The sequence below is a fragment of the Humibacter antri genome (assembly GCF_054777235.1).
This window is the reverse complement of the sequence record NZ_BAAHAW010000048.1, coordinates 114,588-172,258: the sequence shown is the minus strand read 5'-3', so window position 1 is coordinate 172,258 and position 57,671 is coordinate 114,588. Positions and strand designations below refer to the sequence as shown.

Annotated in this window: 49 protein-coding genes and 1 tRNA gene (2 of these 50 cut by a window edge); 34 read left to right on the top strand and 16 right to left on the bottom strand. The window is 67.2% G+C overall.

Annotation, left to right across the window (positions count from 1 at the left end; genetic code table 11):
* Positions 1 to 720, bottom strand: partial view of a LacI family DNA-binding transcriptional regulator gene (locus ACYVDK_RS17715; protein ID WP_460524221.1) — the 5' portion only. The gene continues 300 nt to the left of window position 1, outside the view; the window shows 720 of its 1,020 coding nt (coding positions 1-720); its start codon is at positions 718 to 720; its stop codon lies off the left edge, out of view.
* Between the two features lie 266 nt (positions 721 to 986).
* Here ACYVDK_RS17715 and ACYVDK_RS17710 point away from each other — a divergent pair, with 266 nt between their 5' ends.
* The 8 genes from ACYVDK_RS17710 (at position 987) to ACYVDK_RS17675 (ending at position 9,794) form a co-directional block, all read left to right on the top strand.
* Entirely contained in the window at positions 987 to 3,146 is a 2,160-nt protein-coding gene (locus ACYVDK_RS17710; RefSeq protein WP_460524219.1) for a beta-galactosidase, read from the top strand.
* Positions 3,143 to 4,489 (top strand): ABC transporter substrate-binding protein, encoded by a 1,347-nt coding sequence (locus tag ACYVDK_RS17705; RefSeq protein ID WP_460524217.1) that lies wholly within the window; start codon positions 3,143 to 3,145, stop codon positions 4,487 to 4,489. Before ACYVDK_RS17710 ends, ACYVDK_RS17705 begins: the two co-directional genes overlap by 4 nt.
* 59 nt (positions 4,490 to 4,548) lie before the next feature.
* The gene (locus tag ACYVDK_RS17700; protein ID WP_460524215.1) at positions 4,549 to 5,490 is read left to right on the top strand and encodes a carbohydrate ABC transporter permease; all 942 of its coding nucleotides are present in this window, start codon (positions 4,549 to 4,551) and stop codon (positions 5,488 to 5,490) included.
* Entirely contained in the window at positions 5,487 to 6,425 is a 939-nt protein-coding gene (locus ACYVDK_RS17695) for a carbohydrate ABC transporter permease (RefSeq protein WP_460524213.1), read from the top strand. The genes ACYVDK_RS17700 and ACYVDK_RS17695 overlap by 4 nt, the downstream gene beginning before the upstream one ends.
* Before the next feature lie 549 nt (positions 6,426 to 6,974).
* Entirely contained in the window at positions 6,975 to 7,262 is a 288-nt protein-coding gene (locus ACYVDK_RS17690; protein WP_460524211.1) for a hypothetical protein, read from the top strand.
* Between the two features lie 52 nt (positions 7,263 to 7,314).
* Positions 7,315 to 7,722, top strand: a complete 408-nt coding sequence (locus ACYVDK_RS17685) for a DUF7882 family protein (protein WP_460524209.1) — start codon at positions 7,315 to 7,317, stop codon at positions 7,720 to 7,722.
* A 91-nt stretch (positions 7,723 to 7,813) separates the two neighbouring features.
* Positions 7,814 to 8,344: a hypothetical protein gene (locus ACYVDK_RS17680; protein WP_460524207.1), complete on the top strand. Its 531-nt coding sequence runs from the start codon at positions 7,814 to 7,816 to the stop codon at positions 8,342 to 8,344.
* A 154-nt stretch (positions 8,345 to 8,498) separates the two neighbouring features.
* Complete coding sequence (locus tag ACYVDK_RS17675) at positions 8,499 to 9,794, top strand: LCP family protein (protein WP_460524205.1); 1,296 nt, start codon at positions 8,499 to 8,501, stop codon at positions 9,792 to 9,794.
* Between the two features lie 156 nt (positions 9,795 to 9,950).
* On the opposite strand, the gene ACYVDK_RS17670 is transcribed toward ACYVDK_RS17675, so the two are convergent.
* A complete protein-coding gene (locus ACYVDK_RS17670) occupies positions 9,951 to 10,478 on the bottom strand; it encodes a methylated-DNA--[protein]-cysteine S-methyltransferase (protein WP_460524203.1) in 528 nt (175 codons plus the stop codon).
* A 187-nt stretch (positions 10,479 to 10,665) separates the two neighbouring features.
* Between ACYVDK_RS17670 and ACYVDK_RS17665 the strand changes: the two genes are divergently transcribed.
* Together ACYVDK_RS17665 and ACYVDK_RS17660 are read left to right on the top strand one after the other, a co-directional pair.
* A complete protein-coding gene (locus ACYVDK_RS17665) occupies positions 10,666 to 12,054 on the top strand; it encodes an NAD(P)/FAD-dependent oxidoreductase (protein WP_460524201.1) in 1,389 nt (462 codons plus the stop codon).
* A gap of 341 nt (positions 12,055 to 12,395) precedes the next feature.
* Entirely contained in the window at positions 12,396 to 13,496 is a 1,101-nt protein-coding gene (locus ACYVDK_RS17660; protein WP_460524200.1) for a serine hydrolase domain-containing protein, read from the top strand.
* 263 nt (positions 13,497 to 13,759) lie between these two features.
* Here the strand turns inward: ACYVDK_RS17660 and ACYVDK_RS17655 are convergent, their stop codons facing one another.
* Together ACYVDK_RS17655 and ACYVDK_RS17650 are read right to left on the bottom strand one after the other, a co-directional pair.
* Positions 13,760 to 14,944, bottom strand: coding sequence for an acetyl-CoA C-acetyltransferase (locus ACYVDK_RS17655; protein WP_460524198.1), 1,185 nt, complete (start codon positions 14,942 to 14,944; stop codon positions 13,760 to 13,762).
* A gap of 119 nt (positions 14,945 to 15,063) precedes the next feature.
* A complete protein-coding gene (locus ACYVDK_RS17650) occupies positions 15,064 to 15,357 on the bottom strand; it encodes a GNAT family N-acetyltransferase (protein ID WP_460524196.1) in 294 nt (97 codons plus the stop codon).
* Between the two features lie 89 nt (positions 15,358 to 15,446).
* Between ACYVDK_RS17650 and ACYVDK_RS17645 the strand changes: the two genes are divergently transcribed.
* From ACYVDK_RS17645 to ACYVDK_RS17610, 8 genes are all read left to right on the top strand, one after another.
* The gene (locus ACYVDK_RS17645; protein WP_460524194.1) at positions 15,447 to 16,205 is read left to right on the top strand and encodes a dienelactone hydrolase family protein; all 759 of its coding nucleotides are present in this window, start codon (positions 15,447 to 15,449) and stop codon (positions 16,203 to 16,205) included.
* Positions 16,202 to 16,738: an HIT family protein gene (locus ACYVDK_RS17640; RefSeq protein ID WP_460524192.1), complete on the top strand. Its 537-nt coding sequence runs from the start codon at positions 16,202 to 16,204 to the stop codon at positions 16,736 to 16,738. The genes ACYVDK_RS17645 and ACYVDK_RS17640 overlap by 4 nt, the downstream gene beginning before the upstream one ends.
* Positions 16,739 to 17,037: 299 nt before the next feature.
* Positions 17,038 to 17,110, top strand: a tRNA-Arg gene (locus ACYVDK_RS17635).
* 783 nt (positions 17,111 to 17,893) lie between these two features.
* Positions 17,894 to 21,313, top strand: coding sequence for a beta-N-acetylglucosaminidase domain-containing protein (locus ACYVDK_RS17630; RefSeq protein WP_460524190.1), 3,420 nt, complete (start codon positions 17,894 to 17,896; stop codon positions 21,311 to 21,313).
* Between the two features lie 111 nt (positions 21,314 to 21,424).
* Positions 21,425 to 23,191 carry an acyl-CoA dehydrogenase gene (locus ACYVDK_RS17625; RefSeq protein WP_460524188.1) on the top strand — a complete coding sequence of 589 codons (1,767 nt, stop codon included), beginning with the start codon at positions 21,425 to 21,427 and terminating at the stop codon, positions 23,189 to 23,191.
* 119 nt (positions 23,192 to 23,310) lie between these two features.
* On the top strand, positions 23,311 to 24,087 hold the full coding sequence (locus tag ACYVDK_RS17620) for an electron transfer flavoprotein subunit beta/FixA family protein (RefSeq protein WP_460524186.1): 777 nt from the start codon (positions 23,311 to 23,313) through the stop codon (positions 24,085 to 24,087).
* Positions 24,088 to 24,097: 10 nt separating this feature from the next.
* The gene (locus ACYVDK_RS17615) at positions 24,098 to 25,066 is read left to right on the top strand and encodes an electron transfer flavoprotein subunit alpha/FixB family protein (RefSeq protein ID WP_460524184.1); all 969 of its coding nucleotides are present in this window, start codon (positions 24,098 to 24,100) and stop codon (positions 25,064 to 25,066) included.
* 126 nt (positions 25,067 to 25,192) lie between these two features.
* Positions 25,193 to 27,058 carry a cytochrome b/b6 domain-containing protein gene (locus ACYVDK_RS17610; protein WP_460524182.1) on the top strand — a complete coding sequence of 622 codons (1,866 nt, stop codon included), beginning with the start codon at positions 25,193 to 25,195 and terminating at the stop codon, positions 27,056 to 27,058.
* Between the two features lie 300 nt (positions 27,059 to 27,358).
* Here the strand turns inward: ACYVDK_RS17610 and ACYVDK_RS17605 are convergent, their stop codons facing one another.
* Positions 27,359 to 27,949, bottom strand: coding sequence for a TetR/AcrR family transcriptional regulator (locus tag ACYVDK_RS17605; protein ID WP_460524180.1), 591 nt, complete (start codon positions 27,947 to 27,949; stop codon positions 27,359 to 27,361).
* Between the two features lie 133 nt (positions 27,950 to 28,082).
* On the opposite strand from ACYVDK_RS17605, the gene ACYVDK_RS17600 reads away from it, so the two are divergent.
* From ACYVDK_RS17600 to ACYVDK_RS17580, 5 genes are all read left to right on the top strand, one after another.
* On the top strand, positions 28,083 to 29,690 hold the full coding sequence (locus ACYVDK_RS17600) for a carboxyl transferase domain-containing protein (protein ID WP_460524178.1): 1,608 nt from the start codon (positions 28,083 to 28,085) through the stop codon (positions 29,688 to 29,690).
* A 5-nt stretch (positions 29,691 to 29,695) separates the two neighbouring features.
* Positions 29,696 to 31,876, top strand: a complete 2,181-nt coding sequence (locus ACYVDK_RS17595; protein WP_460524176.1) for an acetyl/propionyl/methylcrotonyl-CoA carboxylase subunit alpha — start codon at positions 29,696 to 29,698, stop codon at positions 31,874 to 31,876.
* Entirely contained in the window at positions 31,873 to 32,370 is a 498-nt protein-coding gene (locus ACYVDK_RS17590; RefSeq protein ID WP_460524174.1) for a MaoC family dehydratase, read from the top strand. Before ACYVDK_RS17595 ends, ACYVDK_RS17590 begins: the two co-directional genes overlap by 4 nt.
* A 19-nt stretch (positions 32,371 to 32,389) precedes the next feature.
* Positions 32,390 to 33,241 (top strand): HpcH/HpaI aldolase/citrate lyase family protein, encoded by an 852-nt coding sequence (locus tag ACYVDK_RS17585; protein WP_460524172.1) that lies wholly within the window; start codon positions 32,390 to 32,392, stop codon positions 33,239 to 33,241.
* Positions 33,242 to 33,342: 101 nt separating this feature from the next.
* Positions 33,343 to 34,500: an acyl-CoA dehydrogenase family protein gene (locus tag ACYVDK_RS17580; protein WP_460524170.1), complete on the top strand. Its 1,158-nt coding sequence runs from the start codon at positions 33,343 to 33,345 to the stop codon at positions 34,498 to 34,500.
* A 71-nt stretch (positions 34,501 to 34,571) separates the two neighbouring features.
* Here ACYVDK_RS17580 and ACYVDK_RS17575 read toward each other — a convergent pair whose 3' ends face one another.
* A complete protein-coding gene (locus ACYVDK_RS17575) occupies positions 34,572 to 34,766 on the bottom strand; it encodes a hypothetical protein (RefSeq protein WP_460524168.1) in 195 nt (64 codons plus the stop codon).
* 210 nt (positions 34,767 to 34,976) lie between these two features.
* Between ACYVDK_RS17575 and ACYVDK_RS17570 the strand changes: the two genes are divergently transcribed.
* Genes ACYVDK_RS17570 through ACYVDK_RS17560 form a run of 3 tightly spaced genes read left to right on the top strand, consistent with a single transcriptional unit; the run spans position 34,977 to position 37,538 of the window.
* Positions 34,977 to 35,876, top strand: coding sequence for a UbiA family prenyltransferase (locus ACYVDK_RS17570; RefSeq protein WP_460524166.1), 900 nt, complete (start codon positions 34,977 to 34,979; stop codon positions 35,874 to 35,876).
* Positions 35,873 to 36,913 carry a sensor histidine kinase gene (locus ACYVDK_RS17565; protein ID WP_460524164.1) on the top strand — a complete coding sequence of 347 codons (1,041 nt, stop codon included), beginning with the start codon at positions 35,873 to 35,875 and terminating at the stop codon, positions 36,911 to 36,913. Before ACYVDK_RS17570 ends, ACYVDK_RS17565 begins: the two co-directional genes overlap by 4 nt.
* Complete coding sequence (locus ACYVDK_RS17560; RefSeq protein WP_460524162.1) at positions 36,900 to 37,538, top strand: LuxR C-terminal-related transcriptional regulator; 639 nt, start codon at positions 36,900 to 36,902, stop codon at positions 37,536 to 37,538. The genes ACYVDK_RS17565 and ACYVDK_RS17560 overlap by 14 nt, the downstream gene beginning before the upstream one ends.
* Positions 37,539 to 37,637: 99 nt before the next feature.
* On the opposite strand, the gene ACYVDK_RS17555 is transcribed toward ACYVDK_RS17560, so the two are convergent.
* The 6 genes from ACYVDK_RS17555 to ACYVDK_RS17530 all read right to left on the bottom strand — a co-directional run bounded on the left by ACYVDK_RS17555 (position 37,638) and on the right by ACYVDK_RS17530 (position 43,479).
* Entirely contained in the window at positions 37,638 to 37,922 is a 285-nt protein-coding gene (locus ACYVDK_RS17555) for a Fe-S cluster assembly protein HesB (protein ID WP_460524160.1), read from the bottom strand.
* Between the two features lie 109 nt (positions 37,923 to 38,031).
* Complete coding sequence (locus ACYVDK_RS17550; protein WP_460524158.1) at positions 38,032 to 38,997, bottom strand: SGNH/GDSL hydrolase family protein; 966 nt, start codon at positions 38,995 to 38,997, stop codon at positions 38,032 to 38,034.
* An 80-nt stretch (positions 38,998 to 39,077) separates the two neighbouring features.
* Positions 39,078 to 39,749 (bottom strand): hypothetical protein, encoded by a 672-nt coding sequence (locus ACYVDK_RS17545; protein ID WP_460524156.1) that lies wholly within the window; start codon positions 39,747 to 39,749, stop codon positions 39,078 to 39,080.
* A gap of 5 nt (positions 39,750 to 39,754) precedes the next feature.
* Positions 39,755 to 40,024: a hypothetical protein gene (locus tag ACYVDK_RS17540; RefSeq protein ID WP_460524154.1), complete on the bottom strand. Its 270-nt coding sequence runs from the start codon at positions 40,022 to 40,024 to the stop codon at positions 39,755 to 39,757.
* A gap of 908 nt (positions 40,025 to 40,932) precedes the next feature.
* Positions 40,933 to 41,841, bottom strand: coding sequence for an SMP-30/gluconolactonase/LRE family protein (locus tag ACYVDK_RS17535; RefSeq protein ID WP_460524152.1), 909 nt, complete (start codon positions 41,839 to 41,841; stop codon positions 40,933 to 40,935).
* 132 nt (positions 41,842 to 41,973) lie between these two features.
* Entirely contained in the window at positions 41,974 to 43,479 is a 1,506-nt protein-coding gene (locus tag ACYVDK_RS17530; protein WP_460524150.1) for an FAD-dependent monooxygenase, read from the bottom strand.
* Positions 43,480 to 43,566: 87 nt separating this feature from the next.
* On the opposite strand from ACYVDK_RS17530, the gene ACYVDK_RS17525 reads away from it, so the two are divergent.
* Both ACYVDK_RS17525 and ACYVDK_RS17520 read left to right on the top strand, forming a co-directional pair.
* Entirely contained in the window at positions 43,567 to 44,064 is a 498-nt protein-coding gene (locus ACYVDK_RS17525; RefSeq protein WP_460524148.1) for a MarR family winged helix-turn-helix transcriptional regulator, read from the top strand.
* Between the two features lie 209 nt (positions 44,065 to 44,273).
* Positions 44,274 to 45,413 (top strand): DUF4185 domain-containing protein, encoded by a 1,140-nt coding sequence (locus ACYVDK_RS17520; protein ID WP_460524146.1) that lies wholly within the window; start codon positions 44,274 to 44,276, stop codon positions 45,411 to 45,413.
* A 131-nt stretch (positions 45,414 to 45,544) separates the two neighbouring features.
* Here the strand turns inward: ACYVDK_RS17520 and ACYVDK_RS17515 are convergent, their stop codons facing one another.
* Entirely contained in the window at positions 45,545 to 46,666 is a 1,122-nt protein-coding gene (locus tag ACYVDK_RS17515; protein ID WP_460524144.1) for a glycoside hydrolase family 172 protein, read from the bottom strand.
* A gap of 203 nt (positions 46,667 to 46,869) precedes the next feature.
* Between ACYVDK_RS17515 and ACYVDK_RS17510 the strand changes: the two genes are divergently transcribed.
* Positions 46,870 to 47,898 carry a LacI family DNA-binding transcriptional regulator gene (locus tag ACYVDK_RS17510; RefSeq protein WP_460524142.1) on the top strand — a complete coding sequence of 343 codons (1,029 nt, stop codon included), beginning with the start codon at positions 46,870 to 46,872 and terminating at the stop codon, positions 47,896 to 47,898.
* A 40-nt stretch (positions 47,899 to 47,938) separates the two neighbouring features.
* Here ACYVDK_RS17510 and ACYVDK_RS17505 read toward each other — a convergent pair whose 3' ends face one another.
* From ACYVDK_RS17505 to ACYVDK_RS17495, 3 genes are read right to left on the bottom strand one after another with little or no spacing between them, the layout of a single operon-like run.
* Positions 47,939 to 48,766 carry a carbohydrate ABC transporter permease gene (locus ACYVDK_RS17505; RefSeq protein WP_460524140.1) on the bottom strand — a complete coding sequence of 276 codons (828 nt, stop codon included), beginning with the start codon at positions 48,764 to 48,766 and terminating at the stop codon, positions 47,939 to 47,941.
* Positions 48,766 to 49,758 (bottom strand): carbohydrate ABC transporter permease, encoded by a 993-nt coding sequence (locus tag ACYVDK_RS17500; protein ID WP_460524138.1) that lies wholly within the window; start codon positions 49,756 to 49,758, stop codon positions 48,766 to 48,768. Before ACYVDK_RS17500 ends, ACYVDK_RS17505 begins: the two co-directional genes overlap by 1 nt.
* Positions 49,755 to 51,086 carry an ABC transporter substrate-binding protein gene (locus ACYVDK_RS17495; RefSeq protein ID WP_460524136.1) on the bottom strand — a complete coding sequence of 444 codons (1,332 nt, stop codon included), beginning with the start codon at positions 51,084 to 51,086 and terminating at the stop codon, positions 49,755 to 49,757. Before ACYVDK_RS17495 ends, ACYVDK_RS17500 begins: the two co-directional genes overlap by 4 nt.
* 372 nt (positions 51,087 to 51,458) lie before the next feature.
* Between ACYVDK_RS17495 and ACYVDK_RS17490 the strand changes: the two genes are divergently transcribed.
* The 5 genes from ACYVDK_RS17490 to ACYVDK_RS17470 form a co-directional block, all read left to right on the top strand.
* The gene (locus ACYVDK_RS17490) at positions 51,459 to 54,158 is read left to right on the top strand and encodes a GH116 family glycosyl-hydrolase (protein ID WP_460524134.1); all 2,700 of its coding nucleotides are present in this window, start codon (positions 51,459 to 51,461) and stop codon (positions 54,156 to 54,158) included.
* 59 nt (positions 54,159 to 54,217) lie between these two features.
* A complete protein-coding gene (locus tag ACYVDK_RS17485; protein WP_460524132.1) occupies positions 54,218 to 55,855 on the top strand; it encodes a fucose isomerase in 1,638 nt (545 codons plus the stop codon).
* Positions 55,856 to 55,901: 46 nt separating this feature from the next.
* Entirely contained in the window at positions 55,902 to 56,165 is a 264-nt protein-coding gene (locus ACYVDK_RS17480) for a type II toxin-antitoxin system Phd/YefM family antitoxin (protein WP_460524130.1), read from the top strand.
* Position 56,166: 1 nt separating this feature from the next.
* On the top strand, positions 56,167 to 56,556 hold the full coding sequence (locus ACYVDK_RS17475; RefSeq protein WP_460524128.1) for a type II toxin-antitoxin system VapC family toxin: 390 nt from the start codon (positions 56,167 to 56,169) through the stop codon (positions 56,554 to 56,556).
* A gap of 97 nt (positions 56,557 to 56,653) precedes the next feature.
* Positions 56,654 to 57,671: the 5' portion of a dicarboxylate/amino acid:cation symporter gene (locus ACYVDK_RS17470; RefSeq protein ID WP_460524126.1), read on the top strand. It continues 431 nt past the right edge of the window; 1,018 of the gene's 1,449 nt are visible here — the first part of the coding sequence; its start codon is at positions 56,654 to 56,656; its stop codon lies beyond the right edge, outside the window.

Genomic DNA, 57,671 nt, shown 5'->3' with positions numbered 1-57,671 from the left:
CCCTAGCCTGTGCACCGTGTCATACCCCGACTTCGCCGACCAGTCGCCGTGCACCACGGCTTCCAGCGCCAGGCCGTGTGCCGTCAGCGCATCGTCGAAATCCTTGCGCCTATTGCGTGCAGCGACCCAGGTGCCGGGGCCGGCCAGGTGCAGAAAGCGGCGGTGTCCTAGCCTGACCAGGTGGTCGATCAGTTCGCGGATCGCCTGGCCACGCATGTCGGGAGCGCCTGAATCGTCGGCGACCATTCCGAAGGGGATGACGACCGGCACCTGGAATCTGGCGCTCTCGAACGCGTCGCGGAGCTCGTCCGTTGAAGCCAGGGCGAGGATGCCTGCCACATCGTGCTGGTTCACGAGCTTGATGGCTTCTTCGACGTTGGCGCGATCATCCACATCCAGCGTGATGATGTCGAGTACGTACCCGTGGGTCCGCGCCTCCTCGCTCGCGCCTTGCGCGACCCGTCCTGGTCCGACTTGGGTGATCTCCTGTGTCAGGGCCGCGACTCGGTGGGATCGGTTCGTGGCGAGGGAGCGTGCGGTCAGGTTCGGCCGGTAGCCGAGTTCGTCGAGCGCCTTGAGGACGCGGTCCCGGTTCAGGGGTTTGATCCCCGGGTCGCCCTTGAGCAGCCGGCTCACGGTCTGATGCGAGACACCGGCGCGGCGCGCCACGTCGTAGATCGTGGGCTGCTTGCTGACGGGCCGATCCGCCGAAGTGCTCATGCCGTCTGGTGACATCTACCCTCCGAATCGGGCGGCGCTGCTCGCCACAACTGTATGGCCGCGCGGGCGGTCGCCACGGGAGCTCCAGCGACCTGTGATGGGCGGGAGCGCGAACTGTGGTCATGACCGCCGGGCAGACAACGTTTCGTTACCGGTAACGAAACTGTAACAGTAAATCGTTACCGGTAACGAAATGGGTTAGCTTTCATGCGAAGGCCGGTCACGACAGTGAGCGGATGCCCCCCAGCACAGACAACGGAGTCCCCATGCCGTCATCCCACTCCTACGAGCCGGATCGCGTGCTCTTCGGAGCCGCCTATTACGCCGAGTACCACAGGATCGAGCGCACCGAGGAAGACCTCGACCTGATGGTGAAGGCAGGATTCTCGGTCATCAGGGTGGGCGAATCCGTGTGGTCGACGTGGGAGCCGCGCGAAGGCGAGTTCGAGCTCGAGTGGCTTCAGCCGGTACTCGACGGGGCGCACCGGCGGGGCATCCGCGTGATTCTGGGCACTCCCACCTACGCCGTTCCGCCCTGGCTTCAGACTGCATACCCGGAGATCGCCGCGGAAACGGAGACCGGCCGACGGATGCCGTGGGGGAGCAGGCAGGAGGCGGACTTCACGCATCCCGCCTTCCGGTACTTCGCCGAGCGGATCATCCGCAAGGTGGTCGGTCGCTACGCGCAGCATCCGGCGGTGATCGGGTTCCAGGTCGACAACGAGCCGGGACTCGAGTTGTTCCACAACCGCGGGGTGTTCACCCGCTTCGTGCGCCGGCTCGAGCGCCGGTACGGAGACGTCGACACGTTGAACCGCGAGTGGGGCCTCACCTACTGGTCGCACCGCATCGCGGACTGGTCGGAGTTGTGGGTTCCAGACGGCAACTCGCTGCCTCAGTACGACCTCGAGTGGCGTCGATTCCAGGCGGAGCAGACCACGGAGTTCATCGCATGGCAGGCCGCAGTCGTGCGCGAGTACTCGACGCCGAGCCAGTTCGTGACGACCTGCCTGGCGTATCCGCGGCCTGCCGTCGAGGACCGCGAGTTGACGGAGTCGCTCGACATCGCGGCCGGCAACCCGTACTACGCGATGCAGGATCATCTCGATCTCACGAAGCACGAGTCAGCGCAGACGCAGTGGACCACCTCCGGTGTCGGCGGCTTCTTCCGGCAGGCGGATCGCCTCTTCTCGTCGAAGCAGGAGCGGTTCCTGGTGACCGAGACGAACGCGCAGTCCATCGGCCAGAGCTTCATGAACCTTCCGCCGTGGCCCGGACAGCTGCAGGCCGCCGCCCTTGGGCTGGTCAGCCGTGGTGCAGCGATGATCGAGTACTGGCATTGGCACACGCTGCCCTATGGCACTGAGACGTACTGGGGCGGGGTGCTCCCGCATAGCCTGCAGCCGGGCCGCGTGTACCACGAGATCGCCGAGATCGGCGACCTGCTCCGGCGAGCGGGCACCGCGCTCGACGGATACACCCCGGATGCCGACGCTGCGCTCTTGTGGTCGAACGACTCGCGCTGGGCTCTCGAGTTCTTCCCGGCGCTGAGCCGGGACGGGCAGCCTGATCGGCAGACCTACGAGCACATTTTCGACGCATTCCACACGGGCGTCATCGAGTCGGGGGCGCAGGCGCGCATCCTGCATCCGCAGCAGGCGGCGGCGATCGGAGCGACCGAACTGGCGGAGCGCTACCCGACGCTCGTTGCACCCGCGCTGTACGTGGCCGACGACCAGACGCTCACCCTGCTCGGCGCGTACGCGGGCGCCGGCGGTCACCTCGTCATCGGGCCCCGCACCGCTTACGGTGACGAGCTCGCCCGGGCCCGCGTCGCGGTGGCTCCGGATCGCCTGACGGAGGCCGCCGGCGTGCATTACGACGAGTACTCCAACCTCGAGGCTCCGGTCGCGGTCTCCTCGTCCGCAATCGAACTCGATGAGGATGCCTTGGCCACCGCGTGGGTCGACGGACTCATCTCCGACGGGGCCGACGAGCTGGTGAGCTACCGGCATCCGCGATTCGGCGGCTTCCCTGCAGTCACCACCAAGCCGCACGGGGCGGGTCGCGTGACCGTCGTCGGCACTGTTCCGTCGCGCAGTCTCGCGGCCGCGCTGATGCGCTGGGCAGTGCCGGTCCGGATGGCCGACGAACTCGCCCCCGAGCGTTGCATCCCGGTGACCGCCACATCGGGTCGCACGGCCGACGGCACCCGCGCCTGGTTCCTCATCAACTGGAGCGGCCAAGAGCAGCATGTGCGGCTGGTGCCGGCGACACGCGACGTGGCCGACGCTCGCGAATCGCCGGCGGACTCGCTCCACACGCTTCCGGCCTGGTCGAGCCGGATCCTCCTCACAGAGCCCAGCGACCGAGACGAGAACGACCTCGTACCGAGCACCACCGAAGAAAGAGAAGGTCGACGATGAAGTTCCGAAAGACAGCACTGGCGCTGGCCTCCGGCGTCACGGCGCTCGCGCTGCTCCTCAGCGGATGCAGCAGCCCGGGCGCAAGCACAAAGTCGACGAAGCCGGTGAGTCAGGCCGACATCGACAAGGCGATGAACACGCCCACCACACTCACGTTCTGGACCTGGGTTCCGAACATCCAAGACGAGGTGAACCTCTTCGAGAAGAAGTATCCGAAGATCAAGGTGAACGTCGTCAACACCACCGGGGGTTCGCAGCACTATCCGAAGCTCCGGGCTGCGCTCAAGGCGGGTAAGGGCGTCCCGGATGTCGCGCAGATGGAGTACGACTACATCCCCTCGTTCACGCAGACGAAGAGCCTGCTGAACCTAACGCCGTACGGCGCAGCCGACCTGAAAAAGGACTACGTCGGCTGGGTGTGGAACCAGGTGGACAACAACTCGGGCATCTGGGGCATCCCGCAGGACTCCGGGCCGTTGGGAACGCTGTACCGGGACGACATCTTCAAAGCAGCAGGCCTGAACGGCGCACCGGCGACCTGGGATGACTTCGCCAAGGCCGCGGCCGAGGTGAAGTCGAAGACCGGCTCATACATCACCGACCTGCCGGGCAACGACATGTTCCAGATGATCTCGTTCTTCTGGCAGGCCGGCGCGCAGCCGTTCAGCTACGACGGCAAGAAGACGGTCGGCATCGACCTGAACTCGGCCACAGACCAGAAGGTCGTCTCGTACTGGCAAGACCTGATCAATAGGGATCTCGTGGCCACCGACCCCGACTTCACCGACTCCTACTACCAGGGGCTGGCGGCGAACAAGTACGCCAGCTGGCTGGTGGCGGCCTGGGGCCCCGTCTTCCTGCAGGGCACCGTGAAGAGCACCAGCGGAAAATGGCGCGCCGGCACCATACCGCAGTGGACAGCAGGCGCCGACGTCTCCGGCAACTGGGGAGGTTCGTCGGATGCCGTCATGGCCGCCACGAAGAACCCGATCGCCGCGTACGAGCTGGCGAAGTTCATCAACAACGACCAGGCATCCACTCTGATGATGGCCAACAAGCAGTTCCTGTTCCCCACGACGAAGAGCACACTCACCAACCCGCAATTCGTGGACGCGAAGAGCGACTTCTACGGCGGACAGCAGGTGAACAAGTTCTTCGCGAAGGTCTCCGACACGGTCAACCCGACGTTCGAGTGGCTGCCGTTCATGGATTACGTGAACTCGAGCTACTCGACGACGCTCGGCAAGGCGATCGCCGATCACGGCGACCTGAAGGCCGCTTTGACGACCTGGCAGAACCAGGTCGTCAGCTACGCGAAGCAGCAAGGCTTCACCGTCAAGTGACCACAGCGGGTCCGGGCGGCGGTCGCCGCTCAGACCCGCTGTCGTAGAAGGAGTCGACCATGTCCGTTCTCACCGCCCGGCGCGGCACACCAGGCGCAGCCACCCGTCGACGCTCTTCGGGGAGGATAGGAGCCGCGCAGACCCGCGCGGCCTGGATCCTCATCATCCCGTTCCTCGTCATCTTCGCCGCGATGTTCCTGGCGCCGCTGATCTACTCGCTCTATCTCAGCCTGTTCAGCTCGCAGCTCGTCGGAGGCCAGGCGTTCGCCGGGCTCGGCAACTACATCCGCGCCGTCCAGGACCCGAGCTTCTGGGCCGGGCTCGGCAGGGTCGGACTGTTCCTGCTCGTGCAGGTGCCGATCATGCTCGTCGCCGCCATCTGCTTCGCGCTCGCGCTGGACAGCAAACGGGTTCGCGGCGGCAGGGCCGCGCGACTCCTGGTGTTCGTACCGTATGCGGTGCCGAGCGTTGTCGCCACGCTGATGTGGGGGTACCTGTACGGCACCGACTTCGGACTCATCACGCAGATCTTCCACGGCCTCGGACTGTCGGCGCCCGATCTGCTGTCGCCGCAGAACATCCTCGGCTCGACCATGAACATCGTCTGCTGGGAGTTCATCGGCTACAACATGATCATCCTGTACGCGGCCCTTCGATCGATTCCGGAGGATCTGTACGAAGCCGCGGAGATCGACGGCGCCGGGCAGTTCCGCATCGCGTGGAGCATCAAGCTGCCGGCCATCAGGCAGGCGCTTCTCCTCACGGTGATCTTCTCGATCATCGGATCATTCCAGCTGTTCAACGAACCGAACCTGCTGTCCAACATCGCGCCGAACTCCATCGGCACCGACTTCACGCCGAACCTCTACGCCTACAACGTGGCGTTCAAGAACCAGGACATCAACTACGCCGCTGCGATCGCCTTCCTACTCGGGATCATCATCATGATCGTCTCGTTCGTCGTGCAGACGGCCGCCAACCGGAAGGAGCACGAGTCGTGAGCACCACCATCCGTCCCGCGTCGCCGACCGTCGATCCAGCCGGGGGCAAGCATCCTGAGCCGAGGCGTCGACACAAGGTCGTCGTACGCGAGAAGCGCCGCAGCACCCTGCTCACGATCTTCGTGTGGATCTCGCTGATCTACTTCATCGTTCCGCTGCTGTGGCTGTTCATCTCGGCGACAAAAGACAACTCCGACCTGTTCAGCACGTTCGGGCTTTGGTTCGGCAACTCGTTCCAGTTCTTCGCCAACTTCGCGAACCTCTTCACCTTCCAGGGCGGCGTGTTCTGGCAGTGGGGACTGAACACGATCATCTACTCCGTGGTCAGCGCCGTCGGGGCGGCCGCGCTCGCCACGGCCGCTGGCTACTCGCTGGCGAAGTACCGGTTCCGTGGGCGCACCGCGGTGTTCTCCGTGATCCTCGGATCGATCATGGTTCCACTCACAGCGCTGGCAATCCCGACCTATCTTTTGTTCGCGGCCGCGAACCTGACCGACTCGATGTGGGCGATCATCCTTCCCTCTCTGGTCAGCCCGTTCGGCGTCTACCTGATGCGCGTCTACGCCCTCGAGTCGGTGGACGACAGCCTGCTCGAGGCGGCGCGCATCGACGGCGCTGGCGAGTTCCGCATCTTCGCAACCATTGGCGTCCGCCTGCTGTCGCCCGGCATCGTCACCGTCGTGCTGTTCCAGTTAGTCGCCACATGGAACAACTACTTTTTGCCGCTCATCATGCTCAACACGCCATCCCTCTTCCCGGTAACCGTCGGTCTCGCCCAATGGCAGGCCACGGCATCAGCAGGGGGCGGTGCGCAGGTGCTGTTCTCGACCGTGCTGACCGGGGCTTTCGTTTCGATCATCCCGCTGATCGTCGCGTTCCTCTTCCTGCAGCGCTACTGGCAGTCCGGGCTCGCCACCGGAGGCGTGAAGGGGTAACTCGCAACACACCGCATATTCGGGTCACTGCGAATTCGGTGCGTCGAGAGGAGGGATGGTCGATGCGCGTCAGGCCGACGCCGATTGCTCCAGCGAATCCGTGTACGAGGTGCACCCGCGACAACGAGCGTGGCCGCATTTTGGCCGCATCTGCATCAGAACCAATCCTGTTCATGTGATCGAGGGATGTTCGAGAATGCTGGAATTCTGCGGGTTTCTGTATCTGATGACGTACCGCAGACTTCGTCCGAGGGTTCAAATCCCTCCGTCTCCGCCACATTCAATCCCCGAGATTCCGCGGAACGACGCAGGTTCCCCTTTGCTGGTGGGTGATCCCCCACGGAACCTTCACTACTGATTCGGCGCCTGCGACGATGGGTTGCCGCGGTCCTATGCGAGTTCGTTGAGGCGGTGCTGCCCTCGGCGGCAGGCTCATCGCAGGGTTGGGGCTGCAGACCCGCTGGCATCCGCCCCACCCGCCTCGCGGCCGAGCCGATTCGGTCCTGTCAAGGCCTCGACCTCGGGTAGTTCACGATCCAAGCTCTACCCATGCGCCGAATCGTCTATGCGGGAACTGCCTTCTATACCGGCGACAGCATCGCCAGGGCGCTGCTCGACTACGCTCGCGCTCTGGCGTCGCGGGGTCTCGCCGACGCGGTGTTCGTGCCAGGCCGGCTCGCCAGCGGGGTGGTCGACATGATCGAAGTGCTCATCGGACCGTCGAGCCAACTCGTGAGCGAGCCCGTGGACGAGTACGGCCCCGACATCGTTGACGGCCCGACGGTCACAGAGCTTCAGGGCCGGACGGAACGTGTAGACGCCCTGCCGAGAGCGTGATGCTCCGTCATCCGCCCTGCCGCGAAGGAGCAAGCGGTGGAATCATCGGTACATGGGCTACTTGGTGTACAACGATCGTGCCCAGTACCGCTTCGACGACCGCACCCTTTCCCACCTGAAGATCGCGATCACCTCGAAGCTGCGGCTGCAGGAGGGCTTTCTGCTGAGTTGGCGGGTCGCGCCCGAAGACGGCGGCGGACGGATCAGCATCTGGCTGAGCCCTTCGATCCAGCTGCAGTTCCTCTTCAACGAGCCTGCGCCGCCGCCGCTGAACCCGCAGTGGCTCGAGGCATTGGCGCGCTCGTCGCATGGTCTGCGCGGCATGGTCGTCATGGCGGAGAACGAGGCCGCGGCCATCGGCACCGGTCCGGTCACCGACGCGGTGGTGCAGCAGCACATCCGGTCGGTACTCGACGAAGTGAGTTCGCCGCTTCCGCCACGTGCGGTGCATGCGCCGTAGATGGCCTCTGAACGGCGATGCCGCGACAACAGACTCCGCGACACTCCGCGAGCCGTCGCCCGTACTCTCCTGCGAGATTTAGCGTGAGCAAATGGATGACATCGAGCCGACCCCGGAGCAGTTGCTGGCTGCACTGGATGCCAGCGAGCTCGTCGAGTCCGTCGGCGCGCTGAGCGAATCCCAGCGTGGCGACCTGCTCGAGCGGGTGGCTCTACTGGTGGGCGCCAACCGATCTCTCAGCGTCGAGGAGTTCCGCAGCGAGCTCACCGACATCCTCGATTCCGGACCCACCTTCCATGCCGTGCTGCACGGCGGCCAGTTCGACGGACAGGTGATGGAGCTCGATCCGGAGGACTTCGACGCCGACATGATCTGCGCGGCAGTGGACGAGACGAATGCGCCGGAGTCGAATCTGCCGAAGTCGGATGCGCCTGCGTTGGATCCGTCTGAGTTGGATGCGTCTGCGTTGGACGCGCCAGAGGCGGATGCCTCTCATGGTTCGGTTCCGCACGCATCGGGTGCGCTTCCCTCGCTGTACCGCCTGAGCGCGGGCGAGCCCGGCCCCGGGGCGACCGTGCATTACGAGTTCGGCGGCCTGGTGTCGGTCGACGACGCCGCCTGACGCGGTAGCAGAGAAAAGAGTTCACCCACTGGCCGACTGTCGAGACGGCCGGCGGCGGCGTCGCGGCGAACGCCGGAAATGGCCTTCGCTTTCCACTCCATCGATCTGTGGTTCTGCACAGGTTCGCCGCTCGGCGTTGCCCTAGGGTGGTCCGATGGCAGCATCGAGGAGCACCCAGCGTGGACGGCGTCGCGCCGGCGCCGGCGCGTCCGAACCGTTGCACGCCATAGCCAGGCACGGCCGACTGCGGCGCAAGCCGTGGGCGACGTTCGGCAAGGTGGTGGCATCCGTCGCCGTCGTCGCCTTCGTCAGTGTGGTCGGCATCGGCGGCGTCGCTGCAGCGAACCTGGTCTCGGACAAGAAGCCGTCGGTGCACCTCGTCGGCGAGGAGAAGCTCGGCGCGATTCCCGACATCGGTGCGCTCGACGGTGGTGTGAACATCCTGCTCGCCGCGAGCGACACCCGCACGGGCCAAGGCGGCGCATGGGGCACCACCGAAGACAGTTCCGGTGCGGGGCTCAACGACGTCACGATGCTCCTGCACCTTTCGCAGGACCACACGCACGCGACAGTGGTGAGCTTTCCGCGCGACCTGATGCTCGCCATTCCGAAGTGCCCCGACGGCAGGGGCGGCTGGAACAGCGCGATGTCGTCGCAGCCGCTCAACACGACGCTCTCCGACGGCGGCGTGGCGTGCACGGTGCTGACGATCGAGCAGCTGACCGGTATCGACATCCCGTTCGCCGGCGTCGTGGATTTCGAGGGCGTCGTCTCGATGTCGAACGCGGTGGGCGGCGTGCCGGTGTGCATCACCGACGGCGGCATCCACGACGAGCACACGAACCTCGACCTTCCGGACGGCACGTCGGTGCTGCAGGGCATGCAGGCGGCCGAGTTCCTGCGCACGCGGTACGGCGTGGGCGACGGATCCGATCTGGGCCGCATCAGCAACACGCAGGTGTTCCTGTCGTCTCTGGTGCGCACCGTGATGACGAAGGCGACGCTCACGAACCCGGTCAAGATGTGGGGTCTCGTGAAAGCGGCTCAGCAGCACATCCAGTGGTCGGATTCGCTGAACAACGTGACCACGCTGTACCAGGTCGCTATGGCGGGCAAGGACCTCAAGTACGACAACATCACCTTCGTGCAGTACCCGGTCGGCAGCGACTCCGACTATCCGGGCAAGGTCGTGGCCGATCACTCGTCGGCCGACGTGCTCATGGAGGCGATCAAGAACGACCAGCCCATCCGGTTGACGGGCGGAACCGGTGTGGGATCCGTGGCGCCGACGGATGCCCCCGCCCCATCGGATGCCTCGGGCTCGGGCACGCCGTCAGGCGGATCCAGTGCGGGCGCGGGCTCCGGGTCAGGCAGCACGCCTGTCGCGCTGCCGCAGGATGTCAAGGGTCAGACCGCTGCCACCCAGACCTGCTCGAAGGGCAACAACTGACTGAGGCGAGAGCGAAGCGAGCTTGCTCGCTTCGCCGAGCCGATGGAAGTTGATGTTTTCCGTGGGTTGGGCTTCTCCCGTGGGTTGAGCTTGTCGAAACCCGCAGTTCCGGTTCCGGCAAGTCCGACCGTCAGCACCGCCGGAGCACAGCCATCCTCAGAACAGCTTCGGCGCATCGGCCTCGAGCGCACCCTCGAGGCCGAGCAGGAACCGCTTGCGCTCGAGGCCGCCCGCGTAGCCGGTGAGGCTTCCGTCGGCGCCGACCACGCGGTGGCACGGCACGGCGATGGAGAGCGGGTTGTGTCCGACGGCCTGCCCGACGATGCGAGCCATCGACCGGTCGCCGAGTTGCTCCGCGATGCCGCCGTACGTGATGGTCTCGCCGTACGGGATCTTCCGCAGGATGTCCCACACCCGTTCCTCGAAGTCGCTTCCGTTCGCGCGCATGGCGAAGTCGAGCGTGTCGCGCCCGCCGTCGAGGTAGTCGCGCAGCTGTTCGACCGCAGGTGCGATGGCCGGGTCGGAGCCGTACGACACCTCCGGACCGAACGCGGAGCGATCCGGCCTGGTCCAGTGACCGGGGTAGTAGATGCCGATGACGGCGTCGTCTTCGGCGACGATGGTGACCTCGCCGATCTGCTCCGAGATCTGCGGCGCAGCGATCGTGGCGTGCCGGATGCCCATGCTGACTCCTCGTGTTCGTTCCTCTTCATTGTGCAGACGTTCGAGCATCGCGAAACGTGAGGTTTCTCCGCGGCAGTGGTGGTGCGCCCACACTTTCCGTACGGTGTGTGGGTTCTGCACGCCAGCTCGTGCGGACTTCTCCTGAATGCCCGCGGCTCGCCCTTTCGCCGCCGGTAATGTCGGCGACGTGTCGCAGGCATCCGTCTCGTTCTGGTATTCGCAGGTGCCCGCGCCGGAGCCGCGGCCGCCCTTGCGGCACAGCATGCGGGCGGATGTCTGCATCATCGGCGCCGGCTTCACCGGCCTGTGGACGGCGTACTACCTGAAGAAGGCGCAGCCGTCGCTGAGGGTGGTGGTGCTGGAGCAGCGGTTCGCCGGCTACGGCGCGTCGGGTCGCAACGGCGGATGGCTGACCAACTCCGTCACCGGAGGTCGCGAGCAATACACGAAGACGCACGGTCGCGTCGGCGCTCAGGCCATGCAGACCGCGATGACGGAGACGGTGCACGAGGTGATCCGGGCCGCGCAGGAGGAGGGCATCGACGCCGACTTCGTGCTCGGCGGAGAGCTGAATGTGGCGCGCAACCGGGCGCAGCTCGCCCGGCTGCACGAATGGGCCGAGGGTGAAGCCGAGTGGACGGATGTCGACGCGCAGCTGCTCGACGCGGGGCAGGCATCCGCTCGCGTCGCGGTGGCGGACGCGCTCGGCGGGCTGTGGCAGCCGCACTGTGCGCGCATCCAGCCGGCGAAACTCGTGCGCGGACTCGCCGACGCGGTCGTCGCGCTCGGCGTCGAGCTGTGCGAGGGCACCAGCGTGACGGCGATCGAGCCCCGCAGCGCCGGTCGGACGGCTCGTGCGGTCACTGCGCACGGATCCGTCGACGCCGACGTCGTCGTGCGCGCGACCGAGGGGTTCACCGCGCGCATGCCCGGTGCGCACCGGGCGTGGGTGCCGCTGAACTCGTCGCTCATCGTCACCGAGCGGTTGTCCGAGAAGCAGTGGGATGCCATCGGCTGGGCGAACCGCGACACTCTCGGCGATCTCGCCCACGTGTACATGTACGCGCAGCGCACGGCGGACGACCGGATCGCGTTCGGCGGCCGGGGCGTTCCCTACCATTACGGGTCCCGTTTCGATGCAGACGGTTCGACACCGAACGTGACGGTGCGCTCGCTGCGGGAGCTGCTGGTGCGGTTCTTCCCCGTGCTGGGCGATGTGCGCCTGGATCGTGCCTGGTCGGGCGTGCTCGGGGTGCCGCGGGACTGGTCGGCGACGGTCGGGCTGGATCGGTCATCCGGTCTGGCCTGGGCGGGCGGATACGTCGGCACCGGCGTCACCGCCACGAACCTCGCCGGCCGTACGCTCACCGACCTCGTGCTGGGACGCGACACCTCGCTCACCGCGCTGCCGTGGGTCGGGCACCGGGTGCGCAACTGGGAGCCCGAACCGCTGCGGTTCATCGCCGTGAACGGCCTCTACCGCGCCTACGGCCTGGCCGACCGGGCCGAGGACCGCGGAAGCACCCGCACCTCCGCGATCGCCCGCGTCGCCGACTGGGTCTCGGGGCACAAGTAGCACCAGGTGCCGATCTCCGTCGGACGGTCGGCCGGAAAACGAACGGTCCGCCGCATCCGCGCGGCTGATCCTTCCGCCGCATCGTGCGTTTTCCGGCCGACCGTGCGGTGCAGGGCGGTGGATGCCTGTGGCTGCGACGGTGGATGCCGCTGCGGCTGCGGATGCCGGCTGCGGATGCCGGCTGCGGGTGATGGCTGCGACGGCGGATGCCTGCACGATGCCGGGTGCCTGCGCGATGGCGGGTGCCTGCGTGACGGGGCGGGTGCCTGCGCGATGGCGGGTGCCTGCGCGACGGTGGACGCGTGCCTCGGCGGGTGTCGCGCTGCCTCTACGCTCGACGTATGGGATTCGACGCGGCATTCGGCCTGGTGACGGAGTGGGCGGATTCGGGCCGCATCCCGGGCGCGGTGCTCGGCGTGCTCGAACTGGGGACATCCGTGAAACTGCACATGGATCCCGAGACGGCGGGTGATTCCCGCAGTCTTGGGGCGGGCATGCAGTCTCGCGCGACCGACCGGGCGGAGACGACGGCCGACACCGGGCCGGGCGACGTGTCGGTACGCGCAGTCGGCCTCGCACAGCGCGACCCCGAGGAACGCGCGATGACGGCCGACACCTGGTTCGACCTCGCGTCGCTGACGAAGGTGATCTTCACGACGCCGCGCATTCTGGATGCCGCGGCTGCGGGCATCCTCGACCTCGATGCTCCGATCACGCAGGTGCTGAGCGAGCTGCGGCAGTTCGATCCGGATGCCTGGCAGCGCCGCATCACGCTGCGCGACTGCCTCACGCACGCCAGCGGATTGCCCGCCACGTTCCCCGTCTACACGTATGGCACCGACCCCGATCAGTTGCGGGCTTTCGTGATCCAGCGCGACTGGCCGCACGGCGATCCCGCATACTCCGACCTCAACTACATGCTGCTCGGCCTCGTGTTGGAGCGCCTGGCAGGCGTTCACATCCGCGACCTCGACCCCGGCGATGGCTTCGCATGGTCGGCCGAGCCGACGCAGGCGGCTGCCACCGAGTTCTGTCCGTGGCGCAGACGGATGCTCGTGGGCACGGTGCACGACGAGAACGCGGCGGCGCTGCAGGGGGCTGGGCACGCGGGGTTGTTCGGCACCGCGGCATCCGTTCTCGCCTTCGCCCGCGGGCTGCTGGACGGCACGGGCGCAGCGCCCGAGTCCATCGAGCTGATGCGCACCCCGGTCGGGCCACGCCGCACGTATGGCTGGGAGCATCCGTACGAAGGCTGGTCGGGCGGGGAGGCCTGCAGCCCGGCCACCATCGGCCACACCGGCTTCACCGGCACGGGGCTCTGGATCGACTTCGACGCCAACCGTGCCTGGACGCTGCTCACGAACCGAGTGCATCCGACCCGCTGGTCGGACAGCGGCGTCATCGAACTGCGCCGCTTGGTCGCCGACGCCCTGTACGTCTGAGCCAGCGTCCGCCGTTCACGCTGCCGCGCGCTCGAAGCGCCCAGTTCGCGCTTTCCCACTCGAGCCTCGCCCTCGCCTCAACAGGACAATCGGCCAACAGGCCAATCCGTGCATGTTCTCGGCGGGAGAGCGCGTTCTGTCCTGTTGACGCATGCGGCGACAGGCGCCACCGCGCAAGGCGCCACCGCATATGGGGCGGCCATGTGCGCGCCACCGTATACGGGCGGCCATGTACGGGCCGCCGCTCCCGTGGGCGGGGCGCCCTACAGCGCCTCGAGCACCATGGCGGCGCCCTGGCCGCCGCCCCCGCACAGCCCGGCCGCGCCCACGCTGCCTGCCCCGGCCGCCTGCAGGCGCCTGGCGAGGTGTCCGACGATGCGCGCGCCGGATGCCCCGAGCGGATGCCCGAGCGCGATCGCCCCGCCGTCCGTGTTCACGATCGCCGGGTCGAGGCCGAGCTCGCGGGTGGAGTGCAACGAGACGGCGGCGAACGCCTCGTTGATCTCGACGGCGGCCAGCGCGGATGCCTCCACACCCGCCTTGCGCAACGCTGCGGCGATCGCGTTCGACGGCTGGGAGTGCAGCGACGTGTCGGGACCGGCGACGAACGCCGATGACACGATCCGCGCCAGCGGCTTCACCGAAAGCTCGACGTCGTCGCCCACGATGATCAGCGCCGCCGCTCCGTCGGTGATCTGCGACGAGTTGCCCGCCGTGATGGTGCCGTCCGCCGCGAACGCCGGACGCAGGGCCGAAAGGCTCGCCGCCGTCGTGTCGGCGCGCAGGCCGTCGTCGGCCGAGTACGTCGTCGCGCCCTTCCGGGACGGCACGTCGTACGGCTCGATCTCGCCGCCCACGAACTCGGCCGCTGCGGCCAGCCGCTGGTGCGAGGTCGCAGCGTAGGCATCCTGTTCCTCGCGCGTGATGCCGAGCTTGCTGTTGTACTCCTCCGTCGAGGCCCCCATCGAGACGTGTTGGAAGGCATCCGTCAGACCGTCGTGCTCGAGCGTGTCGACGAACTCGATCGCCCCGTACTTCTGCCCCATGCGCGACCCCGACCATGCGTGCGGAGCCAGCGACATCGACTCCTGGCCGACGACCGCGACGATGTCGGCTTCGCCGTTCTCGATGAGTCTCGTGGCGGCGGCGATCGCGAGCGTGCCGGAGAGGCAGACGGCGTTCAGTGTGATCGCCGGCACCGTCATAGGGATGCCCGCCTTCATCGCCGACTGACGCGCCGGGTTCTGGCCGGCGGCGGCCTGCACCACCTGCGCGCCCTGCACGATGTCGATCTGCCCGGGTGCGACGCCCGCCCGCGCCATCGCCGCTTTCAGCGCGTGGGCGCCGAGGTCGACTGCCGTGACGGATGCGAACCCGCCGTTGAACCGAAGGAAGGGAGTGCGCGCGTACGACGCGATGAGCGCCGCGCGACCTGATGCGTTCGTCATTGAATGTCCTCGTGGGAGACGGATGTGCGAAGCCGCGGCGGCTCGTGACACGGCACGCGGCTTCGATTCGAGAATAGTCGGATGGTCCGTTGCCGCGGGTCGAGCTTGTCGACAGCGCCCTACGCGGTGCGCGCCTTCAGCAGCTCTGCCCGCTCCGGATGCTGGTCGAACCACTGCGCCACGTACCAGCACATCGGCACCACGTGGTGATCCGTGTTGTGCTCGACGTCGTTCACCGCGAACTCGACGATCTTGCCGGCCAGTCCGCGTCCGCGCAGGTTCGGATTCGTGAACGTACGCGTCATCGACAGCGCGTGGCCGAGCACCGTGTAGTCGACGACGCTGGCGATCTGGCCATCGACGCGGAGTACGTAGCGGTGGGCATCCGGTTCGTGGGCGTATTCCTCGGCCATGCGCTCAGGCTATGTCGCCGGCCGCGACCCGTGGGCGACGCCTCGGTGTGCGCCGGGCGTAACGTGAGGAACGATCGAAGGAGCCGCCGATGACCGACCTGCCCGCCACCCACGAGGAGTTGCTCGCCCGCATCCCGATCCCGTCCGGGGCGCGGCTCGAGGCATCCGCGATCACGTACGGTCACGACGGCACGGAGCTGGAGGGATACGTCGCCCATGACGCCGCGGCCGACGCACCGCGGCCGGGCATCGTCGTCGTGCCGGACTGGCTCGGTGTGGGACCGAACGCCGAGATGCGCGCGCAGATGCTCGCCCGGCTGGGCTACGTGCCGTTCGTCGCCGACATCTACGGAGCGGATGTGCACCCCTCCCACGAGGAGGCATCCGCCCTCGCGGGCCGCTACTACCGGGACCTTCCGCTGCTCCGGGCGCGGGTGCAGGCCGCGTTCGAGACGCTCGCCGAACTGCCGCAGGTGGATGAGTCGCGCATCGCCGTGATCGGGTACTGCTTCGGCGGATCCGCCGCGCTGGAGTTCGCACGAACCGGGGCCGACATCCGTGGCGTCGTCTCCTTCCACGGCCGCCTCATCGCGCACGATCCGAGCGATGCGGATGCGATCCGCGCCAAGCTGCTCGTGCTCACCGGCGGTATCGACCCCGTCGTACCCGACGAGGCGGTGCACGCGTTCCAGGACGAGCTGCGCGCCGTGCCGCACCTCGACTGGCAGGTCGTCACCTACAGCGGTGCACCGCACGCGTTCACCGTGCCCGGCGAGAACTTCCGTCCTGTGGCGGATGCCCGCAGTTGGCAGGCGCAGCTCGACTTCTTCGACGAGATCTTCGCGTGAGCAGGGCCACCGAAGCCGGCCAGGTGTCCGAATCCAGCCAGGCCTCAGCGGGCATGCCGGCCGAATCGCGTGCCGCCTTCTCCGCGCGGGGTTCCGTCGAGGGCGGTGCTGCAAATTGCGTATTTTGCGCAATCACCGAAGGCGAGACATCCGCCCGTGAGGTGTACCGTGACGCCGATTTCGTGGCCTTCCTCGACGCGCATCCCGTGTTCCCCGGGCACGTGTTGATGGTGCCGAGACAGCACGTGCAGACCTACGACGAACTGCCGGAGGAGCTCGCCGCGCCGTGGCTGCGCACGTCGCAGGCACTCGAGCGCGCAGTGGAGAGCGCGATGGATGCCGACGGCTCTCTCCTGATCGTCAACAACGTGGTCTCGCAGTCGGTTCCGCACCTGCACCTGCACGTCATCCCGCGCTCGAAGGGCGACGGCCTGCGCTTCTGGCTGGGACCCCGGCACGCCTACCCCTCGCCATCCGAGGCGGATGCCGTGGCCGCACGCATCCGAGCGGCCCTCACCCCGCGCGCTGGCTGAGCAGCACCCCGCGGGCGCGTGCACCGCCGGCCGAGCAGCGTGCGGCGGGATCGCGTGTACCGCCGGCCGAGCAGCGCGCGGCGGGATCGCGTGCACCGCTGGTTGAGCAGCGTGCGGCGGGATCGCGTGCACCGCCGGCCGAGCAGCGTGCGGCGGGATCGCGTGCACCGCCGGTTGAGCAGCGCGCCGCAGGCGCGCGTGTCGAAACCCGCATCCTCGATGCGATTACGAGTGACGGCGACGCGCCTGATATAGTCGTCAGGTTGATCAGGCGGCGAAAGCTCCGGTCTGCGCCCCAGGCGCCATTAGCTCAACGGATAGAGCATCTGACTACGGATCAGAAGGTTGGGGGTTCGAATCCCTCATGGCGCACACTGTGTTGAGACAGTAGAGAACGGCTCGCGAAAGCGGGCCGTTTTCGTACTTTCGCTTGTGCATCAGTTCGGCTCGTACCCCTTACCGGTGCGCCCCGTACTGGGCCCTGGCCATTCCTCGCCTTGTCGTGTGGGCTGGTTTTGTGAGCATCGATCTCGGAATCTTGCTGCTCGCCGCAACGGCGATCCTGCTCGGGTTCGGCGTCGCTTGTCTTGTCACGTATGTGGGATTCGAACGGCGACTGCATCGGACCGGCGCCGGAGCGACCCAGGGCGCTCGTCTGCGTGCTGATCCGAGTCGGCGCACCTCCGCTTCCCGTCGTTGACGGGGTTCCGGCGCGCCGCGCCGATTCCACGCCGGGCCGCGACACACCTACCGACCGATGTGCGCGAGTACGGTGCGCTCGACCCCTCCACAGTCGTGCGAACTCGCACACCGTGATCAGACGACCCGCGCCCGAACCCTCTCTTGCGCGCTGGTGGACGCCGTGCAGCGACGGTCGCCGGGGCATCCCGCCGGGCAGACCGTGTTGCACGTCGAGCGACGCACCGCGCACGGGTCGATGACGTCGTTCGACGTTCACGGCTCGACCACTTGACGTGTTATCGAACACATCAGTACAGTGACCGCACGGAGCAGTTCGCTGACAAACATGCCTTCTTGGCAATGATATCGGCAACAATTCTGACGGACCCGATGGTCCAGGCAAGGGCGCCGACCTCTCTGCGGGGGCATCCGAAGCCGAATGCCCCACGTCACTACCTCAGAGGATCCATCAGAATGCTGAAGCCCGGTCGCATCCTGCTCGTCGGTGCACTGACAGTCGCCATGGCCGGGGGGATCGCGACGGCGAGCCATCCGCAGGCCGCGCATGCGGCCGCCCTGCCCCATATCTTGCCGACGCCGCAGCAGGAGACCGCGGGAGGCGTGCCGTTCTCGCTGACCGGAACGGTCCAGGTGGTCGTGGGTACGAAGACCGACCCGGATGCGCAAGCCCTGCTCGCGAAGACCATCGCGGCGGTCGGCGGAACGGTGAAGTTCGTCACGACTCCGCCCGATGGCGATGCTGTCTACCTGGGAACGGCCTCAGACAACCCGACCATGGCCGGCGCACTCAGCAGCATCGGCCTCGACGGTTCGGCCGGGATCAAGCCGGAGGGATACGCGCTCGGCAGCGGCACGGTGAGCGGCCACAAGGCGCTGGTGCTCGACGGCATCGACGCGGCCGGCACATACTACGCGGTGCAGACCCTCACGCAGATCGTGAAAGACGGCACGGTGCCGGCAGTGACGGTGCGCGACTGGCCGCTGATGTCCCTTCGCGGAGAGATCGAGGGCTTCTACGGCATCCCGTGGTCGCACCAGGCGCGCATGGACATGATGTCCTTCGACGGCAAGCACAAGATGAACACCTACATCTACACGCCCAAGGATGACCCGTACCTGCGCGGGCAGTGGCGCGAGCTCTACCCAGGCGCACAGCTCGACCAGCTGAAGCAACTGGTCGGCGCAGCGAACGACAACCACGTCAATTTCACCTACGCGCTGTCGCCGGGAAACGACATCTGCTACTCGTCCGCCGCGGATCTTCAAGCGACAGAGGCGAAGTTCGACGAGCTGCGCTCGATCGGAGTGAGCTCGTTCTACATCGCCCTCGACGACATCGACACCTCGGCGCACTGCTCAGCGGACTCGACCCAGTTCACCACCAACGGGTCGTATGACGTCGCGAAGGCGCAGACGTACTACTTGAACAAGGTGGTCGCCGACTACATCACGCCGAACAAACTGCAGCCCCTTCAGACCGTGCCGACCGACTACAACGGCTCGGGCGGGAACGCCTACAAGACGACCTTCGGGCAGAGCCTCGACCCCTCCGTTCGGGTGCAGTGGACGGGCGAGGGCGTGTTCAGTGATCAGATCACGCTTGCTTCCGTGACCGCCGCTGCGAAGAACTACTACACGAACCACCTCTACATCTGGGACAACTTCCCGGTCAACGACGGCCAGCGCGGCCGCCTCTTCCTCAACCCTCTGACAGGGCGGGACCCGCAGCTCTACACCAAGATCGACGGAATCACCTCGAACCCGATGATCGAGCCTTATGCATCGATGATCGCGCTGGCCGGCTACGGCGACTACACCTGGAACTCACCCGACTATGACGCCTCCGTCACACAGGCGGCGATCATCTCAGAACTCGCCGGTGGCGACTCGGCCGTGCGCGACGCGCTCGACGCCTTCGTCGACCTGAACCAGAGCTGGACTCCCTACCGATCCAGCTCGCAGTTCGCGCCCGAGCTCTCGGCCGACATCGACGCATTCTGGACGGCATATCAGTCGGGGGATGCCGCAGGCATGAAGTCGCTTCAAGACCGGTTGGCCGTGATCGCAGCCGCACCCGACACGCTGAAGGCCATGGCCCAGCCGGGCTTCTACGGTGATGCTCAGCCGTGGATCGACGCGGCCGCGCACTGGGCGACCGCGATGCAGGATGAGATCACCTCGCTGACATCCATCAAGGCCGGACAAGGAGAGGCCGCCACCAAGGCGATCCTCGCCGCACTCTCGGAGGTGAACGCGGCGAAGCAGCCGACGGTGTCCGACCTGGGCAACAACGATCAGGTGGTGCCGAACTCGATCGTGCCCAGCGTGGGCGATGGAGTGTTCCAGACGTTCAGCGACAAGGCGATCGCCGCCTACAACACGTGGCTCGGCGCGACTCCCGTCGGCGGACTTGCTCCGTACGCCGGCACGGCCAGCACGAGCATGGGAACCTGGGCAGGCAACTCGCCGTCGAACATGACCGACGGCAACCTCTCGACGTTCTACTGGTCGAACCAGGCTCCGGCTGTGGGCGACTACGTGCAGGTGGATCTGGGTGCGGTCAAGAGTGTCGGCTCGGTGAACATCCACCAGGCCGACTCCGACACCACCGCCGGCGACATGCTCTATCACGCCGATCTGCAGTACTCGACCGACGGGAAGAGCTGGTCCACCGCCGCCCACTTCGACAACCAGCCACTCGTGTCGTACTCGTTCGATGCGCCGGTGCAGGCGCGCTATGTAAGGCTCGTCGCCACTGCAGCCAACCCGGGCGGCAAGTGGGTGAAGGTTCGTGAGTTCCAGGTGGCGCCGACGTACGGCGTGGTGGCAAGCGCCTCAGCGAACCTCGGTCAGTACCAGAACTATGCTCCGTCGAACATGACCGACGGCAATCTCTCGACGTTCTACTGGTCGAATCAGACCCCGGCCGTCGGGGACTTCGTGCAGGCCGATCTCGGTGCGGTCAAGAGTGTCGGCTCGGTGGCCGTGCATCAGTCGGACTCCGATTCCACGGCGGGCGACATGCTCTACCACGTCGACCTCCAGTACTCGACGAACGGCACGGACTGGACGACCGCCGCGCACTTCGACAACGCCCCGTTGGTGACCTACTCGTTCCCTTCGCCAGTGCAGGCCCGTTATGTGAGGCTGGTCGCCACGGCGGTGAACCCTGGTGGCAAATGGGTGAAGATCCGTGAGATCCAGGTGTCGCCCGGGTCGGTTCTGGTGAGCAGCGACGTGCCCGCCGCCGCCGGCTCCAGTGTGCTGAACGCGTTCGACGCGTCGATCCAGTCCGCCTTCACCGCGGCGGCGGCGCCGGTCGACGGTGCCACCCTCACCCGTGCGTTCACCGCTCCCACTCACCTGGGTTCGGTCACGCTCGTCGGCACCGCAGCCGGCGAGTTGCAGTATGAGGATGCCGCCGGCTGGCACGAGCTCGGGGCACTGGATCCCGGCAAGGTCTTCCAGGAAGCCGCGGTCGACAAAGACGGCGTGCTGGCCGTTCGCATCACGTTCTCGGCCGCGGGCGGTGTCGTTCCGAACATCTACGAACTGGTCACTCGCGCCGGCGGCCCGATCGCCAAGGATCCGTTGGTCGGGCAAGCGAACGGCGGGGATCCGAGCACCGGGCCGGGCAACGGTGCGGGAACACCGGGGCAGGGAGCAGGAACCTCCGGTACGAACGCCGACCCCGCGGCATCCCGCCACGGTCTGGCCGACACCGGTTCCGACTCGGTGCCCGCCGTGCTGCTCGCGCTCCTGCTTCTGGCGGCCGGTGGCGTGGTCGTCGTCGCACGGCTGCGGATGACGCGTTCGGTCGCTTCGGCCGGTTCCGCGCGATCGCGTGGTCGTTCGTCGTCTGGGTCCCGCTGAGCCGCCGGTTGCTGCGCAAGCGGCCCGGTTGATGCGGAACCGGGCTGGAATCACAGGGCCTTGACACCGAACCCCTTCTCACATCCAGTTAACGTCCATTAACGTGGAGGTATGGCTGAGTATCGTCCACCTCTCTCTGATCTCCGGTTCGCTCTGGAACACGTCGTCGGGTATCCGGAGATCTCCGCTCTGCCCGGCTTCGAGCATGCCGATCTCGACACGGTCGTCGAGCTGCTCGAAAGCTACGGCGAATTCGTCACGAAGGTCGTCGCGCCCACGAACCGCATCGGCGACACCGAAGGGGTGACGTACCACCCCGACGGCTCCGTCACGATGCCGCAGGCGTTCAAGGACGCCTACCGCACGTACGTCGAGACCGGCTGGGGCAGTGTTCCGATGCCGCAGGAGTTCGGCGGCGAGGGCTTTCCGCGCACGGTGGGCCTGGCGATGCAGGAGATGATCACCTCGGCGAACATGTCGTTCGCGTTGGGGCCCTTGCTCACGCAGGGCGCGATCGAGGCGCTCACGGCCGTGGGCAGTGAAGAACTGAAGCGGCGGTTCCTGCCGAAGATGGTCACCGGCGAGTGGGCCGGAACCATGAATCTGACCGAGCCGCAGGCCGGGTCGGATGTCGGGGCCGTGAAGACCCGCGCGGTTCGTCGTGAAGACGGCACCTATTCGATCACCGGGCAGAAGATCTTCATCAGCTTCGGCGAGCACGATCTCACGGACCAGATCGTGCACCTCGTGCTGGCGCGCACACCGGATGCGCCAGAGGGCACGCGAGGCATCTCCTGTTTCGTCGTGCCGAAGTTGCTCGTGAACGACGACGGGTCGCTCGGCGAGCGCAACGGAGTTCGCGCGCTGTCGGTCGAGCACAAGATGGGCATCCACGGGTCGCCCACGTGCGTTATGTCGTACGAGGGCGCCACCGGATACCTGCTCGGCGAGGAGAACCGCGGCATGGCCATCATGTTCATCATGATGAACACGGCGCGCACCTCGGTCGGGCTCGAGGGGGTCGCGCTGGCGGAGCGGGCGTACCAAGACGCACTCGCCTATGCGAAGCAGCGCATCCAGGGCCGTGCACCCGGATCGGACGAGCCGTCGCCGATCATCGACTTTCCCGATGTGCGCCGCATGCTGCTCACTCAGCAGGCATCGATCGCCGCGCTGCGCCGGCTCATCCTGCTGCACGGTGTGCAGGTCGATCTTGCCACGCATCACCCCGACGCCGCGGTGCGCGAACGCGCGAGCGAGATCGTCGCGCTGCTCACCCCGGTCTGCAAGTCGTTCGGCTCCGATCAGGGCATCGAGCTCACCTCGCTGGCGCTGCAGGTGCACGGCGGTTCCGGCTACATCGAGGAGACCGGCGTCGCGCAGCATTACCGCGATGTTCGCATCGCCGCGATCTACGAGGGGACGAACGGCATTCAGGCCGCCGACCTGGTCGGTCGCAAGATCGGTGAGCGGGGCGGGGCGTCCGCGCTGGAGTTCATCGAGCAGCTGCAGGCACTCGACGGTGACCTGGCCGCTGCCGGCAACGATTTCGCCGCGATCCGCAGCCGGCTGGATGCCCACCTGAACACGTTGAAGCGCACGACCGAGTGGATGCTGCGTGCGGGCGTGACCGACCCCCTGGCCGTGCTCGCGGGGTCGAGCCCCTACCTGCGCATGTGGGGGCTGTGCGTCTGCGGGTGGCTGCTGGCGAAGTCTGCGCTGGCCGCGGCATCCGTCGGCGACGACTTCGCTGCCGAGCAGCTCGTGCTCGCCCGCTTCTACACGCAGCAGATCCTGCCGCAGGTCTCCGCACTGGAGAGCGCGGCGACCGCGGGCGCTGAAGACCTGTACGCCCTCGAGCAGGTTCCGGCCCGTTGACCGGCTGCACCGGACCTGGTCGCGCTCGAACAATCTGCGCTCGAACAAGCCGTGCTCCAACGGGCCGCACCCGAATACGCTGATCGCGCAGACACGAGCGCAGACGAAGGGAGTCGCTGGTGAAGATCGTGGTTCTTCTCAAGGAGGTCCCGGACACCTACGGGGACCGCAAGCTCGACCTCGAGACCGGTATCGTCGACCGGGCAGCAGGCGAGACCGTGCTTGACGAGATCGGGGAGCGCTCGCTGGAGGTCGCGCTTTCGTATGCGGACGGGCATCCGGACACCGAGATCGTGCTGCTGTCGATGGGGCCGGAATCGGCGCAGTCGAGCATCCGTCGCGGGCTGGCGATGGGGGCGTCCTCCGCCGTTCAGGTCGTCGACGAGTCGTTGCTGGGCGCGGATCTCGGTCTCACCTCGGAGGTGCTCTCCGCTGCGCTGCGGCGAACCGGTTTCGACCTCGTGATCGCCGGCAACGAGTCCACGGACGGCTCGGGCGGCGTCATTCCGGCGATGATCGCCGAGCGCGTCGGCGTTCCGCAGTTGACGGCACTGGCATCCGTCGACATCGTGGAGGCGTCGGTGTCTGGGCGCCGCGTTCTGGACGATGGTGTCGCGACGGTGTCGGCATCCCTCCCCGCGGTGATCTCCATCACCGAGTCGCTTCCGGATGCCCGCATGGCCAACATCAAAGGCATCATGGCGGCCAAGAAGAAGCCGTACGAAACGCTCTCGCTGCAAGACCTCGGTGTCGTCGCCGAGCGGGAGGATGCGCCGCGCTCGATCATGATCGCGGTGAGCGAGAGGCCCCCGCGCGGGGCGGGCGTGAAGATTTTCGATGAGGGCGATGCGGGCGAGCAGCTGGCCGAGTTCCTCGTGCAGAACCGGTTGGCGTAGGGAGATGGCGATGGCCGATTTCGGAAGCAACCCCATCCTGACCCTCCTCGAGGTTCGTGCAGACGGGCGGCTCGCCAAGAGCGCCGCGGGACTGCTCGGCGCCGCATCGCTGATCGGCACGCCGGTCGCGCTGGTGATGACGAACGCGGAAAGTGCCGCCGAACAGGCGGCATCGCTCGGCGCGCGGTACGTGCTGCTGGCCGAGGCCGGCGCCGAGCTCACGGTTTCGGCGACCGATGCGCTCGCCGCGGCTTTCGAGCTCGTGCGCCCCGACGCGGTCGTGGTCTCCAACTCGGTGGACGGGCGGGATGTCGCAGGCCGGTTCGCCGCTCGCTCCGGGCTGCCGATCGCAGTCGACGCCGTCGGCCTCTCGCGTGACGAGGAGGGTGTGGTCGTGCACCACTCGGTCTTCGGCGGCGCCTTCAACGTGGACTCCGCAGCCACGTTCGGCCCCGCCGTGGTCACCCTGCGTGAAGGATCGGTGGATGCCCGCGCCGACGCCGCTCCCGTGCAGCCTCAGCAACTGACCGTGACGCCCTCCGGTGTGCGGGCTGCAACGATCGAGTCGTTCGAGACCGAGGTGGCTGTCTCTACGCGCCCAGAACTGCGCGGCGCGGCGAAGGTCGTCTCCGGCGGCCGGGGGCTCGGGTCGGCGGAGAAGTTCGAACTCGTGGAGCAGCTGGCCGACGTGCTCGGGGCGGCTGTCGGAGCATCCAGAGCAGCAGTCGACGCCGGATATGTGCCGCACTCGTACCAGGTGGGGCAGACCGGCGTCTCCGTGAGCCCGCAGCTGTACGTGGCGCTCGGCATCTCCGGTGCGATTCAGCACAAGGCGGGAATGCAGACCGCCAAGACCATCGTCGCCATCAACAAGGATGCCGACGCCCCGATCTTCGAGATCGCCGACTTCGGCGTCGTGGGCGACCTGTTCACGGTCGTTCCGCAGCTGATCTCGGCGCTCGAGGCGCGGAAGGCGTAGCCTGTGGCGGCTCAGCGGCGAGGCCTGCCTCGAACCCGTGGGGGTGAGGCGTGGCCGCCGGCCGGTTCTCACCCGCGGGTTGCGCCTGGGCCCCCAGCCGCCGGTTCCGGCGCGTCGCGAAGCGACGTGACGGCCGTGCGGCTAGGGATCGAAGCCGCGGCCGACGCGTCGTCGCCGGCTGACGCGCTCGTCCGTGACCTGGTCGGCCGGAAAACGCACGATCGGCCGCACGAGGAAGCGATTCCGCATACGGCGGATCGCGCGTTTTCCGGCGAATCGTTCGACACCGATTCGGGCCGCTCGGCGACTGCGGCAGCTGGCACGACTGGCCCGGGTGCAGCGACAACGGCTCAGGCTGCAGAGGCGGATGCCTCGGGTGCGGCGGCGACTGCCCCGGGTGCGGTGGTGGATGCTCCGGGTGCGGTGGCGACTGCCCCAGGCGCAGCGACGACGGCTCAGGGTGCGGTGGTGGATGCTCCGGGTGCGACGGCTCCGGCTGCGGTGGCGGCGGCGACTGCCCCGGGTGCTGTGGTGGATGCTCCTGGTGCGGCGGCGGATGCCCCGAGTGCAGCAGCGACGGCTCCGGCGCCCGACGGCCCGGGTGCGACAGTCGCCGACGCGGCAGCGGTTCGCACCGGTCTTCCTCGGCGCTCGGGGCTGCCGCGCGAGGGCGCGGCGGTGCCGAATCCGACGGCAGTGGCCACGACGCCGTCCAAGTCTGACGCAGTCCCGGAGCCCGCAGCGCCGGAGCACACCGCATCCGCGTCGCCTACCACATCCGCGCACCCCCAGCCCCGCCGATCGTCGCTGCCCCGCACCGGACTGCCGAAGGCGTCGAGCCCCGCCGTGTCCAGCGCGCCGACAAGGGCCGAACCGGAAATGCCTGACTCGGCACCGCAGACCTCGATGGCGCCAGCGGAGCGACCGGATTCCGCGGCCACGCGACCGGCACCCGCAGCCACGCGACCGGCGCTCGCAGCCGCGCGACCGGCGCTCGCGGCCACGCGGCCGGCACCCGTCGGCGTACCTCGCAACTCGGGCCCGGCGCGCGCGGCATCCACTGCACGCACCGCTCCCGCCGGCCCCCGGAGGCTCGGCCCCTTCACGCCGGCGCAGTGGGTCGGTGTCGCGGTCATCCTCGCCCTCGCGATCGTCGGCCTGGTGACGATCGTCGTGCTCGCCGTGCGCTGGTTCCTCGGCCTCGACTTCATGCGGGATTTCGTGCACACGTTCCCTGGGCAGTACGCGCTCCCCGACAGCGCGCCCGTCGGCTTCCCGGCGTGGGTGGGCTGGCAGCACTTCTTCAACGTCTTCCTGATCCTGCTGATCATTCGAACCGGCCTGACCGTGCGCCGCGACAAGCGCCCGGGCGCCTTCTGGACGTCGAAACGCAACCGCAAGCACAAGATCAGCCTCACGCTGTGGCTGCATCAGGGGCTCGACGTGCTGTGGCTGGTCAACGGCGCGATCTTCGTGGTGCTGCTGTTCAGCACGGGACAGTGGATGCGGCTGGTTCCCACTGATTGGTCCGTCTTCCCGAACGCGGTCACCGCGGCCCTGAAGTACGCGTCGCTCGACTGGCCGACCGACGACGGTTGGGTCAACTTCAACTCGCTGCAGCAGTTGGCGTACTTCGTGGTCGTTTTCATCGCCGCGCCGCTTGCTGCGATCACCGGCGTGCGCATGTCCGGTGTCTGGCCGAAGAGCGCGAAACGGCTCAACTCGGCCTACCCGGTCGAGTGGGCCCGCGCCGTGCACTTTCCGGTGATGATCTTCTTCGTCGCGTTCATCATCGTGCACGTGACGCTCGTGTTCGCCACCGGTGCACTGCGCAACCTCAACCACATGTACGGCGGACAGGATGCCGTCAACTGGGTCGGCTTCTGGATCTTCGTGCTGTCGCTCGTGGTGATGGCCGCCGGCTGGGTTGCGGCCCGACCCCTCATCGTCGCGCCGATCGCCCGGATCTTCGGCAAGGTCACCGCGCGCTGAATCCCCGCGCGGAACATCCGCTCGCCCCTGCACGGCGCCACCGCGCCCGTACCCGCCGTGCCACCGCGCCCGTGCCCGTACAGTGCCCGCGCCTGACGTGGCGCGACCGCGCCCCTGATTGCGCCAGCTTGCGGCTATCGCGCCACCTAAGCTGGCGCAATTTCGACTATCTGGCGCAGTCGCGGTCTCGGTGAACGACGACCAGCGGGCGCGACCGCGGTCGCGGCGATCAGTTGATCAGGCGGCGCGTCGCGGTCGCGGTGATCGGCCGGGCGGGTGGCGCGACCGCGGTCTCGGCGATCAGGCGGGCACGTTGCCGAGCAGCACTGCGACGGCGGCGTGCTCGAGGATGCCGCGCACGTCGACGCTCTTGTCGCTCATCGAGTTGTGCGCCGTCGAGTTGAGGATGCCGAACACGGCGTGCATCTGCACCCGGGCATCCGCCCGCGTCACCTCGGGGCGGAGGCGCAGCAGCACGTCGGCCCATCCGTCCAGATAGCGGTTCTGCAGCCGTCGCACCGTGCGGTTCTGCTCGTCGGGGAGACTCGGCAGCTCGCGGTCCTGAATGCGGATGATGTCGCGCTCGGCCATGGCGAAGTCGAGGTGGAAGTGCACCAGGTTGCGCAGCGTCTCGTCGTCGGAAGCCTGCTGCTCCAGGGTCTTCTCCAGGCCGACGAGAAGGCGCTCGCTCGTGCTCACCAGGATCTCGCCGAGCATCGCCTCCTTGCCGGGGAAGTGCCGGTAGAGGGCGGGACCGCTCAGGCCGACGGCGGAGCCGAGCTCGTCGATGGAGACCGCGTGGAAGCCGCGGCGGGCGAAGAGCCGCACGGCGGCATCCAGATACTTCTGGCGCGTGCGGGCCTTCTCGGTCGCTCGCCAGGTCTCTGCCACGTCTTACAGGATATCCGCCTGGACAACTCGGTGAACGATCGATAACCTGAAATCAGTTATTCACCGTTCACTGAATCGCATTGCCGCATTCCTCTGGGTCACAAAACAGCCGAGGGCGGCCGGAGACGCTGCCATGGATGTGCTGACCAGTGCCGCTCGGCGCTCGAGTCCCGAATTCGCTGCCAACGACAAGGCGCAGCGGGAGCAGGTGCGTCAGTTGCGCGATCGGCTGGGCCGGGTCGCCCGGGGCGGCTCCGCCGCGTCACGAGAACGCCACCTGGCGCGCGGCAAGCTGCTGCCGAGGGACCGCATCGACCGCCTGCTCGACCGAGGCAGCCCCTTCCTCGAGATCGCTCCGCTCGCCGCGGAAGACATGTACGACGGCGACGCGCCCGGCGCCGGCCTCATCGCCGGAATCGGGCGCATCCACGGCCGGCTCGTGATGGTGGCGGCGAACGACGCGACGGTCAAGGGCGGCACGTACTACCCGATGACGGTGAAGAAGCACCTGCGCGCGCAGGAGATAGCGCTGGAGAACGAGCTCCCCTGCGTCTACCTGGTCGACTCGGGCGGGGCGTTCCTGCCCCGGCAAGACGAGGTCTTCCCCGACCGGGAGCACTTCGGGCGCATCTTCTACAACCAGGCACGGATGTCCGCCCGCGGCATCGCGCAGATCTCCGCCGTACTCGGCTCCAGCACCGCCGGCGGCGCGTACGTGCCTGCGATGAGCGACGAGACCGTGATCGTGAAGAACCAGGGCACGATCTTCCTCGGCGGACCGCCGCTCGTGAAGGCGGCGACCGGCGAGGTCGTCAGCGCGGAAGACTTGGGCGGCGGGCTCACGCACGCACGGCTCTCCGGCGTGGTGGATCACCTCGCCGACGACGACGCGCACGCCCTGCGCATCGTGCGCGACATCATCGATCAGCTGCCGCCACAGCGGGAACGCGCGTGGAGGGTGGAGCCGAGCGAAGATCCGGCGGTCGATCCGGACGAGCTGTTCGGCGTCGTTCCGGTCAGCCTGCAGGAGCCGTACGACGTGCGCGAGGTGATCGCGCGCATCGTCGACGGCAGCAGATTCCACGAGTTCAAGCGCGAGTACGGGCGCACCCTGGTGACGGGATTCGCACGCATTCACGGGCATCCGGTGGGCATCGTCGCGAACAATGGCGTGCTGTTCGGCGAGTCTGCGCTCAAAGGTGCGCACTTCATCGAGCTCTGCGATCAGCGGCGCATCCCGCTGCTGTTCCTGCAGAACATCACCGGTTTCATGGTGGGCCGTGAGTACGAGGCGACCGGCATCGCCAAGCACGGCGCGAAGATGGTCACGGCCGTCGCGTGCGCCCGGGTCCCGAAGCTCACGGTGATCATCGGCGGATCGTTCGGTGCCGGCAACTACTCGATGAGCGGCCGTGCCTACTCGCCGCGATTCCTCTGGATGTGGCCGGCGAGCCGCATCTCCGTGATGGGCGGCCCGCAGGCGGCCTCGGTGCTCTCCACCATCCGGCGCGATCAGCTGGAGGCCAAGGGCGAGACGCTCTCCGCGGAGGCGGAGGCGGCTCTGAAGGACCCGGTCGTCGAGCAGTACGAGAAGCAGGGCAGTCCCTATTACTCCACGGCGCGGCTCTGGGACGACGGCGTGATCGATCCCGCCGACACGCGCACCGTCTTGGGACTGGCGCTCGAGGTCTGCTCGCGTGCCCCGATGGACGACGTCTCCTACGGCGTCTTCAGGATGTGACGGCCATGTTCGACACCGTGCTCATCGCCAACCGCGGCGAGATCGCCTGCCGGGTCATTCGCACGCTGCGTTCGCTGGGCATCCGCTCGGTCGCGGTCTACAGCGACGCCGACGCGGATGCCCGCCACGTGCACCTCGCCGACGTCGCCGTTCGCCTCGGCCCGGCCCGCGCCGCCGAAAGCTACCTCTCGATCGAGCGGATCATCGACGCTGCGCGGTCCCAAGGTGCTGACGCCATCCACCCCGGCTACGGATTCCTCTCCGAGAGCGCTGACTTCGCCCAAGCGTGCGAGGCCGCGGGCATCGTCTTCATCGGCCCGGGTGTGGCGGCGCTGGAGGTGATGGGCGACAAGATCCGCGCCAAGAAGGCCGTCGCGGTACGTGGCGTTCCGACCGTGCCCGGCATCGCGGAACCGGGACTCGACGACGACGCACTCGCCCGTGCGGCGCTCGACATCGGTTTTCCCGTGCTCATCAAACCTTCGGCGGGCGGCGGCGGCAAGGGCATGCACCTCGTTGAGCGCGAGCATGACCTGCTGCCGTCGTTGCAGACGGCCAGGCGCGAGGCCTCATCGTCGTTCGGCGACGACACCCTGTTCATCGAGCGGTTCGTACAGACGCCGCGGCACATCGAGGTGCAGGTGCTCGCGGATGCGCACGGCACGACCGTGCACCTCGGCGAGCGGGAGTGCTCGCTGCAGCGCCGGCATCAGAAGGTGATCGAGGAGGCGCCGTCGGCACTCCTCGACGCCGCGACGCGGGATCGCATCGGTCGGGCGGCGGTGGAGACCGCCCGCAGCGTGGGCTATCGCGGTGCGGGCACCGTCGAGTTCATCGTCTCGGCGAGTGCACCCGACGAGTTCTTCTTCATGGAGATGAACACCCGGCTGCAGGTCGAGCATCCGGTCACCGAGCTGGTCGGCGTCATCCGCGGGCATCGCGGAATCGACCTCGTCGAGCAGCAGCTCCGTATCGCGTCGGGCGAGCGGCTCGACTTCGCGCAGGAGGATGTCACGCTCACCGGGCACGCCGTGGAGGCGCGCATCTACGCGGAAGACCCGCAGCGCGGATTCCTGCCGACCGGTGGGCGCATCGTGCAGCTGAACGAGCCGATCGGTGACGGCATCCGCGTCGACAGCGCACTGATCGAGGGCCTCACGGTGACCTCGGACTACGACCCGATGCTGGCGAAGCTCATCGCCTGGGCGCCCGACCGTGCGACCGCGTTGCAGCGGCTGGATGCCGCGCTCGGCCGGTTCGTGACGCTCGGCGTCGACTCCAACGTGGAGTTTCTGCGGCTGCTGGTGAACGACCCCGACGTTCGCGCTGGACGGCTCGACACCGAGCTGATCGAGCGGCGGCTCGACGGGCTGCGGTTCCGCGCCGCCGACGACGATGTGCTGATGGCGGCGGCCCTGGTGCTGCACGCGTGCGCGTACGGCAGTGCGGCGGTGGTTTCGACAAGCTCAACCCGCGGGAGGCCACCGCTGGGCAGTGTGGCGGGGGTTTCGACGGGCTCAACCCGCGGGAGGCTACCGCTGGTTGAGCTTGTCGAAACCAGTACCCCGTGGGACATCCCCTCCGGATGGCGGTTGGGCGACCACGCGCCCTCGCGCTACGCGCTGGCATCGCACGGTCAGCAGCACACGAGCGACGTACTGATCACCGGCGCCCCCGACGCGGCGCGTGTCGCGGTGGGAGCGGGCGGGCCGATCGAGGCATCCGTCGAACTGGACGGCGCTGTCGCGCGGATCCGAGCCAGTGGCGCCACGCGCTCGTATCGTTTCGCCGTGGACGGCGATCGCGTGCTCCTGTTCCAAGACGGCGCATCGTGGACGCTCGTGCAGCGCGAGGCGGTGTCCGACGCGGCCGACGACGAGGCCGCGAACCCGGAGCTGCGCTCACCGATGCCCGGAACGGTCACGGTGATCTCCGCGGGCGATGGCACGGCGGTCGCCGAGGGAGACCCTGTGTTGATCGTCGAGGCGATGAAGATGGAGCACGTGCTGCGGGCGCCGCACGCCGGCAGCGTCTCGCTGCGTGTCGAGGTGGGCGACCAGGTGACCGGCGACCAGATCGTGGCGGTGGTGACGGTGACTGACGACGCAGCCGCGTCGCAGGTCGATGATGCAGAGGTCGATGTTGCAGAGCACGGTGTTGCAGAGCGCGGTGGGGGGAACTCATGATCCAGGAACGACGCATCCAGCAGCGAGGGCTGTACTTCGAGGAGTTCGAGGAGAGCGCCGTCTACGTGCACGCACCCGGCCGCACGGTGACCGAGGCGGACAACGTGCTGTTCACCACCCTCACCATGAACATGCAGTCGTTGCATCTGGATGCCGCCTGGTCGGCATCGACCGAGTTCGGCGAGCGGTTGATCAACAGCATGTTCACGCTCTCGACCCTCGTCGGCATGTCGGTGGCCCAGCTCACGCAGGGCACGATCGTGGCCAACCTTGGGTTCGACGACATTCGCTTCCCGAGCCCGATGCGCGCGGGCGACACGTTGTATGCCGAGACGCGCATACGTTCCAAGCGGCTCTCGAAGAGCCGCCCGGGTCAGGGCATCGTCGAGTTCGAGCACACCGGCCGCAACCAGCGCGGCGACGTCGTCGCGGTGGCCGTGCGGTCGACCCTTATGCTGTGCCGGCCCACGGTCGACGACGAGGGCGGCCGATGAACGGTTTGGGAGCGAGTCGATGAACGCCGAGCGCGGCCTGCCCGGCCCGGCGCTGCTGTTCTGCCCGGCCGACCGGCCCGACAGGTACGCGAAGGCGGCGGCCGCGGCCGACACGGTCATCCTCGACCTCGAAGATGCGGTGGCGCCCGAGGCGAAGGGCGCCGCCCGTGACGCACTGCTCACCGCCTCGTCGGCCGGCCTGCGTTCGGAGCGCACGGTCGTGCGCGTGAACGCGAGCGGCTCCGGCGAGCAAGAGGTGGACATCCGTGTCGTGCTCGACACTCCGTTCCGCACGCTGATGCTGCCGAAGGCGGAGAGCGTCGAGCAGGTCGAGAGGCTCCGGTCGGTGATTCCCGACGTGAAGATCGTGGCGCTCTGCGAAAGCCCGCTCGGCATCGTGCGGGCCGAGGAGCTCGCGGCATGCGACGCCGTGGTCGCGCTGACCTGGGGCGCCGAAGACCTGGCGGCCGCGATCGGCGGCACATCCAGTAGGCGAGCTGATGGCGGATACCGCGACGTGGCGCGTCACGCGCGAGCCCGCGTTCTGGTCGCGGCGGCCGCGTTCGGCAAGCCGGCGTACGACACGGTGCACCTCGACATCGCCGATGAAGAGGGTCTGGCCGAGGAGGCAGCGGATGCCGCGGCCTTCGGATTCGCCGGCGCGCTCTGCATCCACCCGCGCCAGGTCGCTGTTCTGCGCCGTGCGTTCGCGCCGACCGCCGACGCGCTCGAGTGGGCTCACGAGGTGATGCACGCCGCACGTGTATCGGGCAACGGCGTGTTCACGGTGCGCGGACGCATGGTCGACGAGCCGCTGATGCGGCAGGCGCGGAGCATCCTGAACGCCGCTGCGAAGCCGCACGAAACATAAGAGCCGAGCGCCGTGCGCGGCGCAGCAGAGAGCCGAGCGCCGAACGCGGCGCATCAGAGAGCCGAGCGCCGAACGCGGCGAAGCAGAGAGCGAGAGAGAACATGCCGGAGCCGTTGATGGCGGAACTGCCCGAGGAATACCGAGAGCTGGCCGCCCATGTGCGCGAGTTCGCGCGTGAGGTGGTCGAGCCGGTGTCGGCGAAGCACGACGCGGAACACAGCTTTCCCTACGAGGTCGTTGCGCAGATGGCCGAGCTCGGACTCTTCGGCATGCCGTTCCCGGAGGAGTACGGCGGTATGGGCAGCGACTACTTCGCCCTCTGCCTGGCCATCGAGGAGCTCGCCGTCTACGACCAGAGCGTGGCGATCACGCTCGAGGCGGGCGTCTCGTTGGGCGCGATGCCGATCTACCGGTTCGGCACAGAGGAGCAGAAACGCACCTGGCTGCCACCGCTGGCGGCGGGAACGGCGCTCGGTGGCTTCGGACTCACCGAGCCGGGCGGCGGCAGCGATGCCGGCGCGACGCGCACGACGGCGCGAGAAGACGGCGAGGAGTGGGTCGTCAACGGCAGCAAGCAGTTCATCACGAACTCCGGAACCGACATCACCTCGCTCGTCACGGTCACGGCGGTCACGGGCGACAGGGGCGGCAAGAAGGAGATCTCGACGATCATCGTGCCGTCGGGAACCTCCGGGTTCACGGTGGATCCGCCGTACAACAAGGTCGGATGGAACGCGTCAGACACCCACGGGTTGGCATTCGACGATGTGCGAGTGCCGCGCGAGAACCTGCTCGGCGAACGGGGACGCGGCTACGCGAACTTTCTGCGCATCCTCGACGAGGGCCGCATCGCCGTTGCCGCGCTGGCGGTAGGGGCGGCACAGGGCTGCGTCGATGAGGCGGTGCGCTACGCGAAGGAACGCGAGGCGTTCGGTCAGGCCATCGGCGGATACCAGTCGATCGCGTTCACGATCGCGCGCATGCAGGCACGCGCCCACGTGGCACGCCAGGCGTACTACCACGCGGCCGCGCTGATGCTGGCCGGCAAACCGTTCAAGACCGAATCATCCATCGCGAAGCTCGTCGCCGGTGAAGCCGCCATGGACAACGCCCGCGACGCCACCCAGGTGTTCGGCGGCAACGGTTTCATGAACGAGTTCCGCGTCGCGCGGCACTACCGTGACTCGAAGATCCTCGAGGTGGGTGAGGGCACCACGGAGGTGCAGCTCATGCTCATCGCCCGTTCGCTGGGGCTGTAGCGCACAGCATGCGCGGGACGATCGTCTGTGGAATCGGCGGTCGGTCCGACGACCCATCCCGGAGGCGGCGATCAGCGTTCCATCGCGGCATGGATGCGCCGGTCGAGGTCATCGAGTTCGGCCAACAATTCAGATGCCACCCACACCCGCCCTCGCTTTCGCCCCGTGATCTCCTGGAGGAATCCTGCCGCGGCGAGGCGGCCGATCGCCTTGTAGGTCTGCTGATCGGATGATCCCGAGCGCTGCTCGATCTCGTCCGCGGCCATAAGGGGTGGTCATAGAAGGCGGGTATCAGGGCTGCGACAGCGGAGCCTGCACGCGGGTGCAACTCAGCAGTCCACTCATCCGGGAGAGCCCTGACACGCGCGATGGTGTCTCGCGCGCAAACCGCTGACGCGGCGGTCAACGTCTCGCGCGAGGGACCGTCAAGGCGAAGCGACCTGCGCCGACCCCCGATCGTGCGCCATGATCGTGGCGTGACGATCGATGCGGAGTCGGGACGAGGCGAGGATGCCCGTGGGCTCGGCTGGAGGGTCGTGCCGCTGGTGTTCGCGGAGTGCCGTCCGATCGTGCTCGCGATGTTCGCACTGCGGTTCCTGGCCGGAGCGTCCCTGGGGAGACCGGGCGGCTGGGGTCGGCTATCGGCGGAGGATTGGGGTCTTCTCGTCGTGGGCGTCGTCGCCTGGGTGGCCGCGACCGGGTTCGTCTATCTGCTGAACGGCGTCTCTGACATCCCCGGCGACCGGTTGAACGGGTCGATCAGGCCGCTTGCAAGCGGCCGCCTTCCAGTGCGGGTCGCGGTCGGCTGGTGCATCGCGTTCGCGGTGGTCGCCGTCGTGCTGAGCGCGGTGCTCGGGTTCGGGCTACTGATCTGCACGGTGGCGATGATCGCCTTCGGATGGCTGTACTCCGCGGGCAGGCACGCGGCGAAGCAGCGGGTGTGGTCCGCATCCCTCGTGATCTTCGGCGGCGGCATCGCCACCTACCTGGGCGGCGCGTTCACCACCGGGAACGTACCGACGCCCGAGACGATCGCCATCGCAGTGTTGATGGCCGCATGGATGGCCGTGGCCGGCAACACGAAGGATCTCGGCGACGTGGCGGGCGACCGTGTGGCCGGCAGGCGAACGCTCCCGGTGAGCCTGGGCATCCGTCCCGCCGCGTGGGCGACCGCCGTCGGATGCTGTGCCGTCGGAGTCGCCGGGCTGTTCGTGCCCTCTCTCACGGGTCGTGTCGTCGCAGTGTGCCTGCTCGCCGCGGCGCTGGTGATGCTCGGACTGGCCGCGTACGGTCGTAGCCTCGGGACGAAACGCATGTACGCGGTGTTCATGGTGAGTCAGGTGGTCTCGAATCTGGTGATCGTGGTGATGGCGTGAGAATCGATCGGAGTCGCCTCGACGAGGTCGTCGAGCACGTGTACGTGCGGGTGCGAGACGGTCTGGCGCAGACCGGCAGCGCGCTCGTGGCTGACGACCAGGTCGAGGAGGAGTTGCACGATCAGGTGCGGTACCTGATCGACTCGACATTCGTCGAGCTGGGGTTTGTGGCCGAAGGGCACGGCAGCGCGCTCGACGATCGGGGAATGGGCGTCGGCTTTGCCCGGGCGGGTCAGCACATCCATCCGTCGGAGAGCCTGCTGGCGGCGCGGCTGCTGTTCACGGTGGGTCTGCCGTCGGTGACCGACGCGGTCGCTGCCACGGGGCATCCGCTCCCCGCCGACGCGGTGGCGCTCACGCTCAGCGGCCAGATCTTCCGCATGATGGGCGCGGCGGCGGTGGGGTACGTCGAGGTGCTCTTCAACCGCATCACGGCGGTGCAGCGGGAGGAGCGGGCGTCCATCGCGCGCGATCTGCACGACAGAGTGGCGCACACGCTGGCCTCCGGCCTGATGAAACTCGATCTCGCTGCCACCCAGCCCGGCCCGGATGGCGCGGCGACCCGAGCGGATGCCCGTGAGCTCATCGGTCAGGCGCTCGCCGAGGCCCAGACGATCGCCACGGAGCTGCGCCAGATCACCACGTCGCGGTCGCTGATCGAGTCCGTGAATCTGTACCTCGCCGAGGCGGAGGTGCGCGGCATCGACTTCGAGGTCTCGATGTCGGGCGAAGCGCGGGTCTTGGCGGATGCCACGCGCGACCAGGTCTTCCTGATCATCCGTGAGGCTCTGCGCAATTCGTTCGCGCACGCAAGGGCGGTCCGGGTCGGAGTGCGATTGCAGTGGGATGGGGGCGGTCTGGCCGTGACCGTGTGGGATGACGGCCGCGGCTTCAGCCCGTTGCGCATTCGTCCTGGCGCAATGGGGTTGGTCGGGATGCGCGAGCGCGCGGAGTTGATCGGGGCGACGTTCTCGCTCGAGTCCGCGCCGGGCGGCGGAACGCGAGTGCTCGTGGACGTGCCTTATGCCGACGACTGAGGGGCCGACGGCAGCGCCGAGCGCGTCTATCAGCGCAGTGCTGATCGACGATCACCGCGTCTTTCTGGATGCCTTCGGCGCGCTGCTCGAACACGACGGCCGCATCGAGGTGGTCGGCTCCGCGGCTACCAGCGCCGAGGGCATCGCGCTGGTCGAATCGAGTCTGCCGGCCCTCGTCATCCTCGACGTGGACATCGACGGCACGCCCGTCGAGCAGACGCTGCGCACATTGCGCCGCATCTCACCGGAGTCGGCCGTCGCGATCGTCACGATGCACAATCACCTGCCCCTGAAGGATGTGCTGCTGCGCTCGGGCGCGCGTGCCTTCCTCAGCAAGTCGACGTCGGGGGCTGTGCTCATCGGCGCTCTGGTCGAGGCGGTGACGACACCCCCGGCGGCCGAGGCGAAGCATCGGGCTCAGCGCGAGAATGATGCCTTCACGCAGCGTGAACTCGAGGTGCTGCGGCTGATCAGCCTGGCGCAGTCGAACAAGCAGATCGCTGTGCAGCTCGGCATCAGCGAGGGCACCGTGAAGCGGCACGCTTACAGCCTCTTTCAGAAGCTCGGCGCCACATCGCGTATGGATGCCGTACGGAAGTCCGCCGATCGCGGTTTGCTGCGATGAATTGCGGAGACAGGTGACGGACAGGCGAAGGGCGGATCATCCGGAGAAGACCCGCCCTTGTTGCGCGGCCCGTCGCGCTCGACTGTACGCTCCAGCGACCTACGCCTGCAGCCCGAGCTGGAAGTGCACGGCTCCCTGATCGTCGAGCTGGGCATCCAGAACCTTGTCGGCGAGCGCCACCGAGGCGTTCTCTTCGACGAAGACGCGTGCGTCGCCGTCGACGATGACCTGATCGTCGGCCTCGGGCGCCGGCGTGACGGCCACCGAGAAGGTGGTGGCGTTCGGATCAGGACTGCTGATGCGTAGACCTCCTTCGGGCGAATCGACCGCCTGGGTGGTCAGCGTCTTCACGATGGTGGTGGCGTTCTCGGTGAGGGTGAGCATGAGCTCTCCTTCCGGTTGCGGTGCATGAGTCGGCCACGATTCCGCAGTGCCCGCGGTGCCGCAACCCGATCGAGCGGATTGTGCGGGGAGACCCAGGTTGGAGGGGCTGTTACGCCACCGACGGCACGTCGTTGACGTGGCGCAGCCGTGCGCCGGCTCGGCGCGAGGCCCGGAATGCGAGCCAGGCGAGCGGATGCCTGGTGCTCTTGTCGTAGACCCGATGCGGGGTGCGCTCGCTTGCATCGGGGTATCCCGCCGCAGCCCGCACGCTCGGCAGCAGCACCTCGGCCGTTCGCGAGTAGCCGGTGCCGGAGGGATGCAGACGGTCCAGCTGCGAGAACATCGTGCCCGGGTCCTTGCGGAAGAGGGGTCCCATGGAATCCGCGAGCGAAAGCGTGCGCGCGCCCGCCCGCAATGCCACGATCGTCTGGCTGGTGGCGAGCAGACGGCTGAGCCAATGAGCGAAGAAGCGCAGCGGTTCGAAGAAGGAACGCACGGTGCCCAGATCGGGGCAACTGGCGACCACGACGCGTGCGCCGAGACGGCGCACTTCGGTGATGGTCTCTCGCAGGGGTCGTAGCGCCGCAACGAGCGGGCGCAGATGCATCACGTCGTTCGCGCCGACGATGATGACGACCACGTCGGGCGGCGTCGCGAACCGTCGAACGGCGATGAGCTGGGCGATGAGGCCGATCGATTCGGCTCCCACCTCAGCGACGTTGTCGAGCTGCACCGGCCTCTCCGTCGCGTCGGAGAGCAGACCGGCGAGCCTGACGCCCACGGTCTCGGACTCGGCTTCGGCGCCGTATCCGACCGCCAGCGAATCGCCCATGAGCACCAGGTGGATCGGTGCGCCGTCATGGTTTCCGCCGAACAGTCCGCGGGCGCCGGAAGATGTCGCGATCCGGGTAGGCATGAGCCGTTCGCGTACCAGAAACCCCTCGGCAGCAGTGAGTCCGGCGACGCTGACGAGGGCGGCGAACAGCGACCCGACACCGACGGCCAGATACCGAATGGCAGGCTTCCACCCTCTCGCCGTGTTGGGCGCCTTGGGCGCCAGAGCGTGTGCCGTCATCGGATGCCATGCGAATGCTGATCTGTTACTGAGAACGTTACGCTTGCGACCTATGCGTGGGCCTCGAATCCGCGTCGTGCTCAGTGCGCGAGGATGCCGAGCACGGTGACGATCGCCCCGAGCAGGCCGGTGACCAGCGCGGCCAGGATGCGACGCCACCAGGGCCGGTGGTTGCGCTGGGCAACGATGTAGCCGATGGCCATCAGCATGGCGACGCCGGTCAGCAGCGCGACGAAGTAGGCGACGTATTCATCCATCAGGTGCAGCGCGGCCAGCAGCAGGAACAACGCCGGCAGCAGCATGGCCAGGAGCATCCCGCTGGAATGGCGGATGGACTCGGCCAGCGCAGACTTCACCGGAGTCGGCTCGGCAGCGCTATTGTCGTGCGCCACGGCGGTGCGCGCATAGACGTGGGTCACCCAGAAGATGAGCGTGGTGGCGACGATGAAGCCGAGCACCTCGAGGTCGGTCTCGAACTCCCAGCCGATGGCGGTCAGGGCGGTGACCAGCACGATGCCGTAAACCGTGGCCTCGGTGCTGAACACGTTCATCACGAACCGTGCGGCGCCGGCGACACGTTCCCGGGCTCGTTCCTGCCCCATGTGAAGTGAACTTACCTCGGATATGCCGTCGCGGTCAGCCCCAGCCATCGCAGGGGAGGTCGAGCATGTCGAGACCCGCTCTGCGGTCCCGGCCGCTGCAGAAATGTACTCGGCAGCGGCCAGGATGCCGTCAAGGGTGATCGTGTTCATGGCGATCACCGTGGAGGGAGCTTGTGCATGGCGACCAGCCAAGTCGCCTCGCGTTCACGGCGCTCCCGCTCGAGGCGGTTGCGCTGCACGGCGAGTGCCCATTCCGCGTCTCGGCTGCGGCGCGCGCGGTGTTCGCGCCTGCTCCACAGCACGAGCGCGAGACCGACGCGCATGGCGAGGCGGTCCATCGGACTCGGCGGGTGCGAGTTGCGCCGCAGCGAGGCGATCGCCTCGGTCGTCGACGCTCGTTGCTGGTCGAGTGTCTGTGTACTCATGGTTCGTTTCCTTCAGGTTCTGTTGTCTCGTAATGGCGTCGAACAGGATCGGGCCGGTTCGACGGGCGCCCAGGATGACTGCACGATCAGCAAAAGGGCTCACGCGATGGTCGGCGGATGCCGTCGGTCGCGATCTCGAAGGGCGGATACAGGCGATTGAGGTGAGAGCCGGGCGAGCTTGCTCGTGCGGCCGAACCGATTGAGCCTTTGAGTGGCGAAGCCGCGATACAAGAGACGATGGGTCGCCCGGTAGCGGCGTGGAGCCGTTTTCTGCCGCGGGCACGTTCTGCGGTCGGCAGACGACCCATGTGCCCGCGGCGTCAGAGGACGGAGTGCGCCTGGCGGCTACCGGCAGTGGCGTGGGACGAACGACTTAACGGACTGCTGCAAAATGCGCATTTTGCAGCACCGCCAGTCGCGAGTGCCATGCCATGAGCGGCCGGTCGATGGCAAAGGCGCAAACGGCCGAGCCGCTCGACTGAGCGATGGGTCGGTTCGGTGGCCTACTGCCGGATCGCGCTAACGGCGCGCGCCGGTCAGCACGATGCTCCCGTGCTCAGGCGTCGGCCGCGCAGCGACGCAGCGCCGCGGAACACGAGGGTGTGAGACTGAATGTGCGTGATGGTGTGCATCATGACGTTCCCCTTTCGTGTTCCTCGTCCACTCGAGCGCGACGGTGTCGCGCGAGCCGGACTGGGTTGGCCCAGAATGGGCCTTCGCAAACTTAGCCGTGAATCACAGCTCTGCGCAACCATCTATGCGGAATCATGCTCCGGTGGTGTCGCGCGGCCGTGTCTTGGGGTGGTGTCGCGTGGCCGTGTCTTGGGGTCGAGTCGTGAGGCCGTGTCGTCGGCCGTGGCGCAGGGCCTCGCCAGGTACGCGGGTTCAGGCGGGCCGAGCAACGGGGCTCACAGCCGCTTCGCTCCCTCGACCGTGACGCGGATCGCGTACAGCCGGGTGGTCGCCGTGATGTAGAGCGTGTTGCGCTGCGGTCCGCCGAACTCGAGGTTCGCGGCGGTCTCCGGCAGGCGGAGCAGGCCGAGCAGAGTGCCGTCGGGGTCGTAGACGTGGATGCCTTCGCCGGTCGCCGCCCAGACACGCCCCCGCGTGTCGAGGCGTAGACCGTCGTAGCCCGCGTCGCTGGACGCGAAGGCGCGAGCATTCCGTACGACGGCGCCGTCCACGTCGAACACGGTGATCGTTCTCAGATCGCTGTCGCTCACATAGAGCCGACCCTCGTCGGGGGAGAACGCGAGGCCGTTCGGCTGGGTCAGGGTGTCGACGACAGCGGTGAGCGACGCATCCGTCACGCCGGACCCCGCGACCCAGCGATACACGTTTCGGCTGCCGATGCGCTCTTCGCCCCTGTGCCCCTCGTACTCGGTGAGGATGCCGTATGACGGGTCGGTGAACCACGCCGAGCCGTCGGAATGGGCCACGACGTCGTTCGGACTGTTCAGGGGGAGCCCGCCGTGGGCATCCGCGAGCACCGACATCGACCCGTCGTGCTCGCGGCGTACAACGCGCCGATACCCGTGCTGGCACTCGATGAATCGACCCTCCGAGTCGACGGTGCGCCCGTTCGCGAAGCCGGCCGCGCTCGCCCACACGTCGATGCGTCCGCTGACCTCGTCGTACCGCAGCACGCGGTCGTTCGGGATGTCGCTGAACAGCAGAAAGCGACCCTGCGGCGAGTAGGCGGGGCCTTCGAGCCAGCGGCCGTCGTCGAAGAGGATGCGCAACTCGGTGTCGCCGCGGATGCCGTCGAAGCGCTCGTCACGGCGCTCGAACACGGCGGGGATGCGATCGGTCGTCATGCACTCATTCCATCGCATCTCTGGCCGCGGAGGCTCACCGAACCATGACAATCGGGCCATGACCATCGGGCCATGACCAGCGAGCCATGACAATCGGGCCATGACCAGCGAGCCATGACCTGCGACAACCGGTCAGCGACCGAGCGTGCGGTTCAGCGCGTCGGCCACGTTGTGCGGTGCGGCGGCATCCGCCGCGCGCCACGCGATGACTCCGTCGGGTCGGATGAGTACAGCGCCGGATTGCGAAACGCCGTGCGCGAATCCGAGCTGGGCGGTCAATGGCCGGTGTCGGATGCGCGGGACGACATGCGGAGCATGTAACGCCGGTGGGGCGAGCACGACGAATTCGCGCCCGTACCACGAACGGGTCGATGACCCGTCGGGGAGAACGACGTGCGGCGCCCGCGTGCCCGGCCGGCCGGACGGGGCGGCCGGATCCTCGAAGAGCTCCCCGTTGCCGGGCTCTGCAACGAAGGCTCCGGTCGGCGGCGCGTATCCGAAGAGCACCCGCTCCGGAGCAATGAGTGCAGCGACGGTCTCGTCGTTCATCCCCGGTCGGAGGCGCTCCACGAGCCCCGCGTATTGCTGCTCCACGAGCACGTCGGCGAAGGGACGGCGTTCCTCGTCGTGGCTCTCCAGCAACCCGGGACCCGCTGTCCCGTCGAGCACCGCGGCGAGCTTCCACGCCAGATGGAACGAATCCATGATCGCAGTGTTGCCTCCTTGTCCGCCTGTGGGAGGCATGGCGTGCGCCGCGTCTCCGACGAGGAACATCCGTGACGTGCAGAAGCGATCAGCGACCTGGCACGCACTGGCCCAGGTCTGGCGCGAAAGTATTGTCGCCGGCGCGTCCGGGTTCCCCAAGGCAGCACGGATCACGTCGATGGCGGCCTGTTCGCCGGCATCCGCTGACAGACTCGTGCCCAACACATAACGGCCGGGCTCGTCCGTCGAGATGAATGATGCCGAACCACCCGGTAGGCCTGAATTCTGCAGGTAATGCATCTGCACAGCTGCGCCGTCCCACGGAACGTCGGCGCGGAAGGCGAGACTGGTCGTCTCCTCCAGGAGGCCGCGACCATGGGTCCCGATGCCCGCGGCCGCTCGCATCGAGCCCTTGAAACCGTCTGCCGCGATCGCGTATTCGGCGTGCACGGTCAGCTCGGCGCCCGTCGTCAGATCGCGCAACCCCGCGATGACGCCATCGTTGCGCTCGCTGAACGCCTCCAACCGAGTGCTGAAACGCAGATCGGCACCGAGCTCTGCGGCACGATCGGCGAGAAGGCGCTCGGCCGCTGCCTGGCTCGCCAGGCCCATGCTCTCGGGAGAGAACATCGACATGTCGGGCATCTCCTGGGTGATGCTGCGCCATGGTGGTCCCGCAACGGTCGGCCCGATGACGATCGTCGTCTCCGGCCGACCGGGAGGCGCGGCGTTCTGGACTGCATCCGCGAGCCCCGCCGCGCGAAGCGCTTCCATGGTCGCCGGCATCTGTCCCCGTGCCTTCGGCTGTGAAGAGGTTCCAGGATGGCGGTCGACCACCATCGAGGCTACTCCGTGCAGGCCGAGGAAGACGGATGCCGACAGCCCGGCCAACCCTGCGCCTACGATCAGGACCGGAACTTCACGATGCACCACGACGGCCTCTTGGTACGCTTCTGGATGGTGAACTATTCGATAGATCAAAATATTCGATGGATCGAAGTGTATGGACGGAGGCGGGGCGTGTCAAGGTCGGAACTCGTCGAAAGCGTGAGCGAGCTGATGCGAGTCCAGGCGGGTCGCGCGCTCATGCTGCACGCAGCGATCGCCGGTCGACTGGGCCTGCACTTCACCGATCTGAAGTGTCTTGACCTTGTGCGAGACGCGACCTTGACGGCCGGCGAGATCGCATCCGCCATCGGTCTCAGCGCGAGCGCGGTGAGCGCGATGCTGGATCGGCTCGAGGGTCAAGGGTTCATCGAACGCGTGCGTGATTCAGGCGACCGACGCAAGGTCTTCGTGCGCAAGACCGGCCGATACGACGATCGGATCGATCAGCTCTTCGCCGGACTGGCGTCAGGAGTGGGCGGCATACTCGGTGTCTGCACAGACGAGCAGCTCGAGTTTCTCGCGGGCATCGTCGAGCAGTTCAACGAACTGTCGGCGAGCGCCGCCGCTGAGATCACCGGCGGCGCAACCCGATCGGCTGTCGGTCGCCCTGCTCGACCGGCACTGCCGTGATCATGTTGCCCAGCGATGCCTCGAGCATCTGACCGGCATTGCAGCAAGGACCCGACCGTCACACCGCATGTGTGGAATCGGTTTCGTCCTTCTAGCCATCGGTTCTGGCGCGTTGTCGACCGGGCGTCGTGGTTCCCTTGACGAAACCGATTTCATGCGCTTCACTGAGCAGCGATCCACTCGACGAAGAGAGCCCGGGAGGGACTGCGATGGCGAGCAAGCAACCGAGGCGACGTGCCCTGCGAGCGGCGGCGGTCGTCGCCGTCGGTGCCGCGGCATCCCTGGTCATCGCAGGATGCTCATCCCAGGACCCCGCCGCGATGCTCTCCACGAAGAACCGCCCCTCGGCGCTGGCCGGGGTGACGAACGTGCGCCAGGTGTCGCAACTCACCGGCCCGAAGTCGCCGAACAAGACGGGCCGTTTCGAGGTGGCCGGTCAAGACCTCGGATCCATGTTCCGGGCGGACGGCAAGACCTGGTTCGTCTTCGGCGACACATTCGGTCAGCGTGATCCCGGCATGACCGGCGGCGGCGGAACGGAGTGGCGTTCGAACACGATGGCGTACACGACCGACACGAACCCGGCGGACGGCATCCACCTCGACGGCTACATCGTCGACAAGCAGGGCTGGGCCAAAGAGCTGATCTCGTCGGAGAAGGTCGACGACGTCGAGATGACGACCATTCCGACGTACGGCTTCGCCGCGAACGGCGCGATGTACCTGGACTACATGTCGGTGAAGCACTGGGGCGATCCGGGCGAGTGGGAGACGAACTACGCAGGCCTGGCTGTCTCGACCGACAACGGCCAGACCTGGAAGAAGCTCGCCTCTCCGCGGTGGGGCGGCAACAGCAACTTCGTGCAGGTGAGCGTGACGAAGGTGGGCGACGAACTCTACTTCTGGGGCGTCACGCACGGCCGGTTCGGCCCGGTCAAGCTCATGAAGGTGGCCGAGAAAGACGTCGAGAAGCAGAGCGCGTATCGCTACTTCACCGGTACGAAACCGGATGGCACGCCGCAGTGGAGCGCGAACATCGGCGACGCCAAGGTGGTCGCAGACGGCACCGTCGGCGAGCTGTCGGTGGTGTGGAACGACTACCTTCAGCGCTGGCTCATGACGTACACCGATGGTGCCGGAGCCGGAGCGCTCATCAGCGACAGCGCGCATCCGTGGGGCCCGTGGTCCACGCCGAAGACACTCGTCTCGGCCACGGATGTTCCGGGACTGTACGCGCCCTTCATGCTCCCCGAGTACACCGGGAACGGCGGTCGCACCATCTACTTCACGCTCTCCAAGTGGGGCCCGTACAACGTGTTCTGGTACCGCGCCGACCTGACGAAGAAGTAGCTCAGGGTCCAGCCGGCCTCCGCCGGGCCACCCCTGCCGCGAGACTGCACGCCCGCCCCGAAACAGCAGGTAAACCCCGCACTCTCGGGGCGGGCGTGCAGTCTCGCGGGGAAACGGGTTCCGGACGTTGCTCAGGCGGGCACCCGCGGCGGAGTGGCGCCGAGGTCCGGCACGGCATCACGGCCTAGGTGAACCTCCAGGTCGTCGGCGCTCGGCGTCTTCGGGCGGCGAGCGGTCGGCCGATCGAGGTAGAACAGCGACGTCGACGCGATGTCGTCTCGCAGCGGCAGGTAGCGCCATCCGCTGCGCCAGCCGAGCGCCTGGATGTCGACCCGCAGCCGCTGCGCGAACCGGATCGGGTCGGCCAGGTGCCAGCGGTACATGCCGAAGCGCTGCTGGCTGTCGTAGAGGCCGTCGGGCCGGATCACCTGCGGCATGCCGAGGTAGGGCGTGGAGAACTCGGTGTAGCCCTTGCCGGGAACGTCGAAGTTCCACGCGCCGCCGAAGTAGTCCTCGGTGCCGGTGCCGCAGATCGTCGGGTGCTCGTCGTCCGAGTCGAGGTAGAACTTGATCTCGCCCTCGCCCCACCATCCGGCGCTGTTCGCACCCCACGCGATGTAGGTGCCGACGTACTGGCCCGAGCCTTCGATGCCGTCCAGCAGTGTGTGGGTCTTGAGGTAGTCGAGCGGGTTGCTGCGGCGCCACTGGGCGTGCAGGTATCCGTCACCGGAGTAGTCACCGCCGATCTCGTACGTGACCTGGTAGTACACGCGCACCGTGACGTCGGAGAGGTTCTCGAGGGTCAGCCGCGCGCCATCGCGGAACGGCATGGGCCAGTACGAATTGAACCCGCCGTGCGGGTTCGCGGCGATGACCTGCGAGTCCACCTGGGCGAAGCGGCCCCAGCCGTTGCAGAAGAAGTCGCCGTACGGCACCTCGATCGCCGGCTCGGATGCGCCGTCCCAGTAGGCGCGCAGCAGCAGGGTGCGCCAGTTGTCGGTGTGAGTCGTGATCCAGATGTGCTGGATCTTGCCTGCGCCATGGATGCTCGCCAGCTCGAGCGTCTCACCCGCCGCGATGTCGACGCTCGGCGAGATCTTCCATCCCGGGCCGAGGTCGCGTGCGCAGGATGCACCGGTGCCTTCGGTCGCCCGTGCGCCGCCGCCGACCGCCCCGTCGAAGTTCTCCGGGCTGATCGATCGGGTCTGCACCTGGCGAAGGCGGGCGAGCGAGTCCAGGTCGCCGATGGTCACGTAAGTCTCCTCTACGTCGTTGTCGAATCGATACGGGTGCTGATCGAAATCCTTGGATGCGAAGCCATACATCCCGTAGGCTTGCAATCGATTTCAATCAATCTAGGGCTCGCCTTCTCCGGGTGTCAACTCGGTGAACGGGCGGCGCTACAGTACGGACATCGCCGCGTCAGGGCGATGCCGAGCATGGGTGGGAAGAGTCGATGGCCACGATCTACGAGGTCGCAGCACTGGCCGGGGTGTCACCGGCCACCGTCTCGCGTGTCTTCAACGGAATGAACGTCTCGGCGGAGAAGTCGAAGCTCGTGCGCAAGGCCGCCGACGAGCTGAAGTTCACGCCGAACCGCACGGCGCGCACGCTGCGCAAGCGCAACTCCGAGGTGCTCGCGCTCGTCATCCCCGACATCGAGAACCCGTTCTTCACCTCGCTCGCCCGCGGTGTGGAAGACGTCGCTCACGAGGCCGGATACTCCGTCGTGCTCTGCAACAGCGACGGTGACCGCGAGAAGGAGGCCAAGTACCTCGAGATCGCCGTGAGCGAAGACATGGGCGGCGTCATCATCGCGGCGGCCGACGAGCACAGCAACGTCGACAGTCTGCTTGCTCGCGGACGTCCGGTCGTCGCCGTCGACCGCAGCCCGCACGGTGTCGAGGTGGATGCCGTCACGGTCGACAACCGGGCGGGCGGGCGCGCTGCGACCCAGGCGCTGTTCGATCAGGGCTACCAGCGCGTGGCCTGCATCACCGGCCCTGCCGATGTCGAGACGGCGATCCTTCGTGCCGACGGCTGGCGCAGCGCCATCGCGGCGGCCAAGGTGGCGTACCGCCCGGAGAAGTACCTGCTCAACACCAACTTCCGAGTCGACGGCGGTCGCGACGCGATGCGCACTCTGCTGACGATGGCGGAACCACCGGATGCCGTGTTCGTCGCCAACAACCTGATGAGCGTCGGAGCGTTGCAAGTGCTCATCGAACGAAGGCAGATGCCGCCGGCCGTCGGGATGGCCAGCTTCGGCGACCTGCCGTTCGCGGCCCTCGCCCCGGCGGGCATCACCGTGGTGCATCTGCCGGCCCGCCACCTCGGGGTGACGGCCGCGACCATGCTGTTGGAGCGCATCCGTGGCGACCAGCAGCCGGCGCGCACCGTCGTGCTGCGCAACACGCTCACGGCGCCGGGAGCGGCGGGGCCGAAGCCGAACGACAAGTCGGACGCGGAAGCCGCGATCGCATGACTTCGCCCGCGGTACCGTCGCCGGGTACCGCGGGCATCCGCTACTTGAGACCGGCGATCTTGATGTTTCCGATGATCTTCCGCTGGAAGATCAGCACGAGGACGATCACCGGCAGCGCAGCGAGCATCGAACCGGCCATCAAGAGGCCGAGTTCCGGTCCGCGCGAGACTCGGAAGTTCGCCAGGTACTGGCCGACGACGAAGAGGTTCGGGCTGGTGATCGTCATGACCGGCCACACGTACGAGTTCCAGTACGCCATGAACGACGTGACTCCCACGACGACGAAGGCCGGCTGAGACAACGGCAGGAAGATGCGGGTGTAGATCTTCCAGCGACCTGCCCCGTCGAGCAGCGCCGCCTCTTCGAGTGCGATCGGGATGTTGAGATAGAACTGCCGGATGAAGAACACCTGGGCTGCGGATGCCAGTGGCGGCAGGATCAGCACCAGCAGGGTGTCGAGCATGTGCAGCTTGGTGACCACGATGAACGACGTCAGCAGGATCGCCATGTTCGGAATGAACATCGTGCCGATGACGATGACCCACATCGTTCGCTTGAACGAGAAGTCGAGCCGGGCGAACACGTATGCGGCCATCGAGTTGATCGCGATCGAGAAGATCGTGAAGATCGCCGCACCGGCGAATGTGATGAGCATGGCGCGCGAGAAGTCGGGATCGGTGAGGATCTTGATGTAGTTCTCGATGTGCCAACTGGGCGGAAAGAATGTGAACGGAGTGCCCAGCACGTCCGAGTTCGCCTTGAAGCCTGAAAGCGCCATCCACGCCAGCGGGAAGAGTGCGGCAAGAGCGAAGAAGACCCCGACCACTATTCGTGGAATCCGCACCGATGTGCGCTCCTTGATTGCCATCAGCCGTCGATCGCCTTTTCTGAGTTGAGGACCGCGAAGATCGATGCCGAGATCGCACCGAGCACGACGAACAGCAGGAGGGCTCCCGCGATCGGCTGGCCCTGGTAGGTGTCCTGGGTGAAGTGATTGAAGAGATAGAGGTTGGGCAGCAGCGTCGCGTTGAGCGGGCCGCCCTGTGTCATCAGCAGCGGGAGGTTGATCTCCTGAATGGATGCCGTGAAGTTGGCGATGAGCAGGTAGAGAACGACGTTCTTCAGCGACGGGATCGTGATGTTCGTCATCTGCTTGAACCACCCGGCGCCGTCCAGCGCGGCCGCTTCGTAGTAGCTGTCCGGGATGTCGAGCACCCCGGCGAGCATGATCAATGCGGTCAGCCCGAACATCATCCAGACTTCGGGCACGGCCAGAGCGGGCAATGCGATCGACGGGTCGGCCAGCCACGCGATCGGCTGCACGCCGAACAGGCTGAGGAACCAGTTGAGCACGCCACCGGAGTAGTCGTAGATGATCGTGAAGACGATGGCCACGATCACCCCGGAGATGATCGTCGGAATATAGATCGACGTCTTGACGAATCCGGCGATCCTCCCTCCTAGCCCGCGCGCGATGTTCGCGAACAGGAACGCCAGGATCATCACGGTGGGGACCACCATCACCGCGAAGAGCACGCCTCGGCCGATGGAGGCGAGGAAGTCGGGCGACTGCAGCACATTCACGAAGTTGCGCAAGCCCACGTATTCGCTGGCCCGATAGAAGCTCCAGTTGAAGAAGCTCAGGTACCCGGCACTGATCAGCGGAATGATGACGAAGACGATCAGCAGCACCACAACCGGCGCGAGCATCAGATAGGCGATCAGGTTGTCGCGGTGGCCACGGCGTCGTCCGGCTGTCTTCTTCGAACCGCGACGGGCGGGCGTCGCCGAAGCGACGCCCGCCCGCCTGGGCAGTGTCGTCATTCCCGTTCCCGCTGACCCGGTCACGGCGCCCGTCATGAGCCGGACTGCACGCTCGTCTGGGTGTTCGTACCCGCGAGCTTGTTGCTGGTGATGAACTGGTTCATCTGCTGTTTCGCCGTCGCGAGCGCCTGATCGGCACCCGTCCCCTTCATGGACTTCTCGATCGCGGTGGCGAAGTCGGTCGACAGATCGATCGGGTACGTCGCCTCGGGAACGCCGTACTTGACGATCTCGTCGGTGATGATCTTGCGGAACGGGTCGGCCTGCGCAGACGAGTCGGCGTCGATGGCCTTGACGATGGAGGTGCGCGCTGCGTACTTCGACCATCCCGAGGCCTTGAAATAGTCCATCATCACGCTCTGGCCCGAAGCCAGAAGGTACGTGATGAAGTCGGCCGCGCCGTCCTGGGTCTTCGACTTCGCGTCGATGGCGAGCGTCCAACCTCCGAGCGTGGCGGTCGGGCGGGTCTGGTCGCCGTCGATAGAGACCATCGGCGCTGCCGCGATCTTGCTCTCCATCTTGGGGAACTGCTGGCGCAGCAGTCCGATGAACCACGAGCCGGTGATCTGCATCGCGAGCTTGCCCTGCCCGAGCGGGGTGCCGTCCGCGTACGCGGAGAGCGCCTGCTTGGGCATCCCGCCGCTGTTGTACAGCGATGCGTAGAATTCGGCGAGCTTGGCGTAGGGCGGGATCGTGGGATCGGCCGATGACCAGTCGGTCTTCACCGGGTAGTGCCCTGCGGCGTTCTGCTGCAGTCCCCAGCTCGACCACGAGAGGTCGGCCGCGACCGAGGCGGTGCCCAGGCCGTAGACGTTGCCCTTCTTGAGCTTGGCGGCGATGTCGGGCAGCTGATCCCAGCGCGTCGGTGGCTTGTCAGGGTCGAGCCCGGCCGCCTGGAACAGGTCCTTGCGATAGAACATCACCGTGGACGGCTCGACGAGCCACGGGTAGGCGTACTGCTTGAGCGAGGACGACGGCGTCGATTTCGCGCTCACGAACTTGGCGATCGACGGGTCGATGTCGTCGAGGTACTGCGACTTGATCAGCCCGTTGAGCGGCGCGAGTGCGCCGGTCGAGACGGCGGAGCCGATGTTGCCGTAGCTGATGGTGTAGACATCCGGCCCGTTGCCCGCAGCTTGCGCGGCCTTGAGCTTCTGTGCCCAGGCGTCCGCCGGCACGATCGACAGCTGCACCTTGTACTTGCTCTGGCTGGCGTTGAACGCCGCCACGTGCTTCTTCTCCCATGCGCTCTGCCAGTCCTCGAACTGCTGGGACCAGAAGTTGATGACCTTGCGGCCGCCGCTGTCCCCGCCGCCGGCCGGTTGCCCGGGAGTGCCGCTGCCGCAGGCGGTCAGGAGTGACACACCGAGAGGGGTAGCGGCGGAGATGAGAATTCCTTGGAGCACTCGGCGGCGGGTCCACGCCGAGTGGAGGTCGATCGAGCGGCCCTCCGATGATGATTGCAAGGTGAGTCCTTCCACTCCGTGTCGTCTTTGCCACGATTCCTCGCGAAATCGATTACGCACACGTAAACATGGAGCATTGAGCCTTGTCAAGACAGCTCAGACCGTGCGAGCTGTCGTCGAAATGAAATCGATATATCCGGATGATTTGTGCAACCGATTCCTGAGCGGCTCCATTGGGGCGATGCTCGGTGCCAGCAACTCGCGGGTGCTTGCACCGCTCATCGTGTGCCAACATACTTGAAACCGATTACACGAAGGGTGACGTCGACGATGACCGACCAGCAGGCTCTCGCATTCTGCGACGATGCGCGGGAGAGCGCGGCCGATCCGGTCGCGCGCTCGTTCGGCGCGAGCGAGACCGGCGCGAGGATCCTCGGCCCCGAGGCATCCGTCGCCGCGTTCCCGCTCGGCGGCATCGGAACCGGCAACGTGTCCATCGGCGCCAGGGGAGAGCTGCGCGACTGGGAGATCTCGAACCATCCCGACAAGGGTGCCTGGCTGCCGTTCACGTTCTTCGCGATCCGAGTAGAGCCTGCCGGTGCTGTTCCGACTGGTACTGATCCGACTGGTGCTGTCGCGACCGGGGCCGAGCCGGCCAGCGCTGACCCGGCCACCGCTGACCCGGCCACCGCGGACGCGGCCACCGCTGACCCGGCCGTCGCGAACGCCGTCGTGCGGGTGCTGGAGAGCCGGCTGCAGAAGCCGCACGAGGGCGACTCGGGACATCACATCGGCAAGGTCGCCGGACTTCCGCGTCTGGAGTCCTCGCGGTTCCGCGGCGAGTATCCGATCGCGACCGTCGACTTCGACGACGAACAGTTGCCCCTCCGGGTGCGCCTCACCGCATTCACGCCGCTCGTTCCGCTCGACGCCGATGACTCAGGCATTCCCGCCGCCGTCTTCCGCTACACGGTCACCAACCCGACCGGCGACGTCATGCGCGTGAACCTCGCCGCCGCCATGTCGAATCCCGTGGGGATCACCGCACGCAACGTGTTCCAGTTCCCGGAGTACGCGGGGACGCCCACCGTCGAATTCCGCGACGACGGGCGGATGCGCGGCCTCGCGTTCGGCACGGAGCTCGAACCCGACGATGTGCGCTACGGTACGGCGACACTCACCACGACCGACGAGGTCACGGCGACGCCGTGCTGGCCGGTCGACTTCTGGCAAGACGGCATCCAGCTCTTCTGGGACGCCTTCACCGCCACCGGCCGACTCGAGCCCTCTCCCGTCTTCAGCCTCGAGGGCGACGCCCCGGCAGAGTTGCCGAAGCTGCGCACCGGCAGCATCTGCGTCGAGTGCGAGCTGAAGCCGGGAGAGTCGCGTGACATCGAGTTCGTTCTCGCCTGGCACACGCCGAACCGGCCGAAGGCGTGGAACGGAATGGTCGGACTGCCGAACACGCACGCCGATGAGATCGTGCAGAACCAGTACGCGACGCGATACGCGGATGCCTGGGCCGTCGCATCCGACGTCATCGCGCGCCTGCCCGAGCTGGAGGCCGCGACGCGGGCCTTCCACGACGCTGTCTACGACTCCACGCTTCCGCCCGAAGTGGTGGATGCCGCGACCTCCACCCTCGTCGCCGCGCGCAGCACCACGTGCTTCCGCATCGCAGACGGCACGCCGGAGGGCCGATTCGCCGCGTGGGAGGGCAGCTTCGATCACGCCGGCAGTTGCGAGGGCACGTGCACGCACGTGTGGAACTACGCCCAGACGCTCGCCGCGCTGTTCCCGTCGCTGGAGCGCAATGCGCGGCGCAACGAGTTCCTGAACGAGACACTGCCCGATGGGCGCATGCGGTTCCGCACCAACTCGGTGTTCGACGCAGCACCGCTGGAGTTCCACCCCGCTGTCGACGGGCAGATGGGCGCCGTCGTGCGGCTCTACCGCGAATGGCGCCTCAGCGGTGACGACGGCTTTCTGCGGGAGCTGTGGCCCGCCGCGAAACGCGCCGTCGACTTCGCATTCACCGCGTGGGATTCCAACGGCGACGGCGTGCTCGACAGCCGGCAGCACAACACGTACGACATCGAGTTCTACGGCGAGAACTCACTGGCCAACTCGATGTTCATCACCGCGCTCGCCGCCGCCGCTCGCATGGCCGAGCACCTCGGCGACGCAGAGGCGGCCGCGCGGTACGGGCGGGCGGCCGACACGGCATCCGAACTCGTCGACCGCATGCTCTACAACGGCGAGTACTACGACCAGCGTCTCGCCGACGTCGACGCGCACCGCTACCAGTACGGCACCGGATGCCTGAGCGATCAGCTGCTCGGTCAGACCCTCGCCCATCTGGTCGGTCTCGGGCACATTCTGCCCGCCGACCACGTGCAGAGCGCGGTGCGCTCGATCCACCGCCACAACTTCCGCCGCGGCTTCGACGGCTACGCGAGCGTTCAGCGCACGTACGCGCTGAACGACGAGGCGGGACTCGTGCTCTGCACCTGGCCGAACGGCGGGCGCCCGCGCATCCCCTTCGTCTACTCGGATGAGGTGTGGACCGGCATCGAGTACCAGGTCGCCACGAACCTCATCTACGAGGGGTTCGTCGACGAGGGCCTCGAGATCGTGCGGGCCACCAGGGCGCGGCACGACGGAATCCGCCGCAATCCGTGGAACGAGGCCGAGTGCGGCAACCACTACGCGCGGTCGATGGCCAGCTGGGGCGTGCTCCTTGCACTGACCGGAGCGCAATGGGATGCACCGGCCGGGCGGTTGAGCATGGCTCCAGCAGAGGCTGCGTTCCGTGGCGGCCACGCGAGCGTTCCGTTCACGACGGGTGCCGGCTGGGGCGTCTTCGAACTGGATGACGACGGTGCGCGGATGCGCGTGCTCGGCGGGCACGTGGCGGCGCGCGCTGTCGAGGTCGAGCATCCGCGGCTCGGTCGACTGACGGCATCCGATGTCGCCGTCCATGCTGGCGGCGCGATCGAGATGCACTCCCCACCGCCTCCCGCTGGTTGAGCAGGGCAGGCCAAGCTCACCCAGCACGAGACCCCTTCCGAGATGCAGGAGAATGCGAAATGACCGAATACACCCTTCCCGCCCGGCTGAACCGTCCGGAGGCGAAGCCGAAGACGCTCTACACGGTGGCCAGCGGTGACCTGCGACCGAGCGCGAACGTGAAGTGCTGGCCGACGCAGCTGGGGCTGGAGGAGGATTTCGCCGCGGCCGCCGAGTCGTTCGGGTGGTCGATCGAGAGGGCGCATCCGTTCGATGAGCGGAAGGGCCACGGATTCATCGACAGCCAGCGCGCCGGCATCGAGGTGTTCAAGAACATCCCGGCCGACGCACCGGTCGTGGTGGTCGACGCGGTGTGGCAGTACAGCCACCACGTGCTGCCAGGGCTGCGCACGCATCGCGGGCCGATTCTCGTCGTCGCGAACTGGGCAGGGGACTTCCCCGGCCTCGTCGGACTGCTGGGCCTCGCCGGAAGCATGACGAAGGCGCAGATCGACTACTCCGCGCTGTGGAGTGCCGACTTCACGGACGCCTGGGCACGCGCGAAACTCGGCGAGTGGCTGACGACCGGCACGATCGAGCACGACCAGTCGCACGTTCGCGAGCTTCCCGCGCTCGACCCGGAGAGCCCCGAGGTGCAGCTGGGAACCGCACTGGCCAGGCAGCTGAAAGACGAGAAGGCCATCATCGGCGTCTTCGACGAGGGCTGCATGGGCATGTACAACGCGATCGTCGACGATGAACTGCTGAACCCGCTCGGTATCTACAAGGAACGGTTGTCGCAGAGCGCCCTCGTAGCCGAGATGAAGAAGGTGAGCGATGCCGAGACCCACGCGATCGGGACGTGGCTGACCGACCGCGGTTTCACCTTCCGGTTCGGCGCCGACCCCGCGACCGAGTTGACCGAAGACCAGGTGATCAGCCAGTTCCGGATGTACGTGGCGGCGCTGCGCATCGCCGACGACTTCGGATTGGATGCGGTGGGCATCCAGTATCAGCAGGGTCTGAAAGACACGGTGCCAGCCAGTGATCTCGCCGAGGGCCTGCTGAACAATGTGGAGCGACCTGCCGTCTTGAGTCGCGATGGGAGTCGCGAACTCTACCCGGACGCTGCGCTGCCGCACTTCAACGAGGTCGACGAGGGAGTCGCGGTCGACGCCCTCGTGACCAACCGCATCTGGACGGCGATGGGGCTCGACCCGGCGACCACGCTGCACGACATTCGCTGGGGGGAGGTGTACGACGGCGAGTTCGTGTGGGTGTTCGAGATCTCCGGATCAGTTCCCGCCTCGCACAACGGCGGGTACGACAAGAGCTATGCCATGCGGCAGGACCCGATGTTCTTCCCGCTCGGTGGCGGAACGCTCAGCGGATGCTCGAAGCCGGGCGAGATCGTGTGGTCGCGAGTCTTCATCATGGACGGGGAGCTCCACATCGACCTCGGCAGAGGTCACGTCGCCGACCTGCCGGCCGAAGAGACGCAACGTCGTCTTGACGCCACGAACCCGGAGTGGCCGATCATGCACGCGGTGCTGCACGGCGTGAGCCGCGACCAGCTGATGGCGCGGCACAAGGCGAACCACGCACAGGTCGTGTACGCGCCGGATGCCGATACCGCCGATCGTGCGCTGCTCGCGAAGGCCGCGCTCTTCGCCGAGCTCGGCGTTCACGTGCACCTCTGCGGCGACGTCGGAGTGTGACGTCGGCGACCCGAAAGGATGGACGCAAAGTTCTACAATGTAGAACATGGTCGAGGTGGGAATCAGGGCGCTGAAGCAGAACGCGTCCGCCGTCATCGCGGAGGTCGTTCACGGACAGTCAGTCATCATCACCGACCGCGGTAGGGCTGTGGCCCAGTTGAACCCGATCGCGTCAACGCGTGTTGAGCAACTGATGGGATCAGGGCTGATTCGCAAGGGCAGGGGTCGACTGGCGGAGTTGCCCGCACCTGAGCCTGGCGAGCCGCTCACTCCTGTGCTTTCCCCCTTGCGCGACGAAGAACGTTACTGACGTGCACTATCTCGACACCTCGGCTCTGGTGAAGCTCGTCGTCGACGAGCCGGAATCGGCTGCCTTCCGCGCGTGGGCGCTGACGCCCGAATTCGAGTTGATCTCGAGCGATCTCGTGCGCACCGAGTTGCTGAGGGCGGTGAGGTGCGTCCACCCTGAACGCGCGGTCCTCGCTCACCAGGTTCTGGAGCAGATCGATCTGCTCAGACTGACCTCGGCTGACTACGACGAGGCCGGCAGGATCGCGCCGGATGAGTTGGGTTCTCTCGATGCGCTCCACCTCGTTGCAGCGCTTCGCCTCGGTGACCAGCTCGAAACGCTGGTCACCTACGACGACAGGCTGGCTGCGGCAGCCCAGCTCAACGGCGTGACCGTCAGCGCGCCGGCGTGACCGTCAGCGCGCCAGCCGGACCCGGGATGAGTCAGGCCGCGTAACAGATCGTCACGCTGCAACCGCCCACGGCGCCCGCTCACTAACGTGACTCGGCGTGACATCGACGACTTCTGCAGCCCAGCATCCATCAGGCGACGACACCGCGGGCGGCACGCGCAAACGCAAGCCGAAGCGCTGGTACACCTCGTTCGGCGTGCAGATCATCGCCGGCCTCGTGGCCGGTGTGGTGGTCGGCCTCATCGCCCGTACGCTCGGTGGCACGGCACTGAACCCGAACTGGCTCACGGCGTCTGTGACCACGATCGGCGGCGCCTACGTCTCGCTGCTGACCGCGGCGGTGGTGCCGCTCGTCTTCACCGCGGTGGTCAGCTCGATCGCCAACCTGCGCAAGGTTTCTAACGCGGCCCGCCTCGCCGTGCAGACTCTGATCTGGTTCGCGATCACCGCCTTCATCGCGGTGCTCATCGGCATCGCGCTCGGCCTCATCGTGCAGCCGGGTGCGCACACCGGTGTCACCAAGGCGGACGCCGCCGACCCGACCCACGTCGGCTCCTGGTGGGCCTTCCTCGCCGGACTCATCCCGGCGAACGTGTTCGGCCTCTCCGCGCAGTCGCAGGTGGTGGGCACCGGAGCGCACGCGGCCGTCACCACCGCGGTGTCGTTCAACGTGCTGCAGGTGATCGTCATCTCTGCAGCGATCGGCATCGCCGCGCTCATGGTCGGCAAGAAGGCGGAGCCCTTCCTCAACCTGACCACCTCGGTGCTGGCGATCATCCAGAAGGTGCTGTGGTGGATCATCCGCCTGGCCCCGATCGGCACGCTGGCACTGATCGGCAAGGCGGTCGCCACCTACGGGTGGGATGCCCTCGGCTCGCTCGGCGTCTTCGTGATCTCGATCTACGTCGGACTCGTGATCATCCTGTTCGTCGTGTACCCGACCATCGTTCGCACCAACGGGCTGTCGATCAAGCAGTACTACTCGGGCGCGTGGCCGGCCATCCAGCTCGGCTTCGTGTCGCGCTCGTCGATGGGCACCATGCCGCTCACGGAGCGCATCACCGAGCGCAACCTCGGTGTGCCGCGGGCGTACGCATCGTTCGCGGTGCCGCTCG

What these genes read in the sequence shown, in the direction of transcription:
- ACYVDK_RS17710 (WP_460524219.1), top strand. Translation starts at nt 987, where the DNA reads ATGCCGTCATCCCACTCCTACGAGCCGGATCGCGTGCTCTTCGGAGCC.
- ACYVDK_RS17705 (WP_460524217.1), top strand. Translation starts at nt 3,143, where the DNA reads ATGAAGTTCCGAAAGACAGCACTGGCGCTGGCCTCCGGCGTCACGGCG.
- ACYVDK_RS17700 (WP_460524215.1), top strand. Translation starts at nt 4,549, where the DNA reads ATGTCCGTTCTCACCGCCCGGCGCGGCACACCAGGCGCAGCCACCCGT.
- ACYVDK_RS17690 (WP_460524211.1), top strand. Translation starts at nt 6,975, where the DNA reads ATGCGCCGAATCGTCTATGCGGGAACTGCCTTCTATACCGGCGACAGC.
- ACYVDK_RS17685 (WP_460524209.1), top strand. Translation starts at nt 7,315, where the DNA reads ATGGGCTACTTGGTGTACAACGATCGTGCCCAGTACCGCTTCGACGAC.
- ACYVDK_RS17680 (WP_460524207.1), top strand. Translation starts at nt 7,814, where the DNA reads ATGGATGACATCGAGCCGACCCCGGAGCAGTTGCTGGCTGCACTGGAT.
- ACYVDK_RS17675 (WP_460524205.1), top strand. Translation starts at nt 8,499, where the DNA reads ATGGCAGCATCGAGGAGCACCCAGCGTGGACGGCGTCGCGCCGGCGCC.
- ACYVDK_RS17670 (WP_460524203.1), bottom strand. Translation starts at nt 10,478, where the DNA reads ATGGGCATCCGGCACGCCACGATCGCTGCGCCGCAGATCTCGGAGCAG.
- ACYVDK_RS17660 (WP_460524200.1), top strand. Translation starts at nt 12,396, where the DNA reads ATGGGATTCGACGCGGCATTCGGCCTGGTGACGGAGTGGGCGGATTCG.
- ACYVDK_RS17655 (WP_460524198.1), bottom strand. Translation starts at nt 14,944, where the DNA reads ATGACGAACGCATCAGGTCGCGCGGCGCTCATCGCGTCGTACGCGCGC.
- ACYVDK_RS17650 (WP_460524196.1), bottom strand. Translation starts at nt 15,357, where the DNA reads ATGGCCGAGGAATACGCCCACGAACCGGATGCCCACCGCTACGTACTC.
- ACYVDK_RS17645 (WP_460524194.1), top strand. Translation starts at nt 15,447, where the DNA reads ATGACCGACCTGCCCGCCACCCACGAGGAGTTGCTCGCCCGCATCCCG.
- ACYVDK_RS17630 (WP_460524190.1), top strand. Translation starts at nt 17,894, where the DNA reads ATGCTGAAGCCCGGTCGCATCCTGCTCGTCGGTGCACTGACAGTCGCC.
- ACYVDK_RS17625 (WP_460524188.1), top strand. Translation starts at nt 21,425, where the DNA reads ATGGCTGAGTATCGTCCACCTCTCTCTGATCTCCGGTTCGCTCTGGAA.
- ACYVDK_RS17615 (WP_460524184.1), top strand. Translation starts at nt 24,098, where the DNA reads ATGGCCGATTTCGGAAGCAACCCCATCCTGACCCTCCTCGAGGTTCGT.
- ACYVDK_RS17600 (WP_460524178.1), top strand. Translation starts at nt 28,083, where the DNA reads ATGGATGTGCTGACCAGTGCCGCTCGGCGCTCGAGTCCCGAATTCGCT.
- ACYVDK_RS17595 (WP_460524176.1), top strand. Translation starts at nt 29,696, where the DNA reads ATGTTCGACACCGTGCTCATCGCCAACCGCGGCGAGATCGCCTGCCGG.
- ACYVDK_RS17590 (WP_460524174.1), top strand. Translation starts at nt 31,873, where the DNA reads ATGATCCAGGAACGACGCATCCAGCAGCGAGGGCTGTACTTCGAGGAG.
- ACYVDK_RS17585 (WP_460524172.1), top strand. Translation starts at nt 32,390, where the DNA reads ATGAACGCCGAGCGCGGCCTGCCCGGCCCGGCGCTGCTGTTCTGCCCG.
- ACYVDK_RS17580 (WP_460524170.1), top strand. Translation starts at nt 33,343, where the DNA reads ATGCCGGAGCCGTTGATGGCGGAACTGCCCGAGGAATACCGAGAGCTG.
- ACYVDK_RS17575 (WP_460524168.1), bottom strand. Translation starts at nt 34,766, where the DNA reads ATGGCCGCGGACGAGATCGAGCAGCGCTCGGGATCATCCGATCAGCAG.
- ACYVDK_RS17560 (WP_460524162.1), top strand. Translation starts at nt 36,900, where the DNA reads ATGCCGACGACTGAGGGGCCGACGGCAGCGCCGAGCGCGTCTATCAGC.
- ACYVDK_RS17555 (WP_460524160.1), bottom strand. Translation starts at nt 37,922, where the DNA reads ATGCTCACCCTCACCGAGAACGCCACCACCATCGTGAAGACGCTGACC.
- ACYVDK_RS17550 (WP_460524158.1), bottom strand. Translation starts at nt 38,997, where the DNA reads ATGACGGCACACGCTCTGGCGCCCAAGGCGCCCAACACGGCGAGAGGG.
- ACYVDK_RS17545 (WP_460524156.1), bottom strand. Translation starts at nt 39,749, where the DNA reads ATGAACACGATCACCCTTGACGGCATCCTGGCCGCTGCCGAGTACATT.
- ACYVDK_RS17540 (WP_460524154.1), bottom strand. Translation starts at nt 40,024, where the DNA reads ATGAGTACACAGACACTCGACCAGCAACGAGCGTCGACGACCGAGGCG.
- ACYVDK_RS17535 (WP_460524152.1), bottom strand. Translation starts at nt 41,841, where the DNA reads ATGACGACCGATCGCATCCCCGCCGTGTTCGAGCGCCGTGACGAGCGC.
- ACYVDK_RS17520 (WP_460524146.1), top strand. Translation starts at nt 44,274, where the DNA reads ATGGCGAGCAAGCAACCGAGGCGACGTGCCCTGCGAGCGGCGGCGGTC.
- ACYVDK_RS17510 (WP_460524142.1), top strand. Translation starts at nt 46,870, where the DNA reads ATGGCCACGATCTACGAGGTCGCAGCACTGGCCGGGGTGTCACCGGCC.
- ACYVDK_RS17505 (WP_460524140.1), bottom strand. Translation starts at nt 48,766, where the DNA reads ATGGCAATCAAGGAGCGCACATCGGTGCGGATTCCACGAATAGTGGTC.
- ACYVDK_RS17500 (WP_460524138.1), bottom strand. Translation starts at nt 49,758, where the DNA reads ATGACGGGCGCCGTGACCGGGTCAGCGGGAACGGGAATGACGACACTG.
- ACYVDK_RS17490 (WP_460524134.1), top strand. Translation starts at nt 51,459, where the DNA reads ATGACCGACCAGCAGGCTCTCGCATTCTGCGACGATGCGCGGGAGAGC.
- ACYVDK_RS17485 (WP_460524132.1), top strand. Translation starts at nt 54,218, where the DNA reads ATGACCGAATACACCCTTCCCGCCCGGCTGAACCGTCCGGAGGCGAAG.
- ACYVDK_RS17480 (WP_460524130.1), top strand. Translation starts at nt 55,902, where the DNA reads ATGGTCGAGGTGGGAATCAGGGCGCTGAAGCAGAACGCGTCCGCCGTC.